The sequence below is a fragment of the Bacillus cereus group sp. N11 genome, assembly GCF_016483605.1.
In the GTDB taxonomy this organism is placed as follows: Bacteria; Bacillota; Bacilli; order Bacillales; family Bacillaceae_G; genus Bacillus_A; species Bacillus_A toyonensis.
On the sequence record NZ_JAEHBN010000009.1, the window covers coordinates 57,672 to 115,342 of the forward strand.

Consider the following 57,671-nt stretch of genomic DNA (forward strand, 5'->3'; position numbering starts at 1 on the left):
ACAAATCCAACTGATGAGTACTCGCTGACGATACAAAAACCACCAGATGAGCACTCACTGAGTACTCAAATTCCACTGGTGAGTACTCACTGACGACATGACTTTTTTCACTTTTTATTAATCTCATGTTCCTTTTGCTCTAACTTTTTGATTTTATCTCGTGCGATTTTTTGTTCTCCTTTAAACAATTCAACGTTCTTTTCTGATGATTTTATTTTTGATTCTAAGGATGCTATTTTTGATTGTGTTTCCGTTTTTTCTGCTTCAGTTTGGTACTTCATTTCATCTTGTAATTCTTTTACCTTTTCATAAACTGTCTTTGCATTTTCTTCTTCCAGTTTGATTGCTTTACCGTAATTTTTGATCTTTGTTTCGATATCCTTTTTGTCTCTTTCTATAAAATCTAGCTCATATGTTTTTTTATCTTCAGCTAACAATTCATCATTTGCTTTTGTTTTACTTTGATCGGTAAAAATCGTCTGAACTAATTTATTCGGACTTTTTGTTGCTGCATTTTCTTCTTCATATTCATTAACATCTTGTGTGAATTTACGAATATCCATTTGTTCTTTTTCACCGTTTTTATTGTAAATATCAAAAGCTAACGCTCCCCAATTCGGAGATAACTCTTTTACTTCTACAACGTATTTTCCGTTCTCTTCATACAATACTTTGACAGGTAACTGAACACCTGGATTTGCTTTTTGCTGTGCCTTAAATGTATATCCTGTTTCCTCATATCCTTCTAATCGAAAGTAAATTTGTATAAAGTTTTTGTGTGGATTGTATTCCCTTTTTTCTACAATCAATTTCCCCATACCCGACAACTTAATTACTTTATTTGTCTCTGTATGGAATAGTTTTTCATCGTTTGGCATATAAATTTTTGATGTCAAGAAAGCGAAAAAACCCAAAAATAGAAAGCTGATAATTGTTAGGTAGACCCACGATTTATTTTTTCTTAGATTAATTCTTTCACTCTTCTTACCAATCGCTCCTATCACACTCTCACCCCACCTTTTTCGTTATAAAACTTTCATATTTAACTCTTCCACACTTGTAACTCGCCATGTTTCCTTATCTTTTTTCATGATGATTCGTAACACATTGTTTACTTTTTCTTCTCGGTTTTGCGTTGAATCTGTCGTGACATTTATAAATTCAGCTAACACATTTACCTCCTCTTTATCGGGTTCATTTTCTTGTAAATAAAACTTCATTTCTATTGGTTTCGTTTTATACGTATCTCCTAATTCGTATTTATCAGTTGGATAAAATTGTTGTAAAAGTTCTTCGCTCATAATGGATTTTGCCTTTTCTTTTCGCTCGCTGTACCCTTCTTTTTCTCTGTGAAATGATAATTGTATAAATGTTTCGGCTGTCGATAAGTATGCTCTTCTCTGTTGTTCCTGTGCGGAAGGAAGCACCTTATCTAGTCGTTTTTTTAAGTCTTCATTTTGTTTTGTTAGTAATTCATTTGAAAGTTTTAACTGTTTTTCTTTGCCATCACTCATTGACTTTTTGCTCAAATAGATATTAAAAGCTGTCACACCTACAACTAAAATGACAAACACAATAAACAAAAATTTTCGTTTATCTTTCATTCTTTCAGTCTCCCATTCCTTCGGTTTTTAGAACCTTCTTACATGACCAGAAAAGACTTTTTTCCAATACGGATTATTTAAATCTTCTATAGAAACACCTTTATTCGTTTGGCATCCTATGAACGTATTCTTATCAATTACAATTCCAACGTGTCCGTCATGTTTGTAGGTATCAAAGAAAATAACATCACCCGGTTTCATATCATTTGCTGATACTTTTGTACCGATTTTATTTAATGTTTCCGTACTTACAGCTCCTATCGGACTGGTGTACATCCCTACTTGTTCGAATGCCCAACGTACAAAACTACTACAATCAAAAATCCCTCTTGCAATGTCATTTGTGTTACGTCCTCCACCAAATACATAGGTAGAACGACCTATCCATTGGCGACCTACATCAGCAACTTTTGAACCGCTACTTCCACCACTTCCTGGATTTCCTCCTCCACCAGAAACGATAGAACCCGGCTGATAATACTTTAAAACAGCATCGACATAAAGCGCGTCGCCGTAGCACGCAGAGTAGGGTATCATCTCTGGCCTTACACAACGATACATACCCGTATGTTTCACTTTTTGATATTGTTGTTGTGAAAATTTGATTGCTAGTTCTTTGGTATATTTACCACCATTTGCACCAATAAAATCGAAAAATCCTGTCCCGAAGTTGTAAGCTTGAAGGGCTGTTTTGATATGGTCCATGTCTCCTGGACTCGTTACTCCGGCTCTTTCTATCGCATGTTTAAACTCCTGTACACCAGCCCAAATACTGTAATCTGGATCTGTAATACAGTTTGGTGATTTACAATATTTCGTATTAAATGCGCCTTCGGAACTCTGCATCGGATCACTACCACGTCCTCCACTCTCTTGCATCATTTGAGCAAGCATTAAAGCGACAAACGGTTCCACGCCAAACTCTTTTGCATACTTCCGAATTGTTGGTTCCCATTTCAAAACATCAGGCGAAACATTCATAACTTGCCCTTCACCTGTATACGTAATATCGCCTGCGTCTGTTCCACTTTCTCCACCCATTGCCGCAATAAAAATACTCATAACTCCAAGTAAAAGAAAAGAAAAAAGACCCATCACAAGTAACGCTAAAGTGATGAGCCATTTTTTTGGTATAACCTTCAAAACTAGATGCATGGTATTACGCACCTCCCCCGAATAACATCAATTCTTCGTCTGTTACTTCTACATGGAAGTGAATGTTTTTTACAGCCCCAATACTTAAAATGACATCCCCTGTTGGTAAATGTGGAATCGCTGCAATTTCACTTTCACTTAACTGTCCTGCAAATACTTTTCGTAACATATCTAAACTGTTATTATCTTGCTGCATAATAAATTTGTACTGTGTAAGTTCAAATAACTTTTTAATTTCATCAATCATTTCTTGTGAAGATCCTTCCGGTACAAAATCCCGAATCGTGTGGCTTGCATATAAAAGCCCTGCAAAATATTTTCGATCTTCTCGGCTAAATTTCGTTAAAAATTGTAGCGCATGAGCGCTTTCTTTTTTCGTGTTAATTATATGATGCGCCTCGTCAATAATAATGAAATAACGAATTACATCTTCAAAAGCAAGTTGTTGTTTCGTATATGCCTCTAATTGTGGCGCACCATTGGATATCATTTCATCCCATATTAAATTAAAAACATTAAAAATTTGCGCTTGGAATACTTCCGGTTTAAAATTTGAAATGTTTCGTAAGGAAAACGATACAACTTGTTCTTTCTTGAAATCTTCAATTGTAGAAGGCCCATCAAATAATTGTGCATATGCTTCTACTAAATTCGTAAGATTTAATTCAATTAATTCTAAACGATGAATTCTACTGTCTCCTAAATTATCATGATGTTTTTTAGCTTTTACATCTTGATATAATTCTTTGCGAACAAACATTAAAAAGTCAGAGAAAATAGGATATTCTTTTGGTTTTCTTGTTGTAATTTCATTTTTCGCTCCTTTTTCATCATTCCATAATCCCATACGAATATATAATTTACGAAGCAAATTTTCATATTCTTTAATTTCATCATCTTTTGCTTCTGGCGCAATGAATCGATAAAAAATTGTAAGTTTAGATAAATGCTGAGTGAAACTAACTTCCTCAAGTTCTGCTGTCTTATATACTTGAAGTGGGTTAATTTGACCTTGTGAACCATCTAATGCAATTGTTTTCCCGTTCAGATCACGTACTGTTTCCTCAAATTCACCTACAATATCAAAAATACGAATAAAATGACCTTTACTTGCATAGTCTACTGATTTCTTTTTTAGTAATGTTGATTTTCCAGCACCAGGCTTTCCAATCATTACACCGTTATAAAACTTTCTTTGTTCGTCTTTATGAAAAATATCAAAAATAACATTTCCTTTTGTTTTCGTTGTTCCATAATACGTACCGTATGGATCGTGCAAATAAGAATAATGAAACGGACACCCGCCAGCCAAACTGACTGCCGGAATTTCTTTCCCTTTTCTTCGGTTCACATAATTTTTTTGTGTATCAAAGCTTGTTACGAGTGCATCCCACTCATACTCTTGTTCATTTAAAAAAACAGCTCCACGAAAGTTATAAGACTCTAATGTTTCCATGATTTCTTTTACTTGTTTTTCTAACTCATCTAACGTTCTAGCGGAAACATAGATACGGATATGAATACGTTTCATGACCTCACCTTGTTTCAAATCCGTATAGAGAGCTTCCAACTCTAAAAATTCATTTTTCGCATCAATCCGATCTATATTATCCTTTGCTGTATCATGCCGAACGCTTTGTTCACTCATGGATTTATTAATCGATTCAACGACTTCTTTTCGGTCATCACTCATGACATCTAATGTCGTAATCACATTGGGCATATTCATAATTTGCTCTAACCAAAAATCATTTACCTCTGTTGGAAAGTCAAAAACATGAATACAAGTAGCAAATCCATCACCTGTTTGCACATAGCTTTCTTTAAAGCTGATTCCCCCTTGTGGCTGAACTCTAGCCACTAAATAAGGGTTGTAACCTTTCTTCTTTTTTAGTTCTTCTTGTTTTTCCTTTTTGGATTTTTTACTTTTGAACGCAAACATCTTGTTTCCCCCTTACTACCATATATTTTTCGTTCCCAATTTTGCATTTTGATTAAACAATTTAAACATAAGCTCTAACTTTTTCTCTTCATCTACATCTAATAGTTCGGTTGAGCGTTTAATATACCGCTTTGCTGCATCCACACGTTCTTTTACGATTAATTCCGTTTCTCCGTAAATAAATAAGAAGGCTTCCCGATTTGTTCTGCCCCATTCTAAAAACTGCAGTTCTTTTAACTTTTGATTTAAAATTCGTTCATACAAAGGACTGGTACATTCTTTAATTTTCTTCTCTATATAACGTTGTTGTTCAGTTGTTTGACATGGAAAGTTTAAAAAAACGAGTTTAATGGACTGTTTGTAGGCTTGATAAAAATAAGCATGTGAGAAAATAACAAATGCTTGTTCGTCGCTATTTTTAGAGAACATATCGTCACCTTCCACTTGAAGGATTTCTAAAAACTCCTCATTTTTCAGTTCAAATATGCCATCCTCTGTCATGTCTACAATTTGCATAATTTCCGCAATACTTTTCTTTACCTTTGGTGGTGCTTCTTTCTTTTTTCTAGATAAAAAACCTAACAGTTTTGGATTTTTCTTTTTCGAAACGTCTTTCTTTGGCTTTTCTTTCTTCTGTTTTTTTTCTTTTGGTTCTACCTTTGTTTTTTCTTCTTTCTTTTTGTCGGGTACCACCTTCACAATTTCTTTTGGTTCATAAATTGATTCTTTTACATTTTTTTCGTTAAATCGAAATGTATTTTTCTTTGGTCTTTCTAGTTGTTTTAGCTCTTCTTTCTCTACATCTTTTTCGCTGAATAACGCCATATGTGATCCCTCCCTTATTGATCGTTATCAATGGCGCAATATGCACCTTTTCTTCTTAGCAATGTAATAATCAACACTTCATACATTCGTTTTTGAGGATTCGTACTTGGTCTCCAAATCATGATAATTGCAATAACTGCCATGAAAATAACAAATGGTAATTGAAAGGAATCATGTACAAAATTCCTAAGAATCATCGTTACAACTAATAAGCCAATTAATAAAAAGAAATCTATTAAATAAAGCACTTTATTAATCCGTAATTCTGTACTGATTTCTTTCGGAATCCGATAGCTTCTCATCGGGATTCCCTCCTTTTCGACAATAAAAAATAAGCGTAATCGTACGCTTATTTTTTATCTGTATTATTTTTATTTTTGTTTACAATATCTCTCCAACTTTTACCCGTGTTTTGCCCCATCTGATAAAAACGCTTTGTATTCTGTACCGTTTCAGAATTATGAATGCGTTCTTGTACTCCTCTTACCTTTTGTTTCACGGATGATGTTGTATTTTTAACTTTATCAGTTGTATATTGTCCTAATGTCCGTGTTTCCTGACTTCTACTTGCTGCCACTTCCTTATTACTTTCATAAGGAATTATTGGGCTACTATGTGTCACCGTTACATTGTCGGCTGATACCGGGCTTCCTCCACTTGGTACTGATCTTGGTGTTTCCATTGGTGCCGGGCTTCCCCCTCTTGGCACTGATCTTGGTGTTTCTATTGATGCCGGGCTTCCCCCACTTGGTACTGGTCTTGATGCTTCTACTGGTGCCGGGCTTCCTCCACTTGGTACTGATCTTGGTGTTTCTACTGGTGCCGGACTTCCTCCACTTGGTACTGGTCTTGGTGTTTCTACTGGTGCCGGACTTCCTCCACTTGGTACTGATCTTGGTGTTTCTACTGATGCCGGACTTCCTCCACTTGGCACTGGTCTTGATGCTTCTACTGGTGCCGGGTTACTTCCGCTTGGTACTGGTCTTGATGCTTCTACTGGTGCCGGGCTTGATGTTTGACCTCCTTCATTTGCTCCTTGTCTTACTGTTCCTGCTGTTGGATTTCCTTCACTTGCTCCTTGTCTTACTGTTCCTGCTGTTGGATTTCCTTCACTTGCTCCTTGTCTTACTGTTCCTGCTGTTTGTCTTCCTTCACTTGCTCCTTGTCTTACGCCTCCTGGTGTTTGACCTCCTTCACTTACTCCTTGTCTTACCGTTCCTGTTGTTTGACTTCCTTCACTTGCTCCTTGTCTTACGCCTCCTGGTGTTTGACCTCCTTCACTTACTCCTTGTCTTACGCCTCCTGATGTTTGACTTCCTTCGCTTGCTCCATTTGATTTTCCAGCTTCTTTCATTTCATCTTGAAGAGTTGTTGTTCCCGATTCTTGCCCACTCGCTACCCCTGGGTTTTCGTTCCCTCCTTTTTTCATGTCTTCTTGAATAGATGACATACCACCATTCTTTTTATCTTTTTCCTTATTTAAGTTACCTTTTTCTTTTTCCTTATTTGCTACATCATTTCCATTTGCTTTCTTCTCACCAGCTTTTTTCATTTGATCTTGTAATGAATCTTTATTTTCAGATTCATTTCCATTTTTCAAGCCGCTTATGAGACCAGCCATTCCACCTGTTGCCATCGCTGCCGCACTTGCGGTTTTAGCCGCTGCAACACCAGTTCCTTGGGCTGCACCTTTCGCTCCTTTTCCAATCATATTTCCGAGACCCTTCATTGGTTTTGAACTTGCAAGACCAGCGATTCCTTTACCAAGTGCGTAACCACCTACTAACATGCCCCAACTACTCTTTAAACCAATATCTATTCCAAATAGTCTTTCTACGACTGCCGGGCCATCTAGAACTGCCATACTAAATGCGGCTAATGCAATCAGATACGGTACACCATTTAATTTGTCATGGAGAAACGCTGTTCCCATTATATATAGCTTCAAAGATAGGAATATCATAATCGTTGCTATAAATATATTAAGGATATTAGATAATACAGCTTTTAACTTTTGACCATTCGCAACATCCGCTGGTGCTAATATGTTGGCTAACAAATAGTTAAATGCTAATTCATAACATAATCTAGCTAATTTAATACTTACCAATAACAACGTTAATCCTGTTATCAGTAAAGTAAAGAATATATTCCAGAAATTCCAATGCCAGCGATAATACTTTTCTGGGAAGAAATCAAACCATCCATCTTTTAATTCTGCTAAAGATGCGACTCCCATCCCATCCATTACCCTTTTATTTTTGAGGATATCTTGCCCACCTTCAGATAACTCCTTATCCTTTGCAAACTCAAAATCCGAATCAATTTTTTCTGTAATATCTATCTGTCTAATGTTTTTTTCTGGAATATGATTTTTCGGATTCATGCCCTCTTTCTTTTTCCATCCATTTTGATCTATCACTGCAATATCCGTTATGTTCTTCTTAATAATTTCATCACTTAAGGAACCCTTTTGTTCTGATTTTACAACCGCTATGGCGTCATCGGTGAACTTATCAACCTTTGTCATACCAGTACTTAATAAACAAAGTACACTCAGTGTTACAAAAATATTGATGATAATTTGAGAACGGTTCATTTGTTTGTTCATAATGAACATGTAGCCAATATATAAAAATGATATGGCTAGCAAAACGACAAACAATGGATATAACATATCAACAAAATTTTGTATTTCTGGTGAATTAAAGAATCCTTTAATCCCCAGTATGGCATCTGTCACACCTTCTAAAGCATCTACAACTAAAGATAATCCTACAATTAGAAACCATCCTAGCCAACGCAATACATAGTTCACGATGTCTCCTACTTGAAGATAATCCGAGAACGTTTCTAAGACCTTTAAAATCTCTTCATCTTTCACTATTTATCCTCCCCTCATGCTTATTACTGTCCTAATACTTCTTTTGCTGTCCATTTCACTCTTTCATTCAGTCTGTCAATACGAATAATCAATTTCCCTTTTTGTTCCCGATCTACTGAAAGGAAAAGAACCGCATCTTCCAGACCAAGAATGACCTCATTTTCTTCTGTTACAAATGACGAGTAACTATCTAAAATCAATTGCATTTTATCCGTTATTGTCGGTACACCCATTACCTATTCCCCCTTTATATTTGGATTCAAAAAAGCACTCAATCATTTGAGTGCTTTCTAACTTGGTACTTGTTCTTTTTCTTCTAAATCACGCAAGGTTCGATTAATCTTGTTTTCGACTGCTTGATAAACACTTTTGTCGATGTGGTCATTGTGAGCTAACATCTGAAATTCACTGTAAAACTCGCCCATTTCTTGATTTTCCACTTCATCTATTGATTTGCCTAACTGTGCTAAAAAGAACTTATCAACCAGTTTCAAAAACGCTAAATCAGATTCGAAAAATTCGTTAACCGTTTTTCCTTTCCAATTTTCAATGGAGAGGGAATCAAACGGGCTATCTTCCTGTTGAAACGCCTCTTCCGGAATTTCTTCATCAATTCCCATCATTGTTGGCTCTTCTACTGGCTGCGGTGTCTCTACTGGTGGCAAATCTGCCTGCGCTGGCTCTGATGGTTCTTTCTGAATTTGTTCTTCCTTTCTTTCTCCTAGAAAATCTACAATAAGTTTTTTCGGTTCTACATCATCATGTAAGGAGTGGATATCTATATCTAAAATAGATTTATCTGTATCGAACTCTTTCCCTAAGTACTCCCATCTATACTTCAAAGCTGTTTCTCCTGTATTATAAATTGGACGTGGTCTGATACGCTTTCTATTATTATCTTGACGTTTTATGACACGAATAACGGCACTTTCTCCTTCTTTAAAATTCATCAGTTCATTTGATGTTAACAGTGGACGTTGATCTAGACCTTCCGTTTTATTTTTATCAGTAGAAAGACCTTTTCCACTTCGGGAAGGTAGATTAATCGTCTGATTCCCTAGTTTTTTTGAAACCTTTTCGGCGGTTTCTTGATCGTTAGTTAGAATATAAATTGTATTCCCACAGTTTCCATCAATTGTATCTGCATCCTCACCATACTTATTTTTCAATTGTGCATATGCCTGGATCACAAGGTTAAAGCGAACATTTCTACCGAGACAAACTGTAATAATATTCGCCATTCCTTCTATACTCGGCATATTTCCATACTCGTCGAGGCAAAAAACTACCTCACGGTGACATTTCCCTCCACGAGCGAGGGATGCACCTTTAGCCAATATAAAATAAAGCTGCCTTACAAAAATAGAAGCAATCACATGATTCGAAGAATCAAAGTCTGGTGTAATCATAAAAATAGCCACTGGTTTATCGAAATAATTCACTTTTGTTATTTCCATACCTTCATTTTCTTCTACTACTTTAAATTCTGTATGACCCGTTTTTTCATCTATTTTTGTAATAGAAATAGATGTTTTCGTTTTAGGCTCTTCCTTTTCATTACATTGAATGATATCTCCAACTTGTATTACTTGTTTAAAGTCTAATGCAAAACGTCCTGTAATATCTGCCTTAATAGATTCCTTTGAACCATCTGGAAATACAATTTCTACTCGTTTTCTCGGTGTTACTTTTCCTTTTATCGTTTTTCCAAAACCGACACGTTTTAAATCTACACTATTTTTCGCTGTCATTTTAGCGATTTCATCAAATGTAAAAATAGAAAGTCCATTCATTGTTTGGGTGAAAATTCCGCCTCGTGTTGTTCCTTTTGAGAAGTTTGAGGTTGCATATTGCATTTTCGCAACGCTATCCGCTGGTAAGCCTTCAAAGTATAAATCTAATGCATTTTGTGGATCAGCTTCCGGATCTATGATTACCTCTTTTGAACCAAGTTCCGATAACATATTTGCAACTGCATACATTGTGATTTTTTCTTCTGTACCTTCCGCAATACATTTATCTGTAACTGCTAATATCATGGCGTTGCACAAGCTCATAGCACACTGTTGCCAAAAAGGATCTTTTACAGTTGGGTTGTAATACAAAGTGTGTGAGAGTGTTTTACATAATGCCTGGGCCGTTGAATAGTCTCCATCTTTATAGGCATCTTTGACAAGCTGCAACAAGTTGTAGCTCATAGAATCAAGTGGGTTTAATAAATTCAAAACTTCAATGTGATATCTCCGTTTTTCCAACGTTTCTTTGGAAGCACTAAAAATTTCACCTTTTGGATCATTAATTATTAATGAAGGCTTATGTTCCGCTCTAGAATAGACATCAATTGTAGGAAATACAAAGGTTTCCCCTTTACCAGAGCGTGTTGTACCAATAATTAAGTTGTTTACCGGGCTATCATCAATGAATACTTTATCTCCTAGTCGGGAGATAACAACACCACCGCCACCTTTAAATGATTCCTCTCGATCTGGTACAGCTCGATATTGCTTTTTCAACTCATCAACTGTTGTAAAACGACTAGATCCTTTCTGATGATTATTTAAGTTTTTAAAGGAAGATTTCAATTTGTACACTGTTCTCGCTATAGTTCCAATCACTACAAGGAAAACAAGCAAGTAGTAAACTGGATGTTCTGCAATTGGCATCTGAAAAAGAAATCCTACCTCCATATGAAATGGTTTAGGATGTAATAAATCACTAAATGTTGTTTCTATCAGCTCTAAAGATAAGTTGAGTAAAAAATTAGCGATCAAAAACATTCCAACAAACAAAAAAGCACTCAATGGAATGAGTACTTCTTTTTCAGCTAATTTATATTTGATTGATATCTTTTCACTATACATATCAAAGCATCACCTCTTTTCAATCTAGCCACACGTATTACTTTTTCAAGCCAAATCCCGAATCATAATTATATTTTTCATACTCTGTTATCTTATCGAAATCATTCGTTACATCTAAAGATATAATATATCCAAATTTCTTAGTAATTTGGGCATCTGAAGGCATTTGTTGAAAACTAGCTATTACTTTTATATCGGAATCCTTCATTTGTTGAAGAAAGTATATAAAATTTTCCTGACATAAATAATTGGTTTCATCTACAATTACATATTCAAATTGTTTAGCTACATTTATCACATCATCTGTAATTTTAAAATCTCTATATTCTTCATTTGATTCACAATCTAAATATTGTAAAGTTACATGCCCTTCTGTTTGCTTCTCTAATTCTTCGTATTCCTTAAATGGATCTAACACTAATACTTTTGATAAACTTAAAGCCATTTTCTTCAATTCCCTCGTTTTCCCTGTTCCCACTCGACCTACCACCATTAAACTTTTATCTAGACTTGAAATTTGTACTAAATTTGCACTATTAACAAACATCTATATGACCCCTCTCAAATTAAAAAGGTACTCTTTTTTTGAGTACCTTTTTGAAAATATCAGTTGATTTTTTTCTTTATTTACTCGCTACCATCTTTTCATTTTGTTTCAGAACTGGCTTTTCTGGATTTGTTGGTTTTTCCGGTTCTGTGGGCTTTTCTGGATTTGTTGGTTTTTCCGGTTCTGTTGGTTTCTCCGGTTCTGTTGGCTTCTCTGGGTTTGTTGGTTTTTCCGGTTCTGTTGGTTTCTCTGGATCTGTTGGTTTCTCTGGATCTGTTGGCTTCTCTGGATCTGTTGGTTTCTCCGGATCTGTTGGCTTCTCTGGATCTGTTGGTTTCTCTGGATCTGTTGGTTTCTCTGGATCTGTTGGTTTCTCTGGATCTGTTGGTTTTTCTGGATCTGTTGGTTTCTATGGATCTGTTGGTTTCTCTGGTTCTGTTGGTTTAGCTGGATCTGTTGGTTTTTCCGGTTCTGTCGGTTTCTCTGGATTTGTTGGTTTTTCTGTCCCTGTATTTTCCGTATTACCATTCTCACCTTCCGTTATAATTGGTGGGGTTGCAATTGCATCTGGTTTCTTCTCTGGTGGAAGAATATCTCCTATACTCGCTACTGAAGAATCAATATTATTATCGCCGAATGCAAAATGATCTCCATTCACGGTGACTTGTGGCTTATTATCGGTAATAGCTGCAATCACATTATCTTTTGTTGTATCTTGAAGTGTTTTATCTGTTTTTTCTTTATCAAAGAGTGCTAGAACACGAGAAGTGGTTTCATCCCCATTTTGAAGATTACTTACAATAGATTTTTCTTTAAAATTAATTTTTGATTTATCCAGCTCTTCGAGTACATAAGCAACTTCATTATCCTTACTTTGAATTGCATTCTCTGTAATTGCTTCAAAATCATGTTTGTTCAGATCTTCTTTCTTTTCATCCAGCTTATTCTTATCTACCTTTTTTGTAATAGCTGTTTTACTTTTTGATGATTCCTTACTTCCAAACCAACTGCACCCTGTTGTACTCAATATCAACGAACCACCAAGAAAAACAATTCCCATTTTTTTGTACAGATTCTCATAATTTAAAGGCATGTTATTCTTTCCCCCTTAGATGTTCTGTATATCTTTATCAATTTTTTCAATCTTAGCTTTCTTTTCTTCTTCACTTATCGTAGATTGTTGAATATCCCGTTTCTCTAATTCTTTGACCTCTTTCATTACGTTTTTATTTCCTTGCGTTTTGGCAAAAGAATAACAATCTTCATATTTTTTTAGATTTACAAAAGCTTCAACAATGAGTTTTTCACGTCTACCGTCCATATTGACTTTCCCTTTAAGCTTAATTACCTCCTCATATTTCTTATTAAGTGCTGCTTTTTCAAAGTCGATTACATCATTTTTGACATCAATTTCATTGATTTTATTCATGTTGTCTATCCCAATAAAATAAGCAACCACACTTTCTGCAAATTTCGGCTCATATTGTAATGCCTTATTTGCTTTTCCATTTAATAAATAAGTAAATAGAACTGCCTTCTGACTATCTTTATCTAATTCTGTGTAATTGACCTTATCGAAGTATTTAACGGCTTCCCCATACTGTTGAATGGCTGCCTGTTGTAATCCTTTTACTACATATTGTTCAGAGCCAGCATTTGCACTCGAAACTGGCTCTGAAGAGAATAACTTAAAGGCAAATATGGCACCAGCCCCAATTAACACCATACTTACTATGACACTCGCAATAATCTTGAATCCTTTTCTATTTTCCCTTCCAGGCTTTATTTGTGTTTTTACTTCATCCGATGGACTATAAGAGGGTTCTTCCTTCCTTTCTGGTGATTCTTCTCGATATTCATATTCTTCATGAAAAGGAGAATCATTGATTTCTCTTTCTAATGTTTCTAACAGCTCCTTCTTTTGTTCCTCTTGTTCTGGATCTAATTGCATCACATTCATTTTTTTAGAAATGTGATCAAAAATGTGATCTGCATATCTCGAACCAAGTGATAACGTACCGTTATAAATTTCATTGGAATGACCATCTAACAAATCGAAATCAATATGTTCTTGCCGCCCTGCCTCTCTATAAACTCGTTCTAATCGCTTCGTTAAGATATAAGCTTCATGAAACGAATATTGCTTACCCGACTCAATTTCTGTTCCATTGCTACTCTTAAAAATGACAAACATGGCTTCTCCTTTCTTCCTCAAATTCTATGAAACACCACAAATAACAACATAGTTATAAATGATACTTGCCACCAATACAAAAAAAACAAATTTTATATAAACAGGGTTAAATCGAACGATATTAATCTTGTTACTAATTAACATCAAACAAATAATTATTCCAATAATGATGCTTAAAAACAGGAAAAACTGAAAATTATCATTTTGTATCTTACTTTGCATATCTAATACATGTTGAATATCAATATCCGTATTCACTCTCATACTCCTTTTCTTATAAAATTCAAATTCTAATAAAAAAAGGCAACAAAAAAAGCCATACCCTTTGCATAGCCTCCTCATTGCCTTATTTATATTTTTTCACTATTTCATCCAGAAAAACGGGAGTAAGATTTGACCAAATTTAATATTACTCGTTACACTCTCTGATAAGTACATGCATCCCATTACGATAACGAGTCCGGCTGCCCCACCAATAAACCACCAAACACATTTATGTCTTCCTCGTTCACCACCCCAAATTAAAAGATAAGCGCCCCAACAAAATACAATCGCCGTACTAACCTGTGCTCCTCTTTGCATCCATGTAATAAATGAAACTCCTGTATTAACTAGGCCATCCATCGCATCACCTAACACTAACATTTGAGATAATGTTTCCAACATTGACATATACATTCACTCCCTTTTTATTTTTAGATGCTTATACGTTACTAAGCTGACTTGACTCATTCGCCTTGCTGTCTTCCTTTACTTCTGTTGATGTTGCTTTATAAGCTTGTAAAGCTTTCATTACTAAATCTTGATTTTCTTCAATGTATTTCTGATGATGTAAATGAAGCCAATGGTTATAATCCTGACCATTGGCTCTTAATAGGTTTGCTACCATATCTTTTTCTTTTTTTAATTCTCTCTGTGTAATCGCCACTATATCACCACCTTTCAATGATTATGTGATTACTTCTGATATTGTTCTTTGCAATTTTGAATAAAGAACCCCACTTCTTTTTCAAATTCAGATGGTTTAATTTTTTCAAACTTAATCGCTTTCTTCAACTCTCCTTTTTCATAGTAGGCAAGGGTATCACGTTTTTGTGACAAACCAAAGTCGTGCTGATTACTTGTTCTTGGTACATCTTCTCTACCTCCAAATAATTCTTTCACCTGGACGTTGTTTTGTTTTGCTAATTTTCCAACATTAAAGAGTATATCTTCTCTTGTTTTTTTATCATTATTCAACATAACAAAACCTGTGCCATCCTCACTCATGAACTTCTTCATTTCTAACGGACTAAGTTCCATTACTTCCCCTTTTCCCGAGCTAAAGACAAATGTTGAACCAATACCAATTGCAATTAACAGTCCAACAACAGCGGAAATGATCCACCCTTTACGACTCATGCATGTTCCTCCCTATGTCATATTTTAATAAGCGATTTTGAAGTGTGATGAGACACATTTAAACTTCAACATCTGTCTTTATTTTATAACATTTAAAGGAAAGTGGGATAAAAAATGGAAATATCATTTATGGCTGGAATGACGAACCCTGTATTGGCATGCGTATAGAAACTAACCCCGACCTAGCTTCTATAGGCCCAATACCGCACTACGTATTTTGGCATGAACGTAGAACCTTATGTATCTACTGTTTGTATGGTTCATCGCTTCTTCAGAATGTCAAAATGGGATATTCCTCACGATCACTAGCGCAAACAGATTTTTGATACAATGCATTTCCCAGTGGTCACAGATGAGTTTTACGTTCTTACTCACCTAACGATAATCGTATACCTAACCCCTCTAGTGACCTTTTGAGGGGAGGCACGCATATATATTGTATATTTCACCTTTCTACATCATTACTGAAAGGAAGAGATACACAATATATATCTAAATTGTCAAGGAACAACTTACTTTGTGCTATGTTCTCAGCACACTTCAAAATCGCTTTTTTTATTTACACTTTTGTTTGACAGCTACTAATTCCGCATGTTTATTTTTTCGTTTAGCAATTAAGTTTTGATGTTCATCTCTAACCGAGCGCACTTGATAATAAATTTGAGCCACTTTTTCAATGCTTCCTGTGCTATTTTCAATTGCGATAGTGCCTTTCAGTTCGTATGTTTTTCCATCAAAAGTTTTAACACTATGAGCTTGTGATGCCGCAATATCATAAAATGTGAGTCTTTTTTCTTTTCCCATATGAACGCCTCCTATTTTTGATAGAGAAGGGAGAAAAGCGCTTCTCCCTCGTCTAGTTTTCTAGCCATCTAGATAGGATGAAATAGTGAACGAGTGCTTTAGATCATGCTAAGATTGTTGTGTTATACGAGGTTATGATGCGTTGCGCTGCTTCTTTTCCGTATATGTGTTGTAATGCGGATTGAGATTCAACTACGATTGAATGCTGAATGTGGTATGTTGCGCTTTCTTTTAAAAACTGCTCCATATGAGGGATTGGGTACAAATCATATTGATGAAATACCAGGTGAATCGGTCTTATATTCTTGCATTCTGTTAGATATTGAAGAAAATTTGATAATGCTTCCCCTCTCTCTTGATACGTACTCGTTTCCGTTTCTACACTGATGTACACAACGGATTTTTGTTTTAGATCCATTTGTAGTGTTTCATAACCAGTTAGTAAATCATGTTTGATGATTTGATATCCTTGTTTTCGTTTTTCTTGATGAGTATCTTCATAAAAGTTGCCTTTCGGATCAAAAATGAAAATAAAATCATCTGTTGTTTCTTTCACACCTTCTATGACTGATTTATACGCCCCAAAACGAGCTTTTATCACGCCTGCGACCTTTTCCCTTTCATTCAGCTCTTTCAACACTCTAATCAACTTTGTATACTTCTTAGCTACACCTAACATACGTTGCACTCCTTCCTATTTCATTTTCCACTAATAACTAGTACCGAAACCAAAGATACTCTCTCTGTTTCTCTAATTTTTCATATTGTTCTTGCTGCTCATCTAAAATTCGTAAAATTGTACTGATTGTGCCTTGCCTTGTTTCTTTTGCTGATAAGGCTAATACGCTAAACATTTGATAGGCCGGATGATCTTTCTTCAATAACTCACTTAACTCCAAAAGATAGGGATTTTTTTCTTTTGCTTGTTGTACAAATTCCCTAACCTTTTCTAAATCTAAATAATAGAAATCTCCATGTCGTTGATTTAAGTACAAAATAATTCCTGCTAGTAAGTTCGTAGCGGATTCTATCCAGAAATCATACCGTTCTTTCAGCTTGATTACAGTTTGAGCGATTGAAATACCTTGTATAAGTTCTTTAGAAAGCCAAGCATTCTTGCACCGCATCACGGCTTCCCCAAGTTTCCCTAAATTTTTTATTTTACCGACGTAGATTTCTGACATCTCATATCATCTCTCTCTCGGTTTCTTATATCTTGCTCTCTATCCAAAAAATAACTGTCCAAATGGGAATGACAAGTAAACATGCATTCCGACATCCAATAACGAGGCCTAACGGATTTTCAGCTACATCACTAAAATGAGGTTCATATTCTTTTATATCACGATTGAGCCTTCATACAGATTCTTACTGCAAATACGGCTCCAATTAAGCCAAGTACAACACATGCAAGACTGATCCATCTTATGTAAGGATTTTCGGCTTTTCCGCCTGTTGTTAGAAGATAAATTTCAATTTTCTTTGGTGTTTGTTGTGGTTGCTTCATGTGTGGAGTAAAGGGTTGTTCGGTTACTTTTGGTTGTGGTATTCCTAGTTTTTGTGGTTAAAATTTGACCAGCTTCTTTAATTTCACAAGAATGGGTTTCTGCTAAATTAATATTCATCTAATACGATTTTTTACATGTACGTTGAAATACTATAAATCAGAAATTTCAGATTTAAAAACTTAAAAAATAACAATAAAATTGTACCTTTTCTACAAGGTTCATTTACAATATAACTGTATAAGTATTTTTGGGGAAAATAGTTTATTTCAACTTTGCCCGAAAGTAAGTTGCAAAAAAAAGTTTCTCAATTGGTTCTTCAAAAAAATCCGCAATACTTTTTGCTCTGCTAAAAATCAAACCTTTTCTGCCTGATTCTACATCGTATAAAGTGCTTGCAGGAATTTTTGAACCTTTTGAAACTTCTATAATTGTATAACCCTTTGACTCACGAATTTCTCTTAGAACTGTCAAATATCTCACCACCTTATTTATAGTTTATTCGTCTTTAAGCCTAAAGTCAACACTTAAAGTTCATATTTTAAACACTTAAAGTGTAAAACTGATATTTTTTAAAACCTACTTGCTTAAAATTGGAGTGATAAATCATATGAAGATTGAAGAGAACGTATTAGGAAAAAATATAAAAAAATTAAGAGCTTTAAAAGGAGTAGCTCGAAAAGAAATGGCCAATGACCTTAAAACTACTTATAGAACTGTTTCTAGTTGGGAGACCGGAGAAAAAAAACCACGCCTAAACAAATTAGAAGAAATCGCAAATTATTTTGACGTAAATACAGCTTCTTTATTAAAAAGTGAAATTCCTGATAAGGAATTATTAAATACTATAAAGGGTGAAGATCCCGTTGAACGTCTAGCACGACTACTCTATGAAAAATACATGAGCGTTCCAGATGAACATAAACCTAGAATTGAGGAAGAGTTACTAAAATATGCAAACAAATTAACAATGCAAATTAATAAGGAGGAATAAGAAAGTCCCTATGATCGAGACCCTCTTATTTCTCTTTACAGCTATATTCTGAACATAATTCAATAAGCTCACTAAAAGTTTGTAAATCCATCTCTTTTATAATTTCTGTAAGCTGATCTATACTTAATTTCATTTCTATCCCTCCATTTATAAATTGTGAATCTACACACATACATTTCGTAGTTTCTTATTTAGAAAGTTATAAAACGTTTTATAAACGCACAAAAGACATCGTTTAAACGATGTCTTTTTTAATAAAGGGGGGTTAGAATTAGCCTCCACCACCAGGATCGACCATTCTATACATTATGGGATTTTCCACTGTAACTTTAGGTTCCAAATTAAATACATAGGATTCAAATAACCCCGGAGAGCCTCCACCAGGATCGACCTTCATATAAGAAACAGATTGATTATCACTATTTTTATATTTAGAATAGTGTTGATATGATAGAATTTTACCTAATAATGCATTTACTAATGTTATCAAAAACAAGGTAATTATTATCAATCTAAATAGTTTCTTCACTCTATTCTCTCCTTTCTGCAAAAACTACATTATTTTTTCTATATTTTTATCATATATTCCTTCTGCAAACTTCACGTACAAAAAGTCATTATTTGACTTAAACATATTAATGGATTTTTTTACTAATTCTAAATTATCCTTAGCCATCCCCATATAGCACGTCTGCATTGGTGATAAATACCCTTTATTCTTTTCAATTCTCTCTAATATTTTAATAGCTTCATCTTTCTTCCCTTTTTTAATTAAAAAAAGTGCATACTCAGCTGGATGAAGTTTATTAAATTCTATTTTATCTATATCTTTCCACCAAACAATTCTTATAAAATTAATATCATTCAAGGCTATTCTAAATTTTAAACTTTCTTTCGCTCTACTCAATATACTTGTAGCTTCTAAAAAGAAATTTAAAGACTTATTATAATTAGTAAACATGCAATTTTCTCCGCATCTTATATTCAAGAATGCTTCCATAACCGGAAAGAATTTTAAATCTTTATAAGTTCTTAGATATGTATTGTTTTCTTTAAATTCTTTACACATATCTCTTCTTAAAAGCGTATAACTCCATAGTTCTGTTACCCAAAAATAATATAAATTCTTTAAGTAATTATTAGTCACTAATTCAATATTACGTTCAATCCTAACTTTATATCCCTCCATCAATCCGAAATCACCCAAATCACATAAAATCAGCATACTAAGAATGTCACAATAGATTTCTACATCATAATTACTTTTATTAGATATCATTCTAGCTTTCTCAATGTCTAAATATATGCTTTTAATATCCTCACCATCTAAACGAGCAATATATAAACTAAAAATTTTTGCCAATCGCTTCATTTCTATATCTTCACTTTTCTTACACAGTTGATAAATAGATTTCATTAATTTTAAATAATCATTTAAATGTGCAATTGCAAATGCAAGCTTCACATTTATATTCATTCTATCCCTTAATGTATTTAAGTAGTTAATAATCATTTGTTCTTGCTTATCTTTATCGTTTTCAAAAACAACATATACAAGCTTTGAAAAAGTGTATACTGATAATGCATTATTCTTGTTAAGGTAATTTGAAATAGTTGATTTCGAAACACCAACTTCTTTTGCAAGGTTTGTGTATGTTATATTTTTAAAGGCTAAGTAATTATCAATTTCTTTATTTATATTTTCCATGTATATTCACCTCTTTTTCAGAAGTATGCGGCTGAATTCAAGGAATATTCAGAAACCTACATATTTATAGTGATTATACCATAGCTAAATACTTTCAATTTTTCTCATATAAACACTGAATATTCAGTTAATTACAGGCGTAAAAATATTAATTCCATCTATATTTTTCTCTTTTGTCTTAAATATGAACTTAGAGTGTTGATATTCTTTAAACGGAATTGTAAAATATAAATAACTTATCAAAGTATTATATTTTTTATAACAAAAAATAAAACCCCACCGCCAGTTTTTAATTGGTTTCTAGTTTGGCGACCGGATCCAATTAAAAACTCCAAAGATAGGGTTTTAATTCACACTACAAGTGTATGTGTATTTCTTTAGTATCATACTTGATATTAAAATTATACCATAAGGTGCATATAATGTGAATATAAAACCCTTGTTTTCCAGTTTATTTGTGGTGGGAAAATTAGGAGGTTTTTTCTGTGTTGTTGCACAATTTTTTGCTCAGTCGAGCAAAAGCTGAATTAAGTCCCCGTATCAAACACTTATCAAAGACTTCTGGAGCTATAAATCAAGCAATAAAGAAAATTACTACTTATATTGATACTATTGTCCTAGAATATGAGGGTGTTACCACTAAAGATTATCTTACCAAAAGAAAATATGAAGCCTTAGAGACTGTTTTATCTTATTTAGTACAAGAAGGCTATAGTCAAGTTAGGCAAGAACACATCAGCAAAAAATCAGGCATTTCAAAACCAGTCATTAACTACGTGTTAACATGGCTGCAAGATCTGGGCGTATGCCAACAAATTAAAGTGCGAAGACATGGTAAAATCGCCCCTTCGATTTACATATTAACCATACATAACAACTATTTAAAAATCATTGAATATTTTAAGATGAAATGGGCTTTGGCAATTGATGTGTGCTCTACTTTCACTAATTTTCTAAGTAAAAAACATTTCAAGAAAAATTTTGTAGCCAATCCTGAAAATCTAAAGAATGATATACAAGTCTCGTCTAATTCTTTAGATGTTTTCGACATAAATAAACAAGAAAAATTAGATAAGGCTTGTGAATTAAAAGAAAAGCATAACAGATTACAAGATTTAGGCGACTATCTAAGTGAGGATCAGAGAAAAGCTTATTACTACATATTAAGCCAAGAACTAAATCATCTTAGTGAAAAGGACGCATACACAATTGCTTTAAGGATGCCACATTATATTGACCGCTATGCTAGATGGGATTTTGAAGAATGTGTGCAATGGTTCCAATACAATGAAGCTCAAAATAGCAATCCTGCACATTTTATAAAAATGTTTGTGCAAAAATCTAAACAAAACTGGGAACGAAGAAATCAAAACGCATTAGAAAAGAAATCACTGCATGGTTTAATTAAAAAAAGAAAATTTGTTTTCTATAATTTTTTAGAAGAGAGTAATTAAATTTTAAAAAATCATACTAGTATGTAGCCTTGCTTAAAAAAATCAACCATAGCAAGGCTATTTGTCATATCCTCTTATAAACGGTCATAAACTTGCTATTTTTCGACACAAGAAACTTCAAAATAAAAATCATCATATAGGATTTTCTTATGAAGTTTCAGGCAATCTACGTATACAGTTAACCATAATATATTTATAGTTAGCTCTTCTTTAACCATCAAATTAAACTTGAAATTTACTAAGAAAAAAAGCTGAATAGCTTGCTAGAGTAAGTTTAAAAGCATCATTATTTATTCTAATGTTTTTATTGATTTTACTTTTTAAAACAAGATTTATTTAATATAGCATTCTGGAATTCTTTCTCTTTTGTCTAATTTTAGGGAATCCGATTCAACTTGCAAAATATATAAATGATTATGTAGATGCCTGTAATCAGCTTCCCTAAAATCTGATAAAATTCTATTCATTTCAAATGGAATCTATATGTCTCCCCCTTCCTCCCCCACTTCTAAAGAATATCACTAGCTATTGAATGCACTTTAAAAAGATCGACCATACTAAAAAACGTAAACTATTAAATATAACCTAGTAGCATTATTTTTGTTTAAGATTAAATACCTCTAATACTTTGTAGATTATGTAAAAATTTAAAACACCTTATAAGCCATTTTGAGGAACAAAAATTTCATTAGAAGTATCTCTATTTCACATTGAGTATTATTATTTACTAGTAAAACGCTATTTAAACGCATAGCGTTCAATACATCCCTATTAATTTTTATATATTTTGAATTAAAAGAATGTTAACTAGATACTAATTCTATTAATGAAAACTTTGATTCTTGCACATATATCTAGTAAAATTCTTATATTGGAAACAAACTTTTAATAATAAAATTTCAAGTAATTCTTTAGTTATTGTATTGTCTACTAAATATCTTTTTACTTCTAAAGGTGAACGTTATCAAAACGGATAACCTTTAGAATTTAATTAACAATAATACTAGATACAAAGACTAATCTAGCACACAAGTAGCTACACTGAAAACATTTTAAAGGTAGTAAAGCTTCTTACCGAGTGACCCAATAAAGATTTTTATTATTAGAGGAATGATCCTTCTAATAAAGAAAGAATATCTAACACACAAATAATGGAGGTGTGAAGTTTGGAATATGGATATTTTGCACAAGAAGTAGCAAAGCAACTGGATATAAACACTAATACACTTCGTAGATGGTCAATTGAACTAGAAAAAATGGAGTACATATTTGAAAGAAATGAACGTAACCAACGAATTTATTATGAAAATGATATAGATATTTTAAAACAAATGAAGGAATACCTAAATCAAAACTGGAAATTAGAAGAGGCCGCTACACGAAGCATGGAGACAATCGAAGAAAACGCCCCAAAAACGGATGGTGATCAGGAAGAAAATGAAACTGAAGTAACACTTCAGAAACGTTCACAAACAGATATTTCAATAATTCAAGATAAGTTTTCCTATATGTTTAACCAGCAAGAAAAAATTGTACAACAAAACCAAGATATTATTAATTTATTATTACAAGAACGCTCAGAAAAGGAAGAAAAAGATTTACAAATCCAGTTACTACAGGAAAAACTGGATAAAGCCATTCAATTGTTAAATGAAGATCGCCAAGAACAACAAGATAACAGTAAACAAACGTTCATTCAACGTTTGTTCAATCGAAAATAATTGGGCGATTTTCTTTTAAACACATTTCCCAAATAAAAAAAAGCGGTAATTACCGCTTTTTTTTATTTTTCAAATCACCTTCACAATGCTAAATATACATCATTAAAAAGAATTCCTCTTATGTCTGTCTTTAATACTTATTTAACTTCAAAAGTAAAACGTATATTTACTAATATACATCTAACTAATACTCATTAAAAGTTCATATACTTTTTTACTAAAGTTCATACATATCCCCTAAGTATAATAAAGAGAAAATCACTTAATTTCAATTATAATATTGTTACTTGAAAAAGCCAAAAAACCCTGTCTTTTTCTCAACCTTTTCTTAATTACTTTTCTTAATTCAAACATATCAAAGTCATCTTAATCCTTTTAATATCAAGGGATTAACGCACCATAAACGCCTAGCGTTCACGATAAATTTTAATTTTTATATACTTCAATTCTATATAGTTATTCCTCAACTCAAATTTAAATTTAATTTTGTATAAAATTTAGAGTATTACTTTCAATTTTATTGCGTTTAAGGTACTTCCACCATTTCAACAATTAGAAGTATTTATATATTTCTTTGGCCTTACCTATGAATCCCAAAAATCCTCGGTATTAATTAATATCAATGTATAGATCATTATTTTCAAAATCATCAAAATTCCATCAATTTTTTGGGAAGCTTGGTTAGACGCTGTAACGCCCTAACTTCTTAATATTTTCATATCATGGAACTTAAGTAAGAATGCCTTAACCCCATAAAACAATGGGTTTAACGGATTATGAACGCTATGCGTTCATGTTCATCAGAACGTTAATTTACCACTTCACAAGCGTTCATTCTGTATTCATTTTAATCTTGTTGTAATGAAATTATATATTGAATACTTAAATTACGTTTCTTTATTACAAATATAGAATGCTAGCTTATTTTAAATGAAACTACAAATTTAAAATAACGCGTCCCTAAATTTCACAAACAAAGCTTTTTTGATCCTCAACTTTCAGCTTTACCAGCAAATCTTTTATCATTATCTCTAAGCAATCTTAGTACAAGTCGCATCCCTCTAAATAGATGAGACCTCATAAACGTTGATATGAAAGGGATAGTCGCTACAAAAACGGATAGCGTTTACGTATTCTTAAACACTAAAATAACACTTTGATAACGTTTACGACTTAGGGGGTTTAGTTACATTCTCTAAAACATCACATCCACTTGGAAGTATTAAACTTTCAGATCCAACTAACTACTTTATTTACTAAAAAATGAATTCTAACTTAAATAATTAGGTTGGTTCATATACAAATTACTCGCTCTAATTAATGCTTTCATTATTACTTTTGGACACTATAACTTAAGATGTCTATCAGTTATTACACTAAATCTAGAGGGTCATGCCGAATGTTATTATGTAAACTGTGAACTCACATTATATACATGGATCAGAGAAAGCAAAACATCCTAAATTAATCTATTTAATGGCTTACATGTTCTTCTAAAATATTGACAGATTATAGGGATGAATGACTAATATCAGTTAATAAGATAGAAGAATATTGGCATATGTACGCGAGAGAAAATGAGTTAAACATAAGTGTTCCAGATGCATAGGTGTTTGGAGATGATTCCAAGGAGATGAGAGATGAATTAAAAAGTTTAATTGTTAAAGGAATCAAAACAGGAACATACGCTGCACATTGTGTTTACGGGCTTGAAGGAGAGGAAATTCAAAAGTTTGGTCAGTACGATATTGTATTGGCTGGAGACAATACTCGATTAGCAATTATAAAATATACAGAGATTGATTTTTTAAAAATGAATGAAGTAACAAGTGATTTTTCCAGATCTGAGGGTACAGGTGATTTAAGCTATGATTATTGGTATAGTGAGCGTGTTGAATTTCTCACTTGGGAATTAAGCCCGTATGGACTTACTTTTGCTCCAGACTTATTGCTAATTTGTCAAACGTTTAGGGTAATGGATGTTTTTGAACTACTCACCACTTAACGTCCTAACGGACTGTTTGAAGTGGGAGATTCCTGCGAACACCGATTATCTTAGCAAGCTCTACCCGTAGTCCCTACGGTGAGAACATAAGTATCTTGTACGTTGACTCACCACACTCCCTACTTTAGCTTGGTTTTCGCAACTTCGGCAAGTGTAGGCGATAGAACGTTGAAGATTTTACGGTTATATCTTTAGTTTTCAAAGAGCAATCTGTACAAGTAAATGATAGCAAACATGTTGGCATAGGCCAACCGACATTCATCTCCCACCTAAAATTGGTGTTTCACACCTTCACATTTTTGAGGAAGGAGTCTTCTGTCGGAAAACGATAAAGATAGAGTATAAATTGAAATCCAAACATGCTTTATTCTAGCTATATATATACAAGAAACAGGCTGTAAAAACCCGATTTTACACCCTATTTTTAAACAACTATTTTATTTTTAAAACAACTTTATTATTCGTTAACAAAAACCTTACAAACGTTGTTATTAAAGGGATAAACGCCATGATAACGGATAGCGTTTATGTATTATTAAACACCAAATTAACACTTCGATAACGTTTGTCTGTTAGCGGATTTTATACATCCTCGAAAACTTCAAATTCTCTTAAGAAGATTATAATTTAAACTATTAATTTTAACTTTAATTCCTAAGAATATCTTAAAGGAATTCATTCAACTCATATAGAAAACTTCTCCAAGGTTTATATAAATGCCTTACAAAAGATACAATTAACTAAAAAAACAATTAATCTAGCAAACGAACTGGACTTAGTTCTAATAAATATAAAATAAATATCTTATTTATATCTATTTTATATAAAAACCTAATTGATCAACTGTTAAATATAAAATTAATTCATTTAAATATTAATTTTATATTTAAATTATATCTAATGGATATTCACTTAAGGTTAATCCCGTTCAAAACCTTGTAATCACTCTACTTTTAAGGTATAATATATTTATTAAATATAAATAAAAAATAAATTTTATAGAGGTGATGTATAATGAAGAATTCAAAAGGAAAAACTCTTCATATAGACATTGAAGGCGATATTGGGAACGATTCTTTTAAAGGTTACATTAATGGTGAATACATAAAAATGAAAAACGTATATCAAAGCGTTTACTCAATGCCAAATGTAACAGAAACAAACACTCAAAAAAATGTGATTAATCTAGTAGACAATATGTTTGTAAATATTGCTAGTAAATCAATTAGAAGATCTGGTATGTACTTTATTGGTAATCGAGCGATGCTAACAGGGAAGAACCCAAAAAACATGAACATTAAAGTAGGTCAAAAATATAACGATGATTTGCCGTTAATTAATATGCTAGGACTAATTGCAAATAAATCCGTTCAGCTTGAGTGGGAAAGAACTGAACAACTACCACAATCAATTAATGTGACTGTTGATCTTATTTCAGCTATTCCAGCAAGCCAATGGACACCAGTAAATGCAAAACACCTAGAGCAACGTTTTACTAATTCAAATCATGTTGTAGTTGTTTATGTAGGGGAAGAACAAGTAACAGTCAGCTTAACATTTAACAGTGCAAACATTACCCAGGAAGGCGTTCCTCCTTTATATGCAATCCTTGAAGGCGAAGAGGATATGTTTAGTGACTTTATTAAACTATATAAAGACAAACTTGAGGTAGAGACAGTTGAAAAATCCTTCTTTAAGAACAAAAAAATCTTACATAGCGACATTGGAGATGGAACAACTGAGTATATATACACAGTCGGTGTAAATCCAGTCATTGATGCTTGTAGCGGTGAAAGACGTGGAGTTGGGCATGCTACAGAAGAAGCTGTTAAGCTATTAAACCAAGAACGTGGAACAAACATTAAACGCCAACAATTCTCACGAATCCTTCAAGATCCAGATCATAAATACTATGAAGAAGCAACTGGGTACTTTAATATTACAAAAGTGGAACAAGCTGAACTTATCTTAGAAGATACAAGTGAAAAGTATGTAAGTAATACAGCTAGTGAAGCTGAAATTTTATGTGTATACGGTGGGGGAAGTGTTACTTTTAAAGATGAGTTATATAATCAACTATTAGAGTATTGTGAGCAAGTTGGTATGTACTTATTATGGATACCAGAAAAATATGCTGTAGATATGAATGCTAGAGGGATGCAAGTAATCAAGAAGATTCTTACTCGAAAAAAGGTGAGATAATATGGCTGACAAGAAAAGAGAATCTTTCTTTTGGAATCTCAAAAAAATTGAGAATGAAGAGTTCTTTAAATGGTTTGAATCTCAAGGAAATATAGCAGATTCATTATATAAACTTGTCTGTTACTTTATTGATAAACATGGTTTACAAGATGTTGGTGATTATAAGATTCAACAACAAATGCAAAGAGAGATCTTACTTCAAGATAAAGATTTTTTAAATGAGGTTAAACGGGTCCTATTGAATGATTCAAAACTCATTATCAAAAATGATGATCAAAACATCCATAATGAGATTAAATCTTCTAATGAAGTAATTGGAACTTCTGAAGAGAAGCCCGATAATGAAGATGAAAAAAAAGAAGACGTTTCTAAATCTGAAACAAATGTTTTGAATGATGAATATGATGATCTTGATACGGCAAGTTTATTTGGTAATTAGTATGTAAATACTCTAAAAAAAGAGTCCTAGAAATAGGACTCTTTTTTTAGGTTTAATTTTCAACTTACATCTTATCGATGATTAACTGTCGTTTATACCATTGATTTAATTTGCTTCTCGCCGTACTAGAGAGACGTTTTGTTTTTTTATTATAAAATCTAGAAAGAGTAGGCTGCGATATACCTATCTCTATTGAAAGTTCTCTCATAGTTAAATTCTTTTTCATATGCACAAACTCTATTTTCGCTCTAATTACTTGTTCATTTTCACTGGTATCTAATGGTTTTTCTACAATTTTTATTGGCTGACTTTCCTCATGTATTGTATCAATTGTTTTCTTTTTTGCTAAGTTTTCCATTGAACTAATTAGTTCTTTTGGCGGCAATATTACTATTCCTAACTGTGAATAATAGTTTTTAAACCAATTCTTTTTTGTTAGTTTTTCTTCTTCTAAACCATTATCATATTCCCAATGAGAAATTACCTCTTCTTTTTCTAGATCCATAAGAACATTTTCTAATTGTTCGCGAATACGATTCGGTTTTTGTTTCTGGTTTATCCCCATAACTGCTAACAAACCTTTATCTCCACCTATAGAATAAGGTCTTTGTAAACTAGAAAACATTTGACGTATTCTCCATTGCCATGTCAAATATCGAATTAATCTTTTATGATATTTGTGTCTATAGCTATTATATTCAAGTGCCTTTTTTGATAATAATGCTGTAGTACTATTAGATCCATATAAATATCCGGATAAGAAACTTCCCGGTTTAATTCGGCACGATTCTATTCCCATGTATTCGTTTGTGTTTTTATCTCTCCATAAAACTACAGAATCTAATACGAATAGTCTTTTAATTACCTCACGTTTTACTTCATAATGCTTACCTGTTTCAGCACGATCATTTAATACGACTACTTCATTGTCATCATTTAGATATATAAAAATACTTGCTAGGGCCGCAATCCGCTTCGCTACTTTAATTTTATCTTCTACCCTATAGTATTCCACACCATTTGCCTTAGCCTTTGAAATACTGCACATCTCTAAAACTTGTTCATATGAAAAATCAATAAATTCATCGGGCGATTTTGCTTCATTCAACCATTGAATCGTGATGGTATCTAAACAATCTGCCGTTAGATCATCCATATTACTCATTACACCATCTACTAATGTATTCCATCTTGCTGCTTCTTCAATATTTATTAACTTTAGGTCTTCATCCTTATGAGAAGAAAGCTGTGCCACTCCATTACTATCTTTTGTTTCAATAGGATATGATTTTAACCTTGTGTTTTCATCTTCTTCAAATTGATTTTTAGCTATTCCATCTCTTAACTTATAATACACTGCTGAGTTATTTACTTCTAAATAGTTTTCATTCAATTTATTTGTATTTGATTCATTTGTTGCTGTATGCACTTTATTACTAACTGTCTGATTTTTACGAAACTCTTGTTCAATAAAGACACCTATTGTCTCATCAATGATTAAACTATATTCATCTATATTTCTATATATATCTAGAGGAGAAACACCTTTTCTTTGTTGTTGCTCTAGCCACTGTACGAGCATTGAAAATGACGGAGAAAGGTATTGTGAAGTCACAATTTTACTTTTATCTGCTTCAACCTCAACATAATAGGACACCCATTTATGCCACAATTGCTCATCTTTTTTATACAATTGTTCCGTTATTGATAGTGCATCTCTAAACAATTGTAGAACGTCATCCATATAAATTCTGCTCCTTATATACATTTAGTCATTATTAATCTGAACTTGAAAATAACTAGCTATATGATGTTCCTTTTTTGAAAAACTAGAAATTAAGTCAGAATATTCCGTACCTTAATTCCACCGTTAACATGTGCAGGGCTCTAGTTTGCGTCTTTATAACCTGCTCTGTAACTGATTATACAAGACTCAATCGATTTTTAAAATCCAAAGGGATAAAACGTTACATTTTTTTTATAAATAGTTAATCTTTTTTCAAAACGATTAAACTTTATTTCAATTTCACAAAAAATTGCATCTATTTTTATTTAAAATTATTCATGACAGATATATAGAAAAAGAAAAAAATAATTGCATAAAACAATATAATAATAGAAAAGGAATGCAAGTATAATGATCTATACTGCATTCCTTTATTGTAATTGTATGTCCACTATATTTTGATTCTTCCTTTTCTAAAATTAAAAAACTAACATCCAAATTTCTTGTTTTTCACCTCTTTCTGGATTCACTCCATTGTAATAAAAGCTCTTCATTAAATGACCAAGCTATTGGCTATCACCCCTAAACAATAATAATTTTTAAAATAGTAACCAACTGTTATAAAAAAACAAATTAACTCTTTACAAAAGAAAACAACTCGGATAAAAACAGATTGTTTTCTTTTATAGAGAAGAACAAAGAAAGAGTAGAAAAGCAATACACAAACGTGAAAATCACATGGAGTAACCGGTAAAAAGAGTGAAGATTCTGACAATTTAATCGCTAAGGGTTTTCGTTTACTCTTTCTTTGTTGTTATGAGTTTAACATTATAAATAACATAAATCAACAAAAAAATAACAAAATTCTTATATTTTCGACATTTTATTCGCCATGCTCTAATTTCACCTTAAAAACATAGTTACTCTAGCTTGAAAATAAAGTTTAATCGTTTTATATCCAATATTCAAAAGGGGCACTCCGCTTAACAAGTCTTGTTTAGTACTATTATTTTTCGATTACTTCGAACATCCCAAATTCATTAACATGAAAATTTATAGCCATATCATGTCCCTATTTAACAAAACATGAAACAAAAATAACATTATGTGTCCCTTTTTTATTATCTCGAAATTTTTTTCTAAAAGTGCTTAAAGCTTGATATATAAGCTTTTCTACTATACCTATACTATTAGTTATGAAAATTTATAGCTATATGATGTCCCATTTATTTTAGATAAAAACCCCATAAACCTTTTTATATTAAGGGTTTTCATGTTTATAACCCTATTTTCATGTATTTATACAACATGAAAATCCATAGCTGTATGATGTCCCCTTTTTTACCCAAAGATGAAAACCAGTCTAGCCATATCATGTGCCTTTTTAATTGTAAAATTACAGATAAACCCTATTAACATCAATGTTTAAAGGATTTCATCTGTTTAATTCACAATTATAAATATGAAAATCCATAGCCATATCATGTCCCTTTTGTTTTTTTTGAAAATCGGTATAAACGTTGATTTAATCATGCTTATAAGGTTTTTTTTCTATTTTTCATCTTTTCTACCAATATGAAAATCTATAGCTATATCATGTCCATAAAAAAAAAAGAACGAATCCTGAAACCCCTTGATACACAAGGGATTAAAGGGCGTTTCATCTTTTCATTTTTTCTCTTAAAGGGACGCATTTCATCAAATTTCGATTTGATATAATCAAAATTGATATATTTTATAGTTTTTGGTATTTATTTCAAGATTTATAGGTAGGAGGTGAAAAAGATGGGAAAATCATTTATTATTCGTAATCAACGTAGTCTAAATGGACAATCCACAAATGCAGTTTTAGTAACACTGAAGTCTTGGCAAAAACTTGTTGAAACTTTCGAAGAGAAATACTACAGCTATAAAGATACATACCTTGAGGATATTGTTGATCATATGACATACGAAGAGCGTATTGCCGATGTGGATGGCTTCGTTGCACAGGCTAAACCATCTTTTTCACGTCGTACACTATCTGCTATTTCGGAAACAATGGGAAGAAAGCATAAATTATATGGCATTACAAACGCAGATCTGGAGGTCTTCTTATATCTACATAAAAAATGTTACACAAATGGAGTCATTCCAAATGTAACAATACATATGATGTGGGAAGATTACAAACTGTATAAAGAAGAATTTGCTTACATACAGCATTCTCAATTCTATATTGCGTTAAAGAAATTAAATATACATAACATTATTTCGATTGAAAATGAATTAGATGGCCGATATACAATTAAATTAACTCATTTTATGAATGAAGAAACTGAAAAGGCCAATGCATATGTTTATATTAGCCCAGTGGTATTTACAAAAGCTTTCTTTGAGTTATCAATTGCATCTAAGAAACTCTTCTTAGATATTGCAATGCAACAGCACAGTGAAACTACACTAAAACGTTCCTTAGACAAACAAGATGAAAGAGGGAATAGAACTCATTTTGGTGGGATGTACCGCTTCTTACATAAAAAATACCCACATCAGATACGTGCTGTTATAACAGAGTTAACAACTGCATTACCATGTACAGGGACTCCACTATTTAAAATTTGTAAATTACAAAAAGGGGTTAAGAATAAAAAAAGATATACAACTCTATATCTATCCTTACATACCGATTTCTTATGTACAAAAGAAAGCGGAGAAGTACAGTATCGTGATCCATTCACACCAAAGCTTACTTATGCTCGTAAAGCTCGTTTTATCGAATCCGTACTACAAGAGATGAGTATTGGAGAATTTACACAAGACATGAACAAATTTATTCATGTGCTAAAACATACATGCAATCGACAAATTCGAAGTGTAATCCATAGCTTACGTGACATGATAGATCGTAATGAAGAATATCCAAGCAAGTTAGTATATACACTGAAGAAATTATTAAATCAAACATCACAATATAAAATTCTTGATACAGCTGCTAAAGAAGGTATCTATCCGCTTATTACACAGCATGTTCCAAAAGAACAAAAAGAACAAGCTGTATTTGATTTCGGATTGCATTTCTCTATGTACTCTCTGCGAAACATCAAAAAGTTGTTCCGCAAAACATATGAATTACTAAACTCTAAATTTGCTATACCTGTTACAGAGGAATCGTATCACCGCAACTATCTAAAGTATCAAGAAGAAACGTTGTTTAGAAAGTACGCCTACGAACAAGGTACAAACCTAAACGCTTATATGGCTTTAGAAATTGAAATACGTGAACTCTTAAAAGCAAGAGGGCATAAAGAGCGTATTATTCCTAGTGATGTTCGTGAATTGTTCATTGAAAAGATAGATAGATTACCGAAAGAAAAGCTTCGTGTTATTGAAGTACCAGATAGCTTCAATTTAATTACATTTATGCGTGCCTTTGAACAGTTAATACGCGCTGGTATCCAAGTAACAACAGCTGAGCAAGTACTGACAGCAATGAAAGCGAACTAATCATCATCAGCTCTCTATTTTTGAAAAAATTCAAGATAGAGGGCTATTCGTGTTGATCCTTTTATTTAAAAGAAATTTACTCCTTCTTCACAATAAGTAACTTTACTCGATTCTATTCATAATAGAGTCTTTTTTTATGCAATCATATACAAAAATAGTATGGTACTTATCTCAATTTCCACACATACTTTCATAAAAAGACGTTATGAGTTGTCTAAATACATTCAAATACCTACAAGAAATCATAAGAAATAAATTAAATTTCGTGGATAAGTAGATAAATAACACATAATGTGTGTAATTTAGTGCAATTATCATTGATATAAATAGCTTATACGCCTTCATCTATCAAAAATCATCAATATTCATGTGAGTTATGTGCTAAATATGGATTATGTTGATTAATTAACACATAATGTGAATCTTTTGTGGGTAACTTTAATCAAATTGTGGAGATTCCGTTAATTCATATGAAATTTCACGATTGAATAAATATGTTTAATAATGTATTAATTTGTTTCATTTTTTATGTAGAAATACTAAGTTTCATTTATGATTATTTGTAGTTTTTAGAGCTTAATATGGTTTGTTTTTCTGCTGTAAAATTCTACTATTTGTGATTTTTTACGCTATGTAATGTTAAAAGGCTTTGTTACAGTAAGGTTATACGTACATTTCTCAGTCCTATATAAGTTTTATCTTTATATTTTAAATATATATAAGATATATATTTATATTAGATTTTATTAACTAATATTCATAAACAAACTGATATAGTATAACGATAAACAATGATTATAGAAAAACTAACAAAACTATAGCGTTCATTAAATACCATTGTGTGTTCAAAAATAAATCTATAACTATCCTCACAGTTATTTTTTAAGGCTATAGCAACATGTCAGAGAATTTAAGATTCCTGTTAAACGTCATTCCTATTTTGGAATGACGTATTTTTTTAGGGACAAATTCGAAAACTCATATCATTATCATATGTATTTAGTGTATCTAGAATTCTATATGGATGGTGAAGACATATGAATCAATATCAAATGCTGTATAGTACACCTTATTTGTATTCTTCTCGAACATTGAAACAAATGTACAAAGCGACTAACAATGAAGAAAACGTATGTGCTATACAAGAACACATGCGACGACATGAGGTATACTTGGACCGACAATACCGAGGGTATTATTATTTAAGTCAAAAAATCGAAGAGGATCTATATGGTGATGAACTGGCTGTCTCCTGGAATTAGCTATTAGATGAATATCAACTTTTTAAGGACGGTAAAGGGAATTTGTCCATTAAACCAAAAGGATGGGGTTAATATGACAATCATTGGAGAGCTAGGGATTGTATATGGCGTGACGGGAGCTTCAGTTTTAGGAATAAAATTTCTGAAGAAGAAAGGTTTTTATCTTCCAGGTTGGTTGCTACGTGCGGGTCTTAAATGCTTACTAATTGGGAGCGTTTGGTACGTTCTAATGGATATTCTAGATGTGTTTCTACGCTAGCATTACATCTGGTAGTTGAAAATGATTATAATAGCGCATTTGAAACAGCTTTTTCTAAGCTTCCATACAGGCTCAACTACCTTAAGGAGGTATAGAGGGAATGTTGTCACTTTTATTAATCCCAGCAACTTTTATAACTGTAGCTTATTTTTACCAAAGTAATGGACCGAATGATAAGAAAAAAATTGCAACGTTTTTTGAAATTACAAAGGTTTGTGTTCAACATAAAGGTGAATTACAATATCCCATTTTTATAAAAGAAATTAAAGATGATATAAGTATGAATTATGTTTACAAGTTACCACTTGGTGTACCTAGTCAACTAATCCAAAAGTTAGCTGAAGTATTAGAAGAAGGTCTATATAAACCTGTTAAAATATCGTTTCATCAAAGAGAGCTTCATATTCGAGTATTTAGCCAAAGAATACCTGAAATGTGGAATTGGTCTAAGGATCTATTAAAAGAGCATACATGGAGAGTTATGATGGGGAAAGCGTTAGATAAACATGTGTATCATGATTTCGAGAAAACACCGCATATGTGCGTGTCGGGTATGACACGGTTTGGAAAAACAGTATTCCTAAAAAATGTGATGACTAGTTTGATTTTGCAACAATCCCAACACGTGAAATTTTTTATTATTGATCTGAAAGAAGGTCTAGAATTTAGTCCATACAAAGAGCTATCCCAAATTGTAGAAGTAGCTGAAAATCCACAACAGGCGTTAGAAATGTTGATAAGGGTACGTGAAAAGATGGTAAAACAGATTGAAATGATGAAGAAGTCCTATTTTACCAATATCATAGACACATCAATTAAAGAACGTTGCTTCATCATAGTAGATGAAGGAGCAAATCTTTGTCCGACACAAGGATTACCTAAAAAACAACGTGATGTTTTATTCATGTGTCAGGAGATGCTATCTGAAATCGCAAGAATTGGAGGTGGTTTAGGATTCCGGCTTATATTTTGTACGCAATATCCAACCTCTGATACATTACCAAGACAAATTAAACAAAATGCTGATGCGAAAATAGGCTTTCGATTACCAACGGTGGTCGCCTCACAAGTTGCTTTGGATGAACCAGGTCTTGAAGATTTACCTTCTCTTCCAGGAAGAGCATTATTTAAGACTGATCGTACAGAAGAAATTCAGGTACCTTTTTTAAAGGATACAGATATGTGGGAGTTACTAAAGCAATATAAGGTGGTGAAGCAAAATGAGGCATCAAACACTCAAACAGAAAGCGAGACAAATCGAGATTTTATCCACTTTGAGTAAGTTGGATTTTTTAACTAGGAGGCAATTACAAGCCATCCACTGTCTAGGGAGTATTCGAAATGCAAATCGTGTATTAAAGGATATGCACCCGTATTGTCACATTACAAAAATGGCTCGTGAACACGTATATTATTTAAATAAAAAGGGTCGGGATTTATTAGGCATAACAAAAGAAGTCAAAAAAAGTAGTCAATTACAGCACATATTAATGCGAAACGAAAGCTGGATGTGGCTTGGATTTCCAGAATGGAAAACAGAAAGACCTATCGAGTTTTCAATTAATGGTCAACGGTATCAGATTATTCCTGATGCAACGTATTTTGAGGATAATGTTCCCCATTTTGTTGAAATAGATCGTATGCAACATATGAAGGCAAATGAACATAAAATACAGTTATATGGCCATATAACAGATATCTATAAAAGACAGAATGCTATTGTTCCAGTAATTAATTTTTTTACATTATCAGACTATCGACAATCAAAGTTAGAGCAATATGCTATAAACCGAAATGTGTTTATGAGAACATTTGTAATGGAAGATATATTTTAGTTATTTTAAGCATTTATGTCCCAAAAATCATGATAATCAATACGTTTATCAAATTTCCTTAGTGTTTTAATGATTTTAGTTGCGGATGTTAAGGTAGGAATTCGATCCTTCTTATTTGCTAAATCACTTATTAAAGATTTACTTAATCCGGTTCGTTGTACTAACCATTGTTGTTTAATCCCTCTACGGTCTAAATATTCACCAAATGGAGTTCTTTTTTTTCCTAACCCAAACATCGGAATCCCCCCTAATTAAGCTTGTGGTAATAATAACTTGTCCAAATTTCCATAAATCTAAACTTTTGTTCATAAATATGGAATTATAATTTTAAATAAAGCATAGAATAATATAAAGAAAATCTAAAAAATGTGTAATATTTTTGAAGAATGTAGCATTCATAGTAATAGCTACAAGTTGCTGATACACTATCCTAATGGCAACTTGTTGCAAAGGGTATTCTTACAAAATAAAAAGCTTAAATCCATTGGTGCATAAGGATTTAAGCTTTTTTAAATTTATGAAAAATTGAGGATGAATTTAATAAATTAAGAGATATTAAACTGTTCAACATTCGAATTTTGAAGAACATTGTAATTATTTCATTGGGTTTACAGAAATAAGCATTTCTCTTTTATAACAACCTGGGTATAACGTGTTTAGCATTTTATAAGCATCATTATTCCAAAAGGAGTTCTTAATCCCATTTGTTTACCCGCTCGAAACTGTAAACTTCTATTAACCCTTCATCGGATAATTTTAATTTCATTTCTATAATCCATTTGAGTGCTTCTAAAGAATTTTCCGCTGTTCAGTATCCAATAGGATCCACTCTTTAAAATGACCTGGATATGCATCATGCAATGGTTGATTTAGGTTTCCATGTAAAGAGATAGACATGACTTAAGGAGGGGATGCCTATCTTCTTTATTAATCCACGATTCAATTAAATTTCACGTACCGAAATTTAATTGAAAAATGTTTGTATAAACCAATACAAAAGGTTTATAGTAAGAACAAAAGTTCTGTTTTGGAGGGGGAAACAATGTTTGATTACTCGAAATGAGTTAAGAGTTATTGATAAACATGATAAGGTGATATGTATATACATAAATCATATTACAGACATAAAATAGACATAATTTAAAAAATAGGATAGGTTGTTATATTGAAACGAACAGGTGAAGATGTAATTGGACTGATTGGTACGTTGTTAGGATTACTATGTTCGCTAGTCATTCTATTTCTAGGAAGACTAGCATACGAAATGGGAGAGTTAGATGGAGCTGAAAAAGGTCTTACTGTTGGATGTATGGGAGCATTTTTTTCTATTTTAGGATTCTTTGGTTTTATAAAAGCTAAGGGTGCATGTAAAGAGGCTGGATTTTTGATGATTGTATCCGCAATAGGTTTATTTGTTTGTGTAAATAAAATTACATTTTATCTATTCCCTGGCTTGGCACTTTTACTTAGTGGACTAAATAATATTTTTGGCAAGAAGTAATGCATAAAGATTAAAAAAATATTAATTAAGGATTGGTAAGTGTGAAATATTTTGTATTTGAAGATGATGAATTAATAGGGGGATGTGAAGAGACAATATACGTTTTTGAACAAACCAAAAGAAAAAATAACTAAGATAGCATTAATGATTTGGAGGAGTTTGCAGTACAATGCCTATTCATTGAACGGAGAAATACACATTGGTATTGGTATAAAGGAAAAAATGTGATAGAAATGACTATGCAGGAACTCGAAGAGAGAATTAGAGCAGAACTAAAAGAATTGAAAATGATATCCAAAGAAGAATTTACAGAAGTAAGAAATAGATATTCTCCTTATATCAAACCTATCGAGTTTCCTCGAAGTGGAATCAGATGTGCATATGCTTATGAACCAGACTGGAATGATGTGTTCTTTGTTATGGAAACAGAAGAAAGTTATTTTGCCCTTTATCATTTTAGCCAAGAAGACTCCTTCCTCAAGGAACGCGAAGTGAGTAGGTGGGAGATGAATTGGCTTCGAACAAGGGATGGCAGGAACCCATCTTAATTGTTCGACATACATAAACTGTTACTTTACTATCTATCGAATGTACGTTTGTTATATAATAGACACATATCGAAATGGAGGTGAAACGAATGATGATCAATAAAGCATATAAATTTCGTATCTATCCAAATAAAGCACAAGCGACCCTAATCAATAAAACGATTGGTTGTTCTCGTTTTGTATTCAATTATTTCCTTTCTCTATGGGATAATGCATACAAAGAAACAGGAAAAGGTTTGACATATGGTACATGCTCTGCCAAACTTCCTGCCATGAAGAAAGAGTTTGTTTGGCTAAAAGAAGTGGATAGTATTGCAATTCAGTCGTCTGTTCGCAACCTTGCGGATGCTTATACACGCTTTTTCAAAAAACAAAACAGTGCCCCGTGTTTCAAATCTAAGAAGAACAACATACAATCTTATACCACAAAACAAACAAATGAAAACATTGCCGTTGTAGGAGACAAAATAAAATTGCCAAAACTAGGTCTTGTTCGATTTGCCAAAAGTCGTGAAGTAAAGGGACGTATTTTAAATGCTACAGTTAGACGGAACCCTTCTGGCAGACACTTTGTGTCATTGTTAGTCGAAACAGAAGTGCAAGAACTTCCGAAAACACATTCTTACATTGGAATGGATGTAGGACTAAAAGATTTCGCCATTTTGTCAGATGGAACAACCTATAAAAATCCGAAGTTTTTTCGATCATTAGAAGGGAAGTTGGCAAAAGCACAGCGTATTCTTTCTAGAAGAATGAAAGGATCTTCTCGATGGAATAAACAACGAGTAAAAGTAGCTAGAATTCATGAATACATGACAAATGCTAGAAAAGATTACTTGGACAAAATCTCGACTGAAATCATCAAAAACCACGATGTTATCGGTATAGAGGATTTGCAAGTATCAAATATGTTAGAGAATCATAAGTTAGCAAAAGCAATTAGTGAGGTATCATGGTCACAGTTTCGAACTATGTTGGAATATAAGGCAAAATGGTACGGCAAACAAGTCATTGTCGTATCGAAAACATTTGCTTCAAGCCAATTATGTTCTTGTTGTGGATATCAAAACAAAGATGTTAAAAATCTAAACCTACGTAAATGGGACTGCCCTTCTTGCCTTACACACCATGATAGGGATATTAACGCAAGTATCAATCTAAAGAATGAAGCGATAAGGCTTCTAACCGCAAGGACTGTGGAGATAGCCTAATAAATTAGAGTTCGATAGAACTCTTTACTTAGGAATCCCCCTCTTCTAAACGAAGTGAAAGTGGGGGTAGTTCAATGGTTCACAGGGGCGTAAAATTCACACTCCCTTATAATAAGCATTAATTCTAGATTCACTTAACAAGTTATATTTTTTAATAATTTTATTTGATTGTTTTAAAACATCACTATGTTGTTGGATATAAGCCTCTTTAAATATATCTAAGAAGACATACTTACTATTCTCTTCATCTATCTCATAAGAATTCTGTTCTACAGTTAAATAAGTAGCAGTACACTAAACCCTACTATAAAGTAACAAATTACTTTGGATACAGTATTTTGTTACAATGAATTCAAGAGTTATGAAGCTCATTATTTTTAAATACAAACGTGATTTAAACGTTCGGTTTTGTTACAAAACATAGACCAATTATAATAAAACAGGAAAACTCACAAAGTACTTATGCCTGTGGGTGACGAAAGGAATGTGTACGAAATTGAGTAAATCAAGTGAAATAAGTAGATTTGAAAATAGATTCTCAGAAAATGTGATTGAAATAGCAGCTGTCACAGGGGCATTAGGAATTGGTGCATCAAAAGGCGGTGACAACATTTTGTGGACTGCGTCAATTGATTTGATTGCGTGGAAAGACTTACATAACAATGAAACGATTACAAAAGAAGACATACGACTCTCCTGGTTGGTTGATGATGCAGAATGGAGAAAATCAAAAGACATTTTGACAGCAAATACAGTTGTAACATTACAGGTGCGCAAGTCAGAAAATTTATTGATGCTTGTTAAGGTTTTGGAAACACCATATAAAGATGATGAGTTGGAAATCATCTTACAAGATGCGATGAAACCGGTTTTTTATCATGATGAGATGTTGGGTGAGTTTGAACTTGATAAAAGAGTGAAAACTTTTGAAAAGAGAATGTCTTGGGCTAGTGAAGAATGTCATTTATATTTTGATTGGAATGAAGACAAGCATGTGATGATGTCTGCACTGGAAACAGCACATGCACTTTTCAAAGAGCAAGATGAATGGAACATGAAAATGAAAATATACGCCGCAAAAGAACTGGTAGAGTTAGCAAATGAATGGTTACAAGATGATGATGAAGCGGAAATCGAAGAAATTACAAAAGAAATGTTCATCAATTCCATTACATTAAGCAGCTTAAGCGTTTATTCAGAAGGTGATTTTGAAATATTCTTTTTGGATGGAGATATATTTTGGGGACATTCTATCATTGTAAACGGAAACATTCATGAGGGGCTCTCTTCAGCTGAGATTGCAGGATAAAGTGAAACTTCCATTATTGGGGATTTTTCTTCATCCCTACTGATGGATTAGTTGGACCAATCGGGCGCTTACTGCTCTAAAGTAGCAGGATAAATTGTTATACTTTTTGATGTGTAACGATAATAAAAGCGTTTAGAAATCTAAGTTTTATTCAAAAAATGGCGCTCGATTGTTAAACCATCCAACATTGTTTGCGAACTACAAAGTAAAGGCTTAGTTTATTTTTACCAAATTTCTCATTACCACGCTTAAAGTTACCCGTAATTTTTGCTAACAATAACTGTACTTCGGTTATATTATCTTCAACTTTTTTGATTCTTGCTATAAGAGATAGCACCATATGCGCATCAAGATAAAATTTTATAGTACCCCAAAATGAAAAAAGAGATCTTTATTACATATTAGGACAAAATTCAGTTCTGGGAGTAGTTATATTTTCTTAGCTTGATAGGTATGTGATGGGCCCCAAGAAGGAGATACAGTTGTTGGAGCTTGGATGAATCGATTAACTAGAAGTTTGAAACACACTCATTCCCACAGTAAAACCGTATCTCCCCTATAAATCTGATAAAAAACATTATTCAATATTTGTACAACATAGGGGGAAGTTTTTAATTAGAAGGGGGACAACCTCTCTAATTTCCATTGGTAAATTCTTATCAGTTTCCCATGAGAGCTACAGCTCTCTTTTTTTATTTTCGTTCGACATGATACAACAAAATAGTTGTAACTGGATTTGTTATGCTTGGATGAGAAATTCTACATTCCCTATAATCGGAGGAAACGAATTATGCAAAACTCATTTTATACAAAGTGGTGGTTTTGGTTTATCATTGCCGTTGTCGTAATTGTTGTTGTTGGCGGAAAAAACACCAAAGAAGAAGCTACAACAACTCCAACCGAACCCAAAAAAGAAATAAAACAAGAACAACCCAAACAAGATGTTCAAGTTCAACCAGAAAAGAAGGAACAGCCTAAACAAGATATTCAAGCTCAACCAGAAAAGAAAGAACAACCTAAACAAGATGTTCAACAATCTGCATCGGGATTTACAAACCCTATAAAAAATATCGATAAAACAACTGCTATGAATGTCATCAAAGAAAAAGCAAAGAAAGACTTCCCAGATGATTACATGACACAGAATTACGTAGCAGAGGAACAAGCTAAGGCGTTTGACCATTTAAATGGTATTGAACTCAAATCCCAGGAGGAACTAAACGTTATGAAGAAAGTGATCAACGACTTCCCTAACGACTTCATGACTACTAAATATGTGTATGAAGAACAGATAAAAGCTATGAACAAGCAGTAAAAAGATACTATGTTGTTCTTTTCTTCCTAATCGAAAATATAGATAAACATGGTAAAATAATATTTGGATGGGAGTCCAATACATATTATTAAAATTAAAGTGGTTCAAGTCGGAGGAAGGCATCTTTGGGTGTCTTTTCTTTTTTCTTAAAAGGGGCTTTCCAACAATTCGGAAAAAAAAGCACGCTAAGAGTATGCAAGATTTTATACAGTTTTTTAGCTAATCCAGTAACAAACGAGAACCCTAAATCCGCGCCAGGATAGGAATGTATAAAAAAATAAATAGATCCATAGAACAATAAAAGGAGGTTCCCTTGTGAAAGTAGGTATTCCTCCTGGTCCTCGCTACCAACAATGTTATGTTAACTGAATGCGAATACCATATACATCCAAAAATCATAACAAATCGATTCTCCGAAATGGTACAATTAGGAAAAGGGGGAAAGGATATGTACGATTACAAATTCGTGAAAGTCGAAGTTAATAACTGGAAAGGGGAACCAAAAGAAGATTATAAGCGTATTATTGCCGAACATGCTGAAGACGGTTGGAAATTTGTTCAAATCTTTGCACCATCAATCGCAGGATACGCGCAATATTTTGAGATTATCTTCGAACGAATCAAATAATCCCTTTCGAGAACGAGAGGGATTTACTTTGAATAACATATAAAAAGAACTGAAATATTTTGGAATCTAATTGTTCTCAATTTAACTTATAAGACAAATAAGCTGTCCATATGGGCAGCTATTGTATTTTCTACTTATCGTGTTTTTCCATCGCCCCTTATTAATCTAGGCAGAATAATATTTATAACAATAATAGGTAGTAGGTACTCTTAGGTTGATCGCGATATGATGATACCCCTAAATAGATAAAACATTTTAACGTAATAAAATAATATTAGGATGTGAGTCCAATACATATTATTAAAATTAAAGTGGTTTAAATCACAGGAAGGCACCTTTGGGTGTCTTTTATTGTACATAAAAAAGCCTCTCCGTCTTATAGAAACTGTAAGTCCTTGAAAATACACAACAATTGCAAATATATTAATTTTATATTAGATTAAAGATTAGCGAATATTCGTAAATTAATAAAGTGCTAAATAGTAGGTGAAAAAATGGAATTTTACGATTTGGGTATTACCATTAAAGAAATTAGAATAAAAAAAATATATCACAATCTGAATTATGTCATGGAATATGTTCACAAAGTCAAATTAGCAAAATAGAAAAAGGTATGATTTATCCATCTAGCATATTGTTGTATCAATTATCTGAACGGCTTGGTATTGATCCAAATAATATATTTGCACTAACTCAAAACAAGAAATTAAAATACGTAAAAAATGTAAAATACGTAATGAGAGATTGCGCAAAGCAAAAACAATATAAAGAACTTTATGAAATAGTAAAACAAGAAAAAAAACAAAATAATTTTCAATCAAAAGAAGATAAACAATTTCTAATATGGCATGAAGCAATTGCTATATTTGAGGTAAATAGATCAACAAAAACTGGTTTAACTCTTTTAAATCATGCATTAAAACTAACTTTAACCAATTCTGATTTTTTATCAGAAAGAGAAATAGATATTATGCAGACAATGGCTATATTTTATGCAGAACACAAAGAATATGAAAAAAGTATTAATATATTAAGAAGATGTTTAACCAATTTTAATAAGTTAGATTTTCCTAGAGATAAAGAAATTAAATTAAAAATCATTTTAAATTTAGCAAAATTTTTGGACCTCACACATCAACATGAAGAGGCAATAAAATACCTTGATAAGGGCATCAAATTAGCTATTAATCTAGACACTTTATACCTACTAGGTGAACTATACTATTTAAAAAGTCAGTATTTATTAAAGATTAAACAACATAATGAAGAAGATGTTGTTAATAACATGAAAAAAGCATTATTTATATTTGAACTAAGAGAAAAAGAACATTATATACAAATGATTAAAGATGAACTTATTGAAATACAGAATAAAAAACACTCATAATTTCGTAAAAACTACTTACAAAGCCCAAAGGAAAAACCCCTATAGTTTTTAAACTTAGAACTATATTATTAAAATTAAAGTCGTTCGAGTCGGAAGAAGGCACTTTGGGGTGTCTTTTCTTTATTTCTCAATATAAGAACTTTAAGGATATGCTATTATTTAAATACAAATTCCCTTTTGTGCACTGAGATAGTAATACCCAATAAAAAAGCCCACCTATTTCCGTAGGTGGGCCTTGTCTTTATTACACAATATCAAAGTATACTCTCTTTTTCTCATAAACTTTATGTAATTATACATATTTGTAAAAATTAAACTAAATAAATATTACATGTAGTAAAATATAAACCGTAGACACGTTCTATAAAGCAGATTCTTTTGAAAGACGTAACATATTGATCTCAAATCTCTTGTATTTTGTGAACTAACAATCTGGTGTATATAGACGATTCTGTTTTATAGGATGTGTTTACACGTATAACAAAGGGATAATACGGATAAGTTTATACTAAATGAACGTGTTTCAAGTCGGAGGAAGGCACCTTAGGGTGTCTTTTCTTTTGTACCTTAAAAAGGTATCGACAGCATTCTATAGAAAAAACAAGCTAAGAGTATGCAAGATTTTATACAGTTCTTCGACGAACCCAGTAACAAAAGAGAACCCTAAAACCGCGCCAGGATAGAAATATATATATAAATGCATAGAATCATAGAAAAAGAAAAAGGCCGATTCCTTGTGAGAGTAGGATTCCCCCTTGTCCTTGCTACCGATAATGATGCGTTATGTTAACTTGACGTGTATATGTTATACATCAAAACTCCTCATCCAGCGTTGTCTCCACATGGTACAATTAGGAAAAGGAGGAGGACTTCAAAATGATTTTAGAAGCAGTCATGTTGCAAGTAAAAGACGGTATGGAGACGGAGTATGAATCGGTATTTAAGCAAGCATCCTCAATCATCTCTTCCATGCAAGGATACATAAATCATGAATTACAACGCTGTATGGAGCGGAAAGGGAAATATTTGCTCCTTGTGCAATGGGAAACTTTAGAAGACCACACGATGGGATTTCGTCAATCTGAACAATATCAAGAGTGGAAAACATTATTGCATCACTTTTATGATCCATTTCCAACAGTTGAACACTTTGAGCTTGTAGAGTTATCACGAAACTGAACTTGAGCGTCTATTAATACTTGAAAAGTAACTTCCAATAACGGTAATTATGTAAATAAGCTGTCCATATGGACAGCTTATTGTATTTTTTGCTTAGTGTCGCTTTTAAATAAAGTCACGGTGTTTATAAAAAAGACGCGATGTTTTGTCCCTTTGGATCTGTTTATCTAAAGGGATGTTTTTATAGTGAAAAGAAAATCTGAACTGAAAGGCGGATTAAGGAACTGTTGGGCGGCAATAAAGTTACTCCACTAAAAGGCCATTTAATTGAATAAGACTACAAAAAAGTCGCTTTACCTTACGTAAGGAAAGTAACTTTTTAGCTTGATTTTCTCCTTGTTATCAAGCTATTTACTTTAAGTTCATTTGACTAATTTTGAAAAAGTTGTTGACTATTCAGTTGAACTGTATTAAATTTTTATTAAGTTGAACTATATAGTCGAACTGAGTAAAGGGTGAGGATATGAAACATAAATTATTACCGTTGTCTGAAACCATGCATTATATTTTATTAGCCATGCGTGAGCCACTCCATGGTTATGCCGTAATGCAGAAGATAGAAAAGATAAGTAACGGTACTGTTATTTTAGCAGCTGGTACATTATACGGTGCGATTGAAAACTTGAATAAGCATGGTTGGATTGAACCTGTTGGAGAGTTAGGTCGAAGAAAAGTTTATATGATAACTGCAGAAGGAAGCGACATTTTGAAAATGGAACAAAACAGGTTATTGCATATTTTATCCCTGTACGAAGGAAGTGAATCGAATGAAGAAATTTAGTAAGATGTTTTTTGATATTGAAAAAGAGGAGCAATGGCTGAACGAGCAATTACAAAAAGGCTATCGTTGTACAAATATTAGTGGATTAGGAATATACACTTTCGAAAAAACTGACAAGAGATATGTTATACGACTTGATTATCAAGATTATTTACCTAAGAAAAAGTTGGTTGAATACAAAGGGATATATGAGGATTTCGGTTGGAACTATATAAAAGGGCCCTGGCTTAGTGGAATACGGTATTGGCAAAAAGAAGATGATGATCAAAATGAAATCTTCTCGGATCGCCAATCAAAGGATAATCATTATAAAAAATTAATGAATTATTCATTTTGGTTGGTTATGCTGTGTTTAGCTTATTCTTATATGTTTTACAAGGATTCGGGATTATATCATGAAGGTCTTTGGAGTATGAAAGGTTCATTATTTTGGAAGGCATTTTTATTTGAAACTCCATTTGTCCTTTTGAAGTTGTCCTCCACACTTCTGTTTGTTTTTTTTGGTATCAATTTCTATAAAACTTATCGAAAGTATTCAATGTTAAAAGAAAAATAAACGTTTTTAAAATCTTCCAGAATCGGGCGCGATTGTGGAGTAAACACAGGTAGAAAAATGATTAAACTTTATATAAAAAATTATTCACTAGCAACAAATAACCCAAGCATTTTGATTAAACTTTTTTCAAAATGTTTGGGTTTCTTCTGTTGAAAAATCAATTTTTGTAGCATGCTTTTGATCAAACTTTATTACAAACCAACACTTAGCGTGGGGTTTTTTCCAAAATGCTGGAGATACCTCTTATAAGGATTCCTTTTTTATATCAAAAATTTACAAATAAAAAAAGATAAGGGAAAAACAAGTGACACAAACTATCTTAATTTTTATGATATTATATTTTTTGTTAATTTTAGATATAAAACCCATATTTAATATCTATATCAATATTGAGAAATTTATTACAAAATTATCTATAAATGTTTTAAAAACCGAAAGTAAACTTTTAGCCATTAGTTTACATTAAATTTTAAAAGGGGTATCGTCAGCATTTTGAAAAAAACCCATGCTAAACAAAGAAATTAGCCCCCACAAGAGAGACTAATTGACGTAAAATTCGTTATCAGAAATAAAATTTAACTCGAAAATAGCTAATTTTATCAGTTGTTGAATGTCTGAAAAAAATCAAACTAATGATATTGTCGAGATCCTTTGGCAACTTCTTGCTGTGATGACTATCATAGTGACTTTTTCTCCAGCAACCACTATTAGTGGTTAATTACCATAAGAACTTGTTTTTGAAATTTGCTATTTTTTAGAAAGTATGTTAATTTAATAAAGACCTATTTTTGTTCGGTTTGAGATTAAGAATAAATTTTGTTTTTCGTCTAAGGTATTTGAGCAAGGGTAGTAACATATGTGTGGGTATCCACACTAGGAGGCAACAATTATGGAACAAGGTAAAGTAAAATGGTTTAATGCAGACAAAGGTTTTGGATTCATCGAGCGTGAAGGTGGAGAAGACGTATTCGTACATTTCTCAGCTATCCAAATCGACGGTTACAAATCTTTAGACGAAGGACAAAGTGTAACGTTTGAAGTAGAACAAGGACAACGTGGCCTACAAGCTACTAATGTTCAAAAAGCTTAATATTAGTTCATGAAAGACCCTCTTGTAGGGTCTTTTTTTGATTTTGTTATAATATTCCGAATACAACTTTTTAAGGGGATTTGGGGTGCTTAACTTTTAATGAAAAAGAAGATGTTAGAAATCATAATTTTAGCATTATGGGATTTTTCTTTTAGTTATCTTGCAATTATATTAGGAATACCAAAAAAAACGGATTATATATATAGTAGGATTTTCAATCTTATTTGTTGGTGGACTTTTGATTGTGCATCTATTTCAAAATAAGAATGAAAATGGAAAATAACTTTGTTTGATTGTATATCTCATACACGTCTAGTCAACATAACGTCCCATTATCAGTAGCAAGGCACTTTAGGGTGTCTTTTCTTTTTAAAATATATAAGCGCACCATCCCTTTCCTAGTAGAGGTCCCCTCATGCCTCCTTACAGAGAGAATGATAAGGCATTTTTTATTTACCCAATTACCGAGCTCTCACATGTTTTAAATAGTTACAATACTTGTATTACTTCAATAACATATGATCATTCTTAAGAATGTCATTGAAATGTATCAATAGATTCTAGTGCAGCAAAATAAATTGTGCTATGATGTGAGCAAATATAAAGCTATCTAACGGAGGGATTCACATGCCGCATGTTGTGTTTCGTGGAATTACTACTGAACAATTAAAACACATAAGCAAGCCATTAGTAGAAGAGCTCGCAGAGATTTGTGAGTGTGGTACGGATAATTTTACGTTGGAACTACCAAGTCCTACGTTTGTATTCAATGGAGAAGAAATAGAAGCGTTTCCTCTTATTGAAGTGAAATGGTTCGAGCGTGGACAGGAAATTCGTGATCGATTTGCCAAGGCCATTACTACATATGTAATGGATTTTGGAATTCCAGAAGTAGAGGTTGTATTTACGGTTTTCACAGAATCAGCGTATTATATTAACGGGAAGCATTGTGCAAGTTAGAGCCATTTGAAAGATTTTTGTAACATTTATAAGGGGTAGAACCACATCGCTATCAAGCTAACTAGACAAAATACCCCCTAAAAAGAAAAAGGCGTTATTCTTTCTGAGAAATCATAGGAAAGGATAACGCCTTTATATCAATATGGGGTATAGCCGAGATACGTGTAAAAATAGGTCATAGACTTACGTTTATTTCCAATTACGTTTGAAATCAGCTATTATATTTTCATAAAATTACAGCTCAGATGATATTTAGCTAATTGTCTAAAGAAAATGTATGCATAGCTTTGCTGTGTGTTTTATCAATGTAGTTTTTTGATAATGTTTGGTCAAGTTGATACTAATACCCTCGATAAATGGAAGAAAATTAAGAGTGTTCCGAGAAAAAATAATTAAAAAACGCTCTTAATTTATTTAATTGAGTTATCCTTTCATACAAAAATCTGATTATTTATGTAATTGGCATTCCATTAAAACGCTCATTTACAGAAGAACATTATTCAAGTGAAGCCCTCTATAATTCAATTACAACACCTTGAAAGTTTATGATACTATCCTAATCATACTTTTTATATTTAATGTTTTAAGGAAAAAAGCTATACTATAAGCGAAACTAAAAATCAGAAAGGAAATACCAGAACATGGAAACTTATTTGCTATTTATCCTTACAGCACTCCTTATTATAATGATGCCTGGTCCCGGTTTTGCTTTAGTTACAAAAAACACTATCTCTCATGGTAGAAATGGTGGGATAAAGACCGTCTTAGGAACGGTATCTGGAATGATGATTCATACAATAATGGCTACACTAGGACTCTCTGCTATCTTAATGAAATTTGCTATGCTATTTACATTAATAAAATATGCTGGGGCATTTTATTTAATTTATTTAGCTGTAAAGTCAATTAAAAGTGCCTTTTCTAAAAAAGAAGATATGTCAGGTTCAATGGAAGTAAACTCTAAGGATATTGGAACGGTTAAAAGTTTTAGACAAGGATTTACCACGGCAATCTTAAACCCAAAAACGGCTGTATTTTTCCTTAGTTTTCTACCCCAATTTATTGTGAGTAATCAAAGTCATTTCTTCCAATTTCTTTTGTTGGGACTCACATTTACGACTTTGACAGCAATATGGTATTTACTTTATATATCTCTAATACGTCAATTAAGAACTTTTTTAAGAAAAGAAAAGGTGAATCGTACAATAGAGGGCATTACTGGCACAGTGTTATTAGTATTTGGAGTTAGGCTATTTTTCCAAAAATAAATATGTAATAGAGAGATTTTAAAACTTTCGGTTTTTCCAATAAATGAATCAATATAAAAAGTATGGCTTTCAAACAGTAAAAAAGTTAACAAACGGGTGCGTTTGTGGAATAAGCTTCAATAAAATAACCAAACTTTTTATAAAGAAGTGAATCGATTATATTAAATAAGAACATGTTTTGATTAACATGTTCTTTATATTTGCCTCTATATCATGATGGTTGTTTTTTTGCCGCGATGGTATTATTACGGAAAACGATCCAATCGAACAAGAAAAACGTATTAAATACAATGATTTAATCACCAACTCTTTAATTTTTCAAAATGTAGTAGATATCACTATAATTTTATGGCAACTAAAAAAGGAATGTTATCGCTTTTCACGCCAAGATTTAGAAAGGCTAAGTCCTTATATGACTAAGCATATAAAACGCTTTGGGGATTATGTAATTGATTTACAGAAAATCCCCCAATCAATAGAAGAAGCAATCCCTTTATATTTGGTTTTGATAATTTCTAACTATCCTGTTAAAATGTAATTACCGTTGTGTTACAACCGGCCTGTGCTTCTGTACGGGCTTTTTTTGATGCTATTTTTAGCTAGCGGTTGCATTGTGCTCACCCTTTCTGATGCTTTCACGCATCGGAATATCCTGGAACAGTTGCATTGATGGGGGCACCTGCCACAGTAGGTTTTATTTGTTTACTTAATATTCTAGTAATTAAAAAGTTATCTTTATTTGTAAATTTGTGGTATTATTAGTTTGTAAGGTCGCCAATTCGACTTTACCTTTAAAAAATGAGCCTTGAGTTTCACACTCAAGGCTCATTTTTTATTTAGCTGGAGTGATATACTTGTATGTTACCTCAACCTTATCTGTGCTGTAATGTACACCTCTAGCTCTTAAATCTTTTATGATCCACAAAATATTCTTTCGTTCGTATTCATCTCGCTGCTGTTTATGCATAGCCTTACCACCATTTATCTATTTGGTATAATGTTTATATCAGCTAAGAGAGGAAAAAAGTAGCATCTCTACTATAAAAAATCCTAATTTTTCTTTGTTTATAATAATCATGAAGTTTTTGCATCACAATAGTATTATGTATATCGAAAACAATAAAAGACAACTCCAATTAAGAGTTGTCTTTTTGTGCAATAAAATTCCCAAAATATGAAGATATACAAACGAATATAATACGTTATCGTTTATATTATAGCAAAAATAAATAGCATTGTGAATAAAAAGAATATTATAATTATTTTTCGGGGTATAGTTAAAAATCTTCGAAAATAAACCTTTTATAAAGGTTTATTCTAAATATGATTATTGTATTTCGAGGGGCTCCTTATAAATCTTAGCTATATATTTTACAAAATCAATGACGGGATAGTGTATGAGTGAACGATCTTGCGCAAAACGAACCCCTTCTTTTTCCATTTTCGAAATGATTTGTTCGATTTCCAACTCTTTTTGTTGTATTCTATTATAATTTTGATATACAATGTTTTTCCATTTATAAGAAGAACCATGAAAATAACCTTCTCCTTTTACCATATGGCTGAATATTATTTCTATTTTTTCTCTGCGTTGTTTTTCCTTCATATGCGCTTCCGTTGACTCCATGTTTATCGCCTCTTCCCTTTGTGTGATATACTGTTTCACAAAATTCGGTCTAACTTAGCCAATGTATATTAATCTTGTTGGGAATTGTCGTTTAAGGCTATCTCATCAACTGTATTTGTTTTTCAAGCGCTAAATGGATTTTACATCTAAATAAGTTGATAGTGTGTATAAAATACTATCAATCTTTATTATAAAACGATTCTTTATAGGCTTGCACCTTTTTACACTCACCAAGATTTAAAACATGACGAGTATCTTCATCCATGAATGTTATCCTCAGTATCCCTTTTTATATGAAAAAATCATATAAAAACATAGCGCTCTTAAAGAATTTTGTTATGTTTGACTTAAAAAAAGGAAAGTAATATTTATTTGTAGAAAATTTTTAAGGACAAAAATAGGATGAATATCCATGGTAAGAAAAGGGGGCACTTATATGCTAACAAATGATTTAGATTTCCGATTAGAACCACGTTTAAAAGAAATGTATGAACAACATAAAATAAGAGCGCAGAAGATAGACTGGGGTTATCATGAGTTTTTACCATGGGATAAGGGAATGGACTTTAAAAGAGTTCCTTGGGATGAAAGTCAAGTTACTCTTCCTTCTGGTGTAATTACGGCCATTGAAACAGCTTTATTAACAGAAGTGAATTTACCATGGTTTACAACGTATTTATCTGCGACTTTTAAAGGTTCCCTTTCTGTTATTACAGACTTTATTCACACATGGACTTCAGAAGAGGATCAACATTCGAATTTATTGGAGACATATTTACTACTCACTCGAAGTGTGAACCCTAAACGAATACATGAATTAAGAAAGTCAGTCGTTGAGGGTGGATTTGAGCCAGATTTTCATACACCAATCGAAGCCATGACGTATACGACGCTACAAGAACTTGCAACGATGGTGTTTTACAATAATGTAGCTAAGGTTGCAAGTAAGCATGATCCAGATCTTGCTACATTATTACGCCGTCTTGCAAAAGATGAAACTCTTCATTATGCGTTTTATCGAGACGTGATTCGAACACATTTGGAATTGGAACCTAATTATTGCTATCATATTGCCAATGTGATTAAGAATTTTAAAATGCCAGGTGCCGTCATGCCTGATTTTGAAAATAGAATGGCTGTGATTGCAAAAGAAGCAAACTATGGACCACTACAATATTTTGATCAAGTACTTGATGTAGTGGTTGAGTATTGGGGGTTAAAAGACTTACGACCAATTGCCCCTCTAGCAGAAAAAGCAAGAATTGAGATTTTGGAGTACCATATAAGATTGAAAAAAATACGGGATCGATTTGGCCGGTTTCAAGGGAAAACTGATCTACGTTAATGAGTATGGATTTCAGAATATAAGCGGGGAAATTCCCTTGCCTTTATGGGAAATCTGACACAATCCCTATTGTTTTGGGGGTGTTTTTTACTTAATTTAATTTTCGTTAAAAAAGTTATTGACGATAAAAATGATTTTATGATATTATAAAATATTTGATAAAAAATAACATGTGTGTTAAGCTTGAGAAGGTTACCACATATGGAGGTGGATTATATGTTTCAAATTGGCGATAACATTGTTTATCCAATGCACGGAGCAGGTATAATTGAAGCCATAGAAGAAAAAGAGTTCTCAGGGAAAAAGCAATTGTATTATGTAATAAAAATGTCAATTAGTAATATGCAAGTCATGATTCCTACGGGTAAAATATTGAGTTCGAATATACGCCCAGTTATTGATATACTTGCATTAACGCACATTATACAAATTTTTCAGCATGGAGAATCAGATGAATTACTGCCGTGGAAACAAAGGCATAAAGTAAACACGGATAAAATAAAAACGGGTGAAATACAAGAAGGTGCTGAAGTTATACGTGATTTAATCCGTATGAAGAAGGAAAAAGCACTGAATACAAGCGAAAAAAAATTGTTGGATGATGCATATAAATTTTTGGTCAGTGAGCTAGAATTAATTAAAGGAATCACTGAAAAACAAATAAAAAGTTTCTGTTAAGATTTATTATAAATAATGTATGACATCCCCCAGAAATATCCTGAATTTTCTGGGTATATGATGGTTATTAAAAGTAAATTATTTCAAAGACATTCAACTTCTTCAACTCACTTTTAGAGTAGGAACCTCTTTTGTTATCACTTCAATCTAATCCATTTTTATTTTTAAATTTCTTTTACGAACGTTCGAAGTTTCATTAAATAACTCGATTAAATAGTCACTTGATTTTTGCAATCCTGATTCACACTGGCACGGACAAGGATCCGTAAGGATGGAAGAGAGGTAGGGCTTTCATTGTTTTAGGTAATATATTATCTAAGTCATTATTTCTAGAAGAAAAAACAATCAATCTCACCGCTATCTCTTTAAGAGTTCCTTACATCTACTGAGACAGTGAATAGTAATTGTTTATCTTCTTTACGTAAAATTGATAAACGAACTGGTAACACCATATGGTCAACTACAAAAATGGTTTCCAGACCAGGAAACCATTTTTAATTTCATTTACAAAACAATAGTAAATTAAGCAGTAAGAAGGAGTGCACAAATGAAAAAGATGTTAACAAAAGAATTAAGTAATGAATTACAGAAGCGAGAAGGCGTCATTTCTATTACAGTTGAGTCTTATGAAAAAATTGAAGTTGGTGGAATTCGTGTAGATGGACCAGCTGTGATTCTAATTAATCAAGAATAGCTAAAAATAGTTGAATGAACGAAGAAAAGGATCAGCCTTTACGAGAAGGGAAGATCCTTTTTGTTTGCTACGGCTAATAACAGGATATACATATATTCCATCTGATGTGATGGGGTTCAAAGGAAGGAGAGGGTCGGGATTATCATCGTGGAAAGCTTAATATTGGTAGGATTTCTTTTTATTTTATATACATTAGTTGATCAAAAACAAACTAAGTATTTGAAACGATAGATTGTTTTCTTTTTAAGAGCGAGATTTATCTTATGGTGAAACGGATAATGTAAAGGAGGAATTTAGATGGATGCAAGGAAAGAACGCATGAAATACGAGAAGATGTCAAAGAATTATAATTGTATTTATTTCGTTTCGTTTATCCTATTAATTATACTTGTTTGTAGTAGTGTGATTATCATAGGAGCTACAGGAGGAAAATATGGAGTGTTTTTATTGTTAGCAATTTTACTTAATGCACGTATTACGAAAGAGTCTCAAAAAAAGTATGAGCACTATTCTAATAAAGGGCGTATTTAAAATAATACAAATCCTAAAAGGAACAACCTAGATGTACATTCAAGATATCCATATATCATCACCTATTAACTAGTAAAAGTAACTTTATATAAATACTTTTTCGCAATTTAGAAATAGAAACCGTACCTTATTAGAATGTTATTTCCGTTCCTATAATGAATTATCCTTCTAGCATATTTATAAGATTTATATCATATATTAGGAGAAAGAATGCAAATTAGAAAGGAGTCTTATAGAATGAGTTATTCGGAAGGAAATGACTTGAGGGAACACCATACGGTAAGTACACCTAATCCCTACGTATATCAGACATTACAATCAGTAATTGGTAAATATGTGGTTATTGAAACTGTAAGAGGTAATGTAAGAGGAAAGTTAAAAGATGTTAAACCAGATCATTTGCTAATTGAAGATACGGTACCGTATATTGTACGAATTCAACAAATTGTATGGATTATGCCAAAACAATGACTAAATTACATCTAATTTGATTTATAACAAATTGGTTTCTTAGAAGTCCAAATAAAAACACAGGGTTTTATCTCTGTGTTTCTTCAAATTTTCTTTTTTGGATATATGCTTGAGCATGGATAATTTCTTTCTGAAGTTCTTTTAATTCTTCCGTAGATCCTGATTCAATCCTCATATACGTAGTAACTAGACTAATCATCATATCCATCTTCTCTACTATATTTTGAATGACCTGTTCAGAATGCTCTTTTTCAGGATGTTGTATTGCTATTAATACATTTTCTATATAATTGTTCTTTCTTTGCTGGATATCATAAATAAACTGTTTTGTGTTTGAGTTCATTTGTTTTCCCTCCGTTTTGCATATATTTTCATTCTATCATATTTGAATAGAAAATATTGAATGGGCCGTTCTTACTTGCAACATTCATTGGTCAAAGGGATTGTCACAAGTGATTTTGGTGAAGAACTCAATTATAAATGGTATGAAGTTAAGAGTTAGGTGAAAAGAGTGATTCTAAACCGAGGCACTCTTTTGTTGTATAATTTTTAAACCTTAATAGATTAAATGTATTCTAAAGAAGAACAAGGTGATAGTGAATTCAATAAATTTTTACCATTTTGTTTAGGAGGTGTTACTGTGAAAACTATAGAAATTGAGATAGTTAGATCTGGGAGTCGTAAGGATTTAAAAATGGACTTAGATAAAGTTGTAAAGAAAGGGTTTAGAGGTTGTAGTACAATATCGAACACAAGCAATTATAAATGGAATGGAATATTCAGCTTCAATCATTGGGTGTAAATCAGAATGATAAGGGTAAACGTAAGGGAGAGTGAAAATGATAATAAGTATTATAGCGGGAGCATTCTATTTTGGTTGGGTAATGACAGAGTTCTTGCTATGAACCGCAAAGTAAACTCTTCAAAACATATAAAAATTCATTCGCTTACTGAATATGGAAGTGAAAGCGAGTAAAAAACGGGGAGGGGATTAGGGAGACCAAAACTAGAAAAAGAAAAACTTTCAATTGCACTACGTATGTATGATAGTAACGAATGTTCCATAAAGAAATCATAGAAGGCACTGGAATATCACAAGGCCCCCTCTATCGAGAAATTAACAAACGAAAACTTGAAGAAACACAGAAGTAAAAACACTTTGTGTTTCTTCAAATTATATTATTTCATTGAAATACACTACCTAATTTCTAGAACGACTTTTTTTTACTTATCTTTAAAGAAAAAAGATAGCATACCAAAGTGATAGTAGACAGGTGCATTCAACTACAAAGAATACATATTTTAAAAACTTCATAAAACTTCTTTTAAGTTTATTTTATCCTATGGAAGGGATTTTACTAGTTAATACAAATGTCATTTAAAAATAAAAATCGATTCTCTAACGTACAGGAATCGGTTGAAATGTGTCTAAACGTACAATTTTCCCGAAATGATATAGTGAGGCCATGTAAGCAAAATAGGAAAATAGTTTGGCAAAATAGAAAGTGAATTTGAGATACAAATATCCAGCAATGGGTGGCAGCAAGTATTAGAAGAAAAATAAATAAAAATAGGGGACGCATTTCCTATGTAACTTACAAGAAGATATGTATGAACAATTAAAAGAGAGGACATCATTATTTTTTTAAAAAGTAGAGTTCGCTAACGTGGGCAGAGTGTTTCAACAGATAAATTTACTGTCGATGGTTCATGGTAGGAAGCAAGTAGTCTACAAACAAATATTCTCCTAAATTATTAAAAATTTTTAGTTCCAGAATT

Annotated in this window: 53 protein-coding genes and 6 pseudogenes; 32 read left to right on the plus strand and 27 right to left on the minus strand. The window is 32.4% G+C overall.

Annotated features, from left to right (window positions below; genetic code table 11):
* Nucleotides 1-107 precede the first annotated feature (107 nt).
* From JDS98_RS16295 to JDS98_RS16340, 10 genes are read right to left on the minus strand one after another with little or no spacing between them, the layout of a single operon-like run.
* Nucleotides 108-1,004, minus strand: a complete 897-nt coding sequence (locus JDS98_RS16295) for a hypothetical protein (RefSeq protein ID WP_199634064.1) — start codon at nucleotides 1,002-1,004, stop codon at nucleotides 108-110.
* 21 nt (nucleotides 1,005-1,025) lie between these two features.
* Entirely contained in the window at nucleotides 1,026-1,604 is a 579-nt protein-coding gene (locus tag JDS98_RS16300) for a hypothetical protein (RefSeq protein ID WP_000653474.1), read from the minus strand.
* Nucleotides 1,605-1,631: 27 nt separating this feature from the next.
* Nucleotides 1,632-2,759, minus strand: coding sequence for a bifunctional lytic transglycosylase/C40 family peptidase (locus JDS98_RS16305; protein ID WP_199634065.1), 1,128 nt, complete (start codon nucleotides 2,757-2,759; stop codon nucleotides 1,632-1,634).
* A 4-nt stretch (nucleotides 2,760-2,763) separates the two neighbouring features.
* Complete coding sequence (locus tag JDS98_RS16310; protein WP_000457228.1) at nucleotides 2,764-4,701, minus strand: VirB4 family type IV secretion system protein; 1,938 nt, start codon at nucleotides 4,699-4,701, stop codon at nucleotides 2,764-2,766.
* Nucleotides 4,702-4,716: 15 nt separating this feature from the next.
* Entirely contained in the window at nucleotides 4,717-5,526 is an 810-nt protein-coding gene (locus JDS98_RS16315; RefSeq protein ID WP_199634066.1) for a hypothetical protein, read from the minus strand.
* A 14-nt stretch (nucleotides 5,527-5,540) separates the two neighbouring features.
* Complete coding sequence (locus tag JDS98_RS16320) at nucleotides 5,541-5,828, minus strand: DUF5592 family protein (RefSeq protein ID WP_001258275.1); 288 nt, start codon at nucleotides 5,826-5,828, stop codon at nucleotides 5,541-5,543.
* A 47-nt stretch (nucleotides 5,829-5,875) separates the two neighbouring features.
* A complete protein-coding gene (locus JDS98_RS16325) occupies nucleotides 5,876-8,410 on the minus strand; it encodes a pLS20_p028 family conjugation system transmembrane protein (RefSeq protein ID WP_199634067.1) in 2,535 nt (844 codons plus the stop codon).
* Nucleotides 8,411-8,433: 23 nt separating this feature from the next.
* Nucleotides 8,434-8,643 carry a hypothetical protein gene (locus tag JDS98_RS16330; RefSeq protein WP_000538818.1) on the minus strand — a complete coding sequence of 70 codons (210 nt, stop codon included), beginning with the start codon at nucleotides 8,641-8,643 and terminating at the stop codon, nucleotides 8,434-8,436.
* A 57-nt stretch (nucleotides 8,644-8,700) separates the two neighbouring features.
* Nucleotides 8,701-11,271 carry a VirD4-like conjugal transfer protein, CD1115 family gene (locus JDS98_RS16335; RefSeq protein WP_199634068.1) on the minus strand — a complete coding sequence of 857 codons (2,571 nt, stop codon included), beginning with the start codon at nucleotides 11,269-11,271 and terminating at the stop codon, nucleotides 8,701-8,703.
* A gap of 37 nt (nucleotides 11,272-11,308) precedes the next feature.
* Entirely contained in the window at nucleotides 11,309-11,818 is a 510-nt protein-coding gene (locus tag JDS98_RS16340; protein ID WP_098126973.1) for a hypothetical protein, read from the minus strand.
* Between the two features lie 63 nt (nucleotides 11,819-11,881).
* Here JDS98_RS16340 and JDS98_RS30280 point away from each other — a divergent pair, with 63 nt between their 5' ends.
* Nucleotides 11,882-12,265 (plus strand): hypothetical protein, encoded by a 384-nt coding sequence (locus JDS98_RS30280; protein WP_242480977.1) that lies wholly within the window; start codon nucleotides 11,882-11,884, stop codon nucleotides 12,263-12,265.
* Here JDS98_RS30280 and JDS98_RS30285 read toward each other — a convergent pair.
* The 11 genes and pseudogenes from JDS98_RS30285 to JDS98_RS16390 all read right to left on the minus strand — a co-directional run bounded on the left by JDS98_RS30285 (nucleotide 12,228) and on the right by JDS98_RS16390 (nucleotide 18,196).
* Entirely contained in the window at nucleotides 12,228-12,911 is a 684-nt protein-coding gene (locus JDS98_RS30285) for a hemagglutinin (protein ID WP_242480978.1), read from the minus strand. The genes JDS98_RS30280 and JDS98_RS30285 overlap by 38 nt on opposite strands.
* 15 nt (nucleotides 12,912-12,926) lie before the next feature.
* Complete coding sequence (locus JDS98_RS16350) at nucleotides 12,927-14,012, minus strand: hypothetical protein (protein WP_199634070.1); 1,086 nt, start codon at nucleotides 14,010-14,012, stop codon at nucleotides 12,927-12,929.
* Nucleotides 14,013-14,036: 24 nt separating this feature from the next.
* Nucleotides 14,037-14,270 (minus strand): hypothetical protein, encoded by a 234-nt coding sequence (locus JDS98_RS16355; protein ID WP_199634071.1) that lies wholly within the window; start codon nucleotides 14,268-14,270, stop codon nucleotides 14,037-14,039.
* A 105-nt stretch (nucleotides 14,271-14,375) separates the two neighbouring features.
* Nucleotides 14,376-14,684, minus strand: a complete 309-nt coding sequence (locus JDS98_RS16360) for a hypothetical protein (protein ID WP_199634072.1) — start codon at nucleotides 14,682-14,684, stop codon at nucleotides 14,376-14,378.
* Nucleotides 14,685-14,715: 31 nt separating this feature from the next.
* On the minus strand, nucleotides 14,716-14,940 hold the full coding sequence (locus JDS98_RS16365; protein ID WP_001018798.1) for a hypothetical protein: 225 nt from the start codon (nucleotides 14,938-14,940) through the stop codon (nucleotides 14,716-14,718).
* Nucleotides 14,941-14,969: 29 nt separating this feature from the next.
* Nucleotides 14,970-15,413, minus strand: a complete 444-nt coding sequence (locus JDS98_RS16370; protein WP_000087507.1) for a hypothetical protein — start codon at nucleotides 15,411-15,413, stop codon at nucleotides 14,970-14,972.
* A gap of 555 nt (nucleotides 15,414-15,968) precedes the next feature.
* The gene (locus tag JDS98_RS16375; RefSeq protein WP_000514061.1) at nucleotides 15,969-16,217 is read right to left on the minus strand and encodes a hypothetical protein; all 249 of its coding nucleotides are present in this window, start codon (nucleotides 16,215-16,217) and stop codon (nucleotides 15,969-15,971) included.
* A 103-nt stretch (nucleotides 16,218-16,320) separates the two neighbouring features.
* Nucleotides 16,321-16,896 (minus strand): TraM recognition domain-containing protein, encoded by a 576-nt coding sequence (locus JDS98_RS16380; protein ID WP_085450827.1) that lies wholly within the window; start codon nucleotides 16,894-16,896, stop codon nucleotides 16,321-16,323.
* Between the two features lie 37 nt (nucleotides 16,897-16,933).
* Nucleotides 16,934-17,401: a type IV secretory system conjugative DNA transfer family protein gene (locus JDS98_RS16385; RefSeq protein ID WP_199634073.1), complete on the minus strand. Its 468-nt coding sequence runs from the start codon at nucleotides 17,399-17,401 to the stop codon at nucleotides 16,934-16,936.
* A gap of 158 nt (nucleotides 17,402-17,559) precedes the next feature.
* Nucleotides 17,560-17,781, minus strand: a pseudogene (locus JDS98_RS30290) (SpaA isopeptide-forming pilin-related protein); the annotation flags it as partial.
* Between the two features lie 205 nt (nucleotides 17,782-17,986).
* A complete protein-coding gene (locus JDS98_RS16390) occupies nucleotides 17,987-18,196 on the minus strand; it encodes a helix-turn-helix domain-containing protein (RefSeq protein ID WP_000217389.1) in 210 nt (69 codons plus the stop codon).
* A gap of 136 nt (nucleotides 18,197-18,332) precedes the next feature.
* Here JDS98_RS16390 and JDS98_RS16395 point away from each other — a divergent pair, with 136 nt between their 5' ends.
* Nucleotides 18,333-18,716, plus strand: a complete 384-nt coding sequence (locus tag JDS98_RS16395; protein WP_000687451.1) for a helix-turn-helix domain-containing protein — start codon at nucleotides 18,333-18,335, stop codon at nucleotides 18,714-18,716.
* 271 nt (nucleotides 18,717-18,987) lie between these two features.
* Here JDS98_RS16395 and JDS98_RS16400 read toward each other — a convergent pair whose 3' ends face one another.
* Together JDS98_RS16400 and JDS98_RS16405 are read right to left on the minus strand one after the other, a co-directional pair.
* A complete protein-coding gene (locus JDS98_RS16400) occupies nucleotides 18,988-19,245 on the minus strand; it encodes a hypothetical protein (RefSeq protein ID WP_199634074.1) in 258 nt (85 codons plus the stop codon).
* A 24-nt stretch (nucleotides 19,246-19,269) separates the two neighbouring features.
* Nucleotides 19,270-20,424 (minus strand): AimR family lysis-lysogeny pheromone receptor, encoded by a 1,155-nt coding sequence (locus tag JDS98_RS16405; protein WP_199634075.1) that lies wholly within the window; start codon nucleotides 20,422-20,424, stop codon nucleotides 19,270-19,272.
* A 485-nt stretch (nucleotides 20,425-20,909) separates the two neighbouring features.
* Here JDS98_RS16405 and JDS98_RS16410 point away from each other — a divergent pair, with 485 nt between their 5' ends.
* The 5 genes from JDS98_RS16410 to JDS98_RS16430 all read left to right on the plus strand — a co-directional run bounded on the left by JDS98_RS16410 (nucleotide 20,910) and on the right by JDS98_RS16430 (nucleotide 28,245).
* On the plus strand, nucleotides 20,910-21,878 hold the full coding sequence (locus JDS98_RS16410; RefSeq protein ID WP_199634076.1) for a Replicase RepFR55: 969 nt from the start codon (nucleotides 20,910-20,912) through the stop codon (nucleotides 21,876-21,878).
* A gap of 1,166 nt (nucleotides 21,879-23,044) precedes the next feature.
* Entirely contained in the window at nucleotides 23,045-23,599 is a 555-nt protein-coding gene (locus JDS98_RS16415; protein WP_199634077.1) for a MerR family transcriptional regulator, read from the plus strand.
* Between the two features lie 1,633 nt (nucleotides 23,600-25,232).
* Nucleotides 25,233-25,604, plus strand: coding sequence for an ASCH domain-containing protein (locus JDS98_RS16420; RefSeq protein ID WP_199634078.1), 372 nt, complete (start codon nucleotides 25,233-25,235; stop codon nucleotides 25,602-25,604).
* Nucleotides 25,605-26,618: 1,014 nt separating this feature from the next.
* Nucleotides 26,619-27,806, plus strand: coding sequence for a ParM/StbA family protein (locus JDS98_RS16425; RefSeq protein WP_199634079.1), 1,188 nt, complete (start codon nucleotides 26,619-26,621; stop codon nucleotides 27,804-27,806).
* Between the two features lies 1 nt (nucleotide 27,807).
* Nucleotides 27,808-28,245 (plus strand): hypothetical protein, encoded by a 438-nt coding sequence (locus tag JDS98_RS16430; RefSeq protein ID WP_000763937.1) that lies wholly within the window; start codon nucleotides 27,808-27,810, stop codon nucleotides 28,243-28,245.
* A gap of 64 nt (nucleotides 28,246-28,309) precedes the next feature.
* On the opposite strand, the gene JDS98_RS16435 is transcribed toward JDS98_RS16430, so the two are convergent.
* Nucleotides 28,310-29,989, minus strand: a complete 1,680-nt coding sequence (locus JDS98_RS16435; protein WP_199634080.1) for a helix-turn-helix domain-containing protein — start codon at nucleotides 29,987-29,989, stop codon at nucleotides 28,310-28,312.
* A gap of 1,767 nt (nucleotides 29,990-31,756) precedes the next feature.
* Here JDS98_RS16435 and JDS98_RS16440 point away from each other — a divergent pair.
* The 5 genes and pseudogenes from JDS98_RS16440 to JDS98_RS16460 all read left to right on the plus strand — a co-directional run bounded on the left by JDS98_RS16440 (nucleotide 31,757) and on the right by JDS98_RS16460 (nucleotide 36,813).
* The gene (locus JDS98_RS16440) at nucleotides 31,757-33,457 is read left to right on the plus strand and encodes a hypothetical protein (RefSeq protein ID WP_199634081.1); all 1,701 of its coding nucleotides are present in this window, start codon (nucleotides 31,757-31,759) and stop codon (nucleotides 33,455-33,457) included.
* Between the two features lie 1,037 nt (nucleotides 33,458-34,494).
* Nucleotides 34,495-34,791: pseudogene (locus JDS98_RS16445) on the plus strand (hypothetical protein).
* A 1-nt stretch (nucleotide 34,792) separates the two neighbouring features.
* Nucleotides 34,793-34,978 (plus strand): hypothetical protein, encoded by a 186-nt coding sequence (locus JDS98_RS16450; protein WP_053446557.1) that lies wholly within the window; start codon nucleotides 34,793-34,795, stop codon nucleotides 34,976-34,978.
* A gap of 100 nt (nucleotides 34,979-35,078) precedes the next feature.
* The gene (locus tag JDS98_RS16455) at nucleotides 35,079-36,260 is read left to right on the plus strand and encodes an FtsK/SpoIIIE domain-containing protein (protein WP_199634082.1); all 1,182 of its coding nucleotides are present in this window, start codon (nucleotides 35,079-35,081) and stop codon (nucleotides 36,258-36,260) included.
* On the plus strand, nucleotides 36,199-36,813 hold the full coding sequence (locus JDS98_RS16460) for a replication-relaxation family protein (RefSeq protein WP_001216349.1): 615 nt from the start codon (nucleotides 36,199-36,201) through the stop codon (nucleotides 36,811-36,813). Before JDS98_RS16455 ends, JDS98_RS16460 begins: the two co-directional genes overlap by 62 nt.
* Before the next feature lie 5 nt (nucleotides 36,814-36,818).
* On the opposite strand, the gene JDS98_RS16465 is transcribed toward JDS98_RS16460, so the two are convergent.
* Nucleotides 36,819-37,049: a helix-turn-helix domain-containing protein gene (locus JDS98_RS16465; RefSeq protein WP_000467336.1), complete on the minus strand. Its 231-nt coding sequence runs from the start codon at nucleotides 37,047-37,049 to the stop codon at nucleotides 36,819-36,821.
* A gap of 929 nt (nucleotides 37,050-37,978) precedes the next feature.
* Between JDS98_RS16465 and JDS98_RS16470 the strand changes: the two genes are divergently transcribed.
* The 14 genes and pseudogenes from JDS98_RS16470 to JDS98_RS16535 form a co-directional block, all read left to right on the plus strand.
* The gene (locus JDS98_RS16470) at nucleotides 37,979-38,314 is read left to right on the plus strand and encodes a hypothetical protein (protein ID WP_048567209.1); all 336 of its coding nucleotides are present in this window, start codon (nucleotides 37,979-37,981) and stop codon (nucleotides 38,312-38,314) included.
* Nucleotides 38,315-38,355: 41 nt separating this feature from the next.
* A pseudogene (locus JDS98_RS30595) lies at nucleotides 38,356-38,775 on the plus strand (hypothetical protein); the annotation flags it as partial.
* A 176-nt stretch (nucleotides 38,776-38,951) separates the two neighbouring features.
* Nucleotides 38,952-40,073 carry an IS200/IS605 family element RNA-guided endonuclease TnpB gene (tnpB, locus tag JDS98_RS16480; RefSeq protein WP_199634083.1) on the plus strand — a complete coding sequence of 374 codons (1,122 nt, stop codon included), beginning with the start codon at nucleotides 38,952-38,954 and terminating at the stop codon, nucleotides 40,071-40,073.
* 484 nt (nucleotides 40,074-40,557) lie between these two features.
* A complete protein-coding gene (locus tag JDS98_RS16485) occupies nucleotides 40,558-41,382 on the plus strand; it encodes a DUF2262 domain-containing protein (protein ID WP_199634084.1) in 825 nt (274 codons plus the stop codon).
* Between the two features lie 790 nt (nucleotides 41,383-42,172).
* The gene (locus JDS98_RS16490; protein WP_199634085.1) at nucleotides 42,173-42,697 is read left to right on the plus strand and encodes a hypothetical protein; all 525 of its coding nucleotides are present in this window, start codon (nucleotides 42,173-42,175) and stop codon (nucleotides 42,695-42,697) included.
* Nucleotides 42,698-43,145: 448 nt separating this feature from the next.
* Nucleotides 43,146-43,325 (plus strand): DUF4177 domain-containing protein, encoded by a 180-nt coding sequence (locus JDS98_RS16495; RefSeq protein ID WP_000272495.1) that lies wholly within the window; start codon nucleotides 43,146-43,148, stop codon nucleotides 43,323-43,325.
* Nucleotides 43,326-43,819: 494 nt separating this feature from the next.
* A pseudogene (locus JDS98_RS16500) lies at nucleotides 43,820-44,712 on the plus strand (helix-turn-helix domain-containing protein).
* 876 nt (nucleotides 44,713-45,588) lie between these two features.
* Complete coding sequence (locus JDS98_RS16505) at nucleotides 45,589-45,891, plus strand: antibiotic biosynthesis monooxygenase family protein (protein ID WP_199634086.1); 303 nt, start codon at nucleotides 45,589-45,591, stop codon at nucleotides 45,889-45,891.
* 463 nt (nucleotides 45,892-46,354) lie between these two features.
* A complete protein-coding gene (locus JDS98_RS16510) occupies nucleotides 46,355-46,672 on the plus strand; it encodes a PadR family transcriptional regulator (protein ID WP_000681019.1) in 318 nt (105 codons plus the stop codon).
* Nucleotides 46,659-47,228 carry a DUF2812 domain-containing protein gene (locus JDS98_RS16515; RefSeq protein WP_000714572.1) on the plus strand — a complete coding sequence of 190 codons (570 nt, stop codon included), beginning with the start codon at nucleotides 46,659-46,661 and terminating at the stop codon, nucleotides 47,226-47,228. Before JDS98_RS16510 ends, JDS98_RS16515 begins: the two co-directional genes overlap by 14 nt.
* 889 nt (nucleotides 47,229-48,117) lie before the next feature.
* A complete protein-coding gene (locus JDS98_RS16520) occupies nucleotides 48,118-48,318 on the plus strand; it encodes a cold-shock protein (protein WP_000434817.1) in 201 nt (66 codons plus the stop codon).
* Between the two features lie 627 nt (nucleotides 48,319-48,945).
* Nucleotides 48,946-49,278 carry a DUF1904 family protein gene (locus tag JDS98_RS16525; RefSeq protein WP_199634087.1) on the plus strand — a complete coding sequence of 111 codons (333 nt, stop codon included), beginning with the start codon at nucleotides 48,946-48,948 and terminating at the stop codon, nucleotides 49,276-49,278.
* Between the two features lie 641 nt (nucleotides 49,279-49,919).
* Complete coding sequence (locus tag JDS98_RS16530; RefSeq protein WP_098127046.1) at nucleotides 49,920-50,546, plus strand: LysE family translocator; 627 nt, start codon at nucleotides 49,920-49,922, stop codon at nucleotides 50,544-50,546.
* A 217-nt stretch (nucleotides 50,547-50,763) separates the two neighbouring features.
* Nucleotides 50,764-51,084, plus strand: a pseudogene (locus JDS98_RS16535) (Tn3 family transposase); the annotation flags it as partial.
* A 789-nt stretch (nucleotides 51,085-51,873) separates the two neighbouring features.
* Here the strand turns inward: JDS98_RS16535 and JDS98_RS16540 are convergent.
* Nucleotides 51,874-52,173, minus strand: coding sequence for a hypothetical protein (locus JDS98_RS16540; protein ID WP_097859979.1), 300 nt, complete (start codon nucleotides 52,171-52,173; stop codon nucleotides 51,874-51,876).
* Nucleotides 52,174-52,609: 436 nt separating this feature from the next.
* Here JDS98_RS16540 and JDS98_RS16545 point away from each other — a divergent pair, with 436 nt between their 5' ends.
* The 5 genes from JDS98_RS16545 to JDS98_RS16565 all read left to right on the plus strand — a co-directional run bounded on the left by JDS98_RS16545 (nucleotide 52,610) and on the right by JDS98_RS16565 (nucleotide 55,892).
* Nucleotides 52,610-53,518 carry an acyl-ACP desaturase gene (locus JDS98_RS16545; RefSeq protein WP_000957114.1) on the plus strand — a complete coding sequence of 303 codons (909 nt, stop codon included), beginning with the start codon at nucleotides 52,610-52,612 and terminating at the stop codon, nucleotides 53,516-53,518.
* Nucleotides 53,519-53,734: 216 nt separating this feature from the next.
* Nucleotides 53,735-54,196: a CarD family transcriptional regulator gene (locus JDS98_RS16550; RefSeq protein ID WP_000486300.1), complete on the plus strand. Its 462-nt coding sequence runs from the start codon at nucleotides 53,735-53,737 to the stop codon at nucleotides 54,194-54,196.
* 547 nt (nucleotides 54,197-54,743) lie between these two features.
* Entirely contained in the window at nucleotides 54,744-54,890 is a 147-nt protein-coding gene (locus JDS98_RS16555) for a BC1881 family protein (RefSeq protein WP_000738553.1), read from the plus strand.
* Between the two features lie 297 nt (nucleotides 54,891-55,187).
* Nucleotides 55,188-55,421 (plus strand): hypothetical protein, encoded by a 234-nt coding sequence (locus JDS98_RS16560; RefSeq protein WP_000340043.1) that lies wholly within the window; start codon nucleotides 55,188-55,190, stop codon nucleotides 55,419-55,421.
* Between the two features lie 237 nt (nucleotides 55,422-55,658).
* On the plus strand, nucleotides 55,659-55,892 hold the full coding sequence (locus tag JDS98_RS16565; protein ID WP_000122222.1) for a YuzF family protein: 234 nt from the start codon (nucleotides 55,659-55,661) through the stop codon (nucleotides 55,890-55,892).
* A gap of 67 nt (nucleotides 55,893-55,959) precedes the next feature.
* On the opposite strand, the gene JDS98_RS16570 is transcribed toward JDS98_RS16565, so the two are convergent.
* Nucleotides 55,960-56,235 (minus strand): hypothetical protein, encoded by a 276-nt coding sequence (locus tag JDS98_RS16570; protein WP_001087717.1) that lies wholly within the window; start codon nucleotides 56,233-56,235, stop codon nucleotides 55,960-55,962.
* Nucleotides 56,236-56,868: 633 nt separating this feature from the next.
* Between JDS98_RS16570 and JDS98_RS30300 the strand changes: the two are divergent.
* A pseudogene (locus tag JDS98_RS30300) lies at nucleotides 56,869-57,044 on the plus strand (recombinase family protein); the annotation flags it as partial.
* Between the last annotated feature and the right edge of the window lie 627 nt (nucleotides 57,045-57,671).

Coding starts and splice junctions, on each gene's coding strand:
- JDS98_RS16540 (WP_097859979.1), bottom strand. CDS start 52,173: ATGGAGTCAACGGAAGCGCATATGAAGGAAAAACAACGCAGAGAAAAA.
- JDS98_RS16315 (WP_199634066.1), bottom strand. CDS start 5,526: ATGGCGTTATTCAGCGAAAAAGATGTAGAGAAAGAAGAGCTAAAACAA.
- JDS98_RS16435 (WP_199634080.1), bottom strand. CDS start 29,989: ATGGATGACGTTCTACAATTGTTTAGAGATGCACTATCAATAACGGAA.
- JDS98_RS16375 (WP_000514061.1), bottom strand. CDS start 16,217: ATGGGAAAAGAAAAAAGACTCACATTTTATGATATTGCGGCATCACAA.
- JDS98_RS16460 (WP_001216349.1), top strand. CDS start 36,199: ATGAGGCATCAAACACTCAAACAGAAAGCGAGACAAATCGAGATTTTA.
- JDS98_RS16350 (WP_199634070.1), bottom strand. CDS start 14,012: ATGTTTGTCATTTTTAAGAGTAGCAATGGAACAGAAATTGAGTCGGGT.
- JDS98_RS16555 (WP_000738553.1), top strand. CDS start 54,744: ATGAAAAAGATGTTAACAAAAGAATTAAGTAATGAATTACAGAAGCGA.
- tnpB (WP_199634083.1), top strand. CDS start 38,952: ATGATGATCAATAAAGCATATAAATTTCGTATCTATCCAAATAAAGCA.
- JDS98_RS16430 (WP_000763937.1), top strand. CDS start 27,808: ATGGCTGACAAGAAAAGAGAATCTTTCTTTTGGAATCTCAAAAAAATT.
- JDS98_RS30285 (WP_242480978.1), bottom strand. CDS start 12,911: ATGCCTTTAAATTATGAGAATCTGTACAAAAAAATGGGAATTGTTTTT.
- JDS98_RS16395 (WP_000687451.1), top strand. CDS start 18,333: ATGAAGATTGAAGAGAACGTATTAGGAAAAAATATAAAAAAATTAAGA.
- JDS98_RS16530 (WP_098127046.1), top strand. CDS start 49,920: ATGGAAACTTATTTGCTATTTATCCTTACAGCACTCCTTATTATAATG.
- JDS98_RS16385 (WP_199634073.1), bottom strand. CDS start 17,401: ATGTCAGAAATCTACGTCGGTAAAATAAAAAATTTAGGGAAACTTGGG.
- JDS98_RS16510 (WP_000681019.1), top strand. CDS start 46,355: ATGAAACATAAATTATTACCGTTGTCTGAAACCATGCATTATATTTTA.
- JDS98_RS16330 (WP_000538818.1), bottom strand. CDS start 8,643: ATGGGTGTACCGACAATAACGGATAAAATGCAATTGATTTTAGATAGT.
- JDS98_RS16450 (WP_053446557.1), top strand. CDS start 34,793: ATGACAATCATTGGAGAGCTAGGGATTGTATATGGCGTGACGGGAGCT.
- JDS98_RS16560 (WP_000340043.1), top strand. CDS start 55,188: ATGGATGCAAGGAAAGAACGCATGAAATACGAGAAGATGTCAAAGAAT.
- JDS98_RS16525 (WP_199634087.1), top strand. CDS start 48,946: ATGCCGCATGTTGTGTTTCGTGGAATTACTACTGAACAATTAAAACAC.
- JDS98_RS16465 (WP_000467336.1), bottom strand. CDS start 37,049: ATGTTTGGGTTAGGAAAAAAAAGAACTCCATTTGGTGAATATTTAGAC.
- JDS98_RS16570 (WP_001087717.1), bottom strand. CDS start 56,235: ATGAACTCAAACACAAAACAGTTTATTTATGATATCCAGCAAAGAAAG.
- JDS98_RS16305 (WP_199634065.1), bottom strand. CDS start 2,759: ATGCATCTAGTTTTGAAGGTTATACCAAAAAAATGGCTCATCACTTTA.
- JDS98_RS16515 (WP_000714572.1), top strand. CDS start 46,659: ATGAAGAAATTTAGTAAGATGTTTTTTGATATTGAAAAAGAGGAGCAA.
- JDS98_RS16550 (WP_000486300.1), top strand. CDS start 53,735: ATGTTTCAAATTGGCGATAACATTGTTTATCCAATGCACGGAGCAGGT.
- JDS98_RS16370 (WP_000087507.1), bottom strand. CDS start 15,413: ATGAGTCGTAAAGGGTGGATCATTTCCGCTGTTGTTGGACTGTTAATT.
- JDS98_RS16545 (WP_000957114.1), top strand. CDS start 52,610: ATGCTAACAAATGATTTAGATTTCCGATTAGAACCACGTTTAAAAGAA.
- JDS98_RS16300 (WP_000653474.1), bottom strand. CDS start 1,604: ATGAAAGATAAACGAAAATTTTTGTTTATTGTGTTTGTCATTTTAGTT.
- JDS98_RS16425 (WP_199634079.1), top strand. CDS start 26,619: ATGAAGAATTCAAAAGGAAAAACTCTTCATATAGACATTGAAGGCGAT.
- JDS98_RS16440 (WP_199634081.1), top strand. CDS start 31,757: ATGGGAAAATCATTTATTATTCGTAATCAACGTAGTCTAAATGGACAA.
- JDS98_RS16520 (WP_000434817.1), top strand. CDS start 48,118: ATGGAACAAGGTAAAGTAAAATGGTTTAATGCAGACAAAGGTTTTGGA.
- JDS98_RS16455 (WP_199634082.1), top strand. CDS start 35,079: ATGTTGTCACTTTTATTAATCCCAGCAACTTTTATAACTGTAGCTTAT.
- JDS98_RS16405 (WP_199634075.1), bottom strand. CDS start 20,424: ATGGAAAATATAAATAAAGAAATTGATAATTACTTAGCCTTTAAAAAT.
- JDS98_RS16380 (WP_085450827.1), bottom strand. CDS start 16,896: ATGTTAGGTGTAGCTAAGAAGTATACAAAGTTGATTAGAGTGTTGAAA.
- JDS98_RS16495 (WP_000272495.1), top strand. CDS start 43,146: ATGTACGATTACAAATTCGTGAAAGTCGAAGTTAATAACTGGAAAGGG.
- JDS98_RS16335 (WP_199634068.1), bottom strand. CDS start 11,271: ATGTATAGTGAAAAGATATCAATCAAATATAAATTAGCTGAAAAAGAA.
- JDS98_RS16420 (WP_199634078.1), top strand. CDS start 25,233: ATGAGAGATGAATTAAAAAGTTTAATTGTTAAAGGAATCAAAACAGGA.
- JDS98_RS16320 (WP_001258275.1), bottom strand. CDS start 5,828: ATGAGAAGCTATCGGATTCCGAAAGAAATCAGTACAGAATTACGGATT.
- JDS98_RS16485 (WP_199634084.1), top strand. CDS start 40,558: ATGTGTACGAAATTGAGTAAATCAAGTGAAATAAGTAGATTTGAAAAT.
- JDS98_RS16565 (WP_000122222.1), top strand. CDS start 55,659: ATGAGTTATTCGGAAGGAAATGACTTGAGGGAACACCATACGGTAAGT.
- JDS98_RS16310 (WP_000457228.1), bottom strand. CDS start 4,701: ATGTTTGCGTTCAAAAGTAAAAAATCCAAAAAGGAAAAACAAGAAGAA.
- JDS98_RS16360 (WP_199634072.1), bottom strand. CDS start 14,684: ATGTCAATGTTGGAAACATTATCTCAAATGTTAGTGTTAGGTGATGCG.
- JDS98_RS16490 (WP_199634085.1), top strand. CDS start 42,173: ATGCAAAACTCATTTTATACAAAGTGGTGGTTTTGGTTTATCATTGCC.
- JDS98_RS16340 (WP_098126973.1), bottom strand. CDS start 11,818: ATGTTTGTTAATAGTGCAAATTTAGTACAAATTTCAAGTCTAGATAAA.
- JDS98_RS16505 (WP_199634086.1), top strand. CDS start 45,589: ATGATTTTAGAAGCAGTCATGTTGCAAGTAAAAGACGGTATGGAGACG.